The following is a 56990-nucleotide window of genomic DNA, read 5'->3' on the forward strand; positions in this document are numbered from 1 at the left end:
GCTGGCGGCCGCCGTGGTTGGAGAGCACGATGCCGTCGACGCCGAGGTCGACGAGTCTCTTCGAGTCGTCGACGTTCTGCACGCCCTTGACCACGATCTTGCCCGGCCACATGCTGCGGATGACGTCGAGGTCGGCGAAGCTGATCGACGGGTCCATGGCCGAGTCCAGCAGTTCGCCGACGGTGCCGCCGGTGGAGGACAGCGATGCGAACTCCAGCTTGGGCGTGGTGAGGAAGTCGTACCACCACCACGGCCGCGGGATCGCGTTGATCACCGTGCCGAGCGTCAGCTGCGGCGGGATCGAGAAGCCGTTGCGCTTGTCGCGCAGCCGCGCGCCGGCGACCGGCGTGTCGACCGTGAAGAAGAGCGTGTCGAAGCCGTTCGCGGCAGCACGGCGCACCAGCTCGTAGGAGATCTCGCGGTCGCGCATCACGTACAGCTGGAACCAGTTGCGGCCGGTCGGGTTGGCGGCCTTCACGCCCTCGATGGAGGTCGTGCCGAGCGTCGACAGTGTGAACGGGATGCCCGCGGCGCCGGCCGCGCCCGCGCCGGCGACCTCTCCCTCGGTCTGCATCAGCCGGGTGAACCCGGTCGGGGCGATCCCGAACGGCAGGGCCGACGGGCCGCCCCAGATCTCGCAGGACGTGTCGACGGTGGAGACGTCGCGCAGGATCGACGGGTGGAACTCGACGTCCTGGAACGCCTGGCGGGCGCGGGCCAGCGAGATCTCGCCCTCCGCGGCACCCTCCGTGTAGTCGAAGGCGGCCTTCGGCGTGCGGCGCTTGGCGATCGCGCGCAGGTCCTCGATGGTGAGGGCGGCGTCGAGCCGGCGCTTCTTCGCGTCGAGCTCCGGCTTCTTGAACGACAGGAGCTCGAACAGCTCGGCGGGTTTCGGGAGTTGACGGGTGACCATGATCGTGTGCCTAACGTGCGTCGGTGGAGGGGGCGGGGGCGGGGGCGGGAGAGGGAGAGGGAGAGGGAGCGGGCGGGGATGAAGCGGGGCCCGCAACGGGTTCGGGGGCGGCATCCCGGTAGTAGCCGCTGATGTGGTCGTGGATGCGCGCACGGGCGGCAGCGACGTCGCCGCCCGTGATCGCGGCCAGCACGGCGCGGTGCTCCGCCCGCAGCCGCGCGGCCATGGCCTCCCAGTCGGGCAGGCGCGCGGCACCGGCCAGCACGTACCCTTCGATGGAGCCGCGCAGCCCGGCCATCATGGTCGCCACGACGCTGTTGCCGGCGGCCCCGGCGAGCGAGAGATGGAACTGGGCGTCGAGCGCGAGGAACTCGGCGGCGGTCAGCGCGGGATCGTCCATGGCGTCCAGCAGGTGGGACGCCTCGCCCAGGTCGACGTCCGGCGCGTGTTCGGCCAGCTCCCCGGCGACGGCCGACTCCAGCAGCAGACGGGTGCTCACCACGTCGGTGACCGGGAAGCCGCTCGCGGCGACCTGCAGTCGCATGAGGGCCTGCATCCCGCCGATCGGGCGGGCGATGATGATGGCGCCGGAACTCGGTCCCGAGCCGGTCTGAGTGCGGATCAGGCCCATGGCCTCCAGTACCCGGACGGCCTCGCGGACGCTCGAGCGCGCGACGCCGAGCTCGGCGGCGAGAGTGCGCTCGGGAGGCAGATGGTCGCCCGGTCGCAGGCGGCCGTCCACGAGCCGCTCCTCGATGCGGGCGAGCACGCTCTCCCACGCCTTCGGCTCGGTGCCCATCGCGCTCCCTCCGCGCCTGTCATGTGGTCGGACCACATGGTCCGACCACACGATACCACGCGCGGGATGCGGCGTGCGCGCGCACGAGGGGACGCAACACGCCGCCACGGCGTGGCGGTAGCGGCGTGTTGCGACCCCTCGTGAAGGCGCCGGGGCGGGAGCGCCGGGGCGGGAGCGCGGGCGTGGGAGCGCCGGGCCCGGGAGCGCTACTCGGCGGGGGCCGCGGCGCGGCCGAGCTCCACGTCCTCCACCCGCGACCGCGGCATCAGCAGCCCGGCGACGATCGTCAGAACGGCGACGACCGCGACCGAGACGAACACGGCGGTCGAGGCGCTCCGCACGGCAGCGGGGGAGTGTGCCCCACCGCCGGCCGACAGGATGATCGCGTTCGCGATCGCGCCGAACACGGCGACGCCGACCGCGCTGCCGATCGAGCGCGCGAACATGTTCGTGCCGGTGACGACGCCGCGCTCGCTCCACGAGACGCTCGACTGCGCCGCGATCAGCGTCGGCGTCGCGACGAGCCCCATCCCGAGGCCGACGATGAAGCAGCTGACCGCCACGAAGAGCACGCTCGGCGTGACGCTCGTGACCGCGAGGAGGATCGTGCCCAGGATGGCGATGGTCGTCCCGAGCAGCGCGGTGTTGCGGAAGCCGATCCGCAGATAGAAGCGTCCGGAGATGCTCGCCGCGATCGGCCAGCCGAGGGTGAGGGCCGCGACGGCGAGGCCGGAGACGAGCGGAGGCACACCGATGGTCGACTCCAAATACGTCGGCACGTACGACGTGAGCCCGATCAGGATGGCGCCGATGCCGAGCGAGACCAGTGTGGTCGTCACCAGCAGGCGCCGCGAGAACACCCACAGCGGAAGCACCGGCTCCGACGCCTTCCGCTCGACGAGGGCGAATGCGACGAGCAGGAGGCCGCCCAGCGCGAACGCGCCGACGCTCCACACCGAGTTCCAGGCCCAGGCCTGGCCGCCCTCGAGCACGGAGAGGATGAGGAGCGACATGCCGGCCGTCAGCAGCGCGGACCCGGCGTAGTCGATGCGGTGGCGCTTGCGTTCGATGCTCTCGTGGAAGGCGCGGATCAGCATCCAGGCGGCCAGGATGCACAGCGGCACGTTGACGAAGAAGATCCACCGCCAGGAGAGGAACTGCGAGAACAGGCCGCCGAGCGTCGGGCCGACCACCGATGAGATGGCCCACACGCTCGCGAGGTAGCCCTGGGTCTTGGCGCGCTCGGCGACGGTGTAGATGTCGCCGGCGATCGTCATCGACATGGGCTGGATGGCGCCGGCCCCCAGGCCCTGGAGCGCCCGGAAGGCGATCAGCGCCGGCATGCTCCAGGCGAAGCCGCAGAGGATCGAGCCGAGGAAGAACAACCCGATGCCGGCCAGGACGATGGGCTTGCGGCCGACGGTGTCCGACAGCTTGGCGTAGACGGGGACGGAGACCGCCTGGGCGAGCAGATAGATCGAGAACAGCCAGGGGAACTGGGCGAAACCGCCGAGGTCGCCGACGATGGACGGCACCGCCGTCGCGAGGATCGTCGCGTCGATCGCGACGAGCCCCGTCGTCTGCATCAGTGCTATCAGGATGGGGCCGCGCTCGGAGCGGAAGCCCACGCTGGCTCGGGTGATCTCGTTCATCTGTGTGAACAACCGGCGAGCCCGGAGATCATTCCCGCTTGACGTGAAAGAGTTGTCGGCGCAAACTCTGAAACATGTCTTTCACATCCGGAGCGCGCCGGGAGGACCGCCGCACGGTCACCGACCCGCGGGCTCTGCGCGCCCTCGCCCACCCGCTTCGCCTCGCCCTGCTCGACCACCTGATGTCGTTCGGCGCCCGCACGGCCAGCGAGTGCGCGGCGGCCGTGGGCTCGACGCCCTCCAACTGCAGCTACCACCTGCGCGCACTCGCCCGTTTCGGGCTCGTCGAGCGGGTGGAGGCCGAAGACGGCCGGGAGCGCCCCTGGCAGTCGACGGCCACCGGCCTCCAGCTCGGACGCGCAGGCGACCCGGGCATCCAGCTCGGCGTCGACACCGCCGAGCGGTTCTTCGCCGACCACCAGGTCGACGAGGAGGCCGCGCGCCTGCACCGTGCGATCGCGCTCCGCGACAGCGTGCCGCCCGCGTGGCGCGACGCCGGCATCCTCTCCGGCTACGCGCTGCGCATCAGCCCCGACGAGCTGAGGGAGCTGGGACAGCGGCTGGACGCCCTGATCCGGCCCTACATCGCGCTCACCCGGGACGACGCCCCCGGCGACAGCGCCGTCGTCGCCCTCAACCTCAACGCGTTCCTGCATCCCGATGCCGTCGCGGCCGCCGACGAGGAGGGCGAGGGCCGATGACCCGTTCGCCCCTCCTCCGGCGCGACTACGCGCTGGTCTGGACCGCCGGCCTGGTCTCCGACACCGGCGACTGGCTGTTGATGATCGCCCTCCCGCTGTTCGCCTTCTCGGTCACCGGCTCCGCCCTGGGCGCCTCCGGGGTGTTCCTGGCCGAGCTTGTTCCGATGCTGCTCGCCGGCACGTTCCTCGGGGTGCTGGTCGACCGCTGGGATCCCCGGCGCACCATGATCGTCGTCGCGCTCGTCCAGGGCGTCGCGCTGCTCCCGCTGCTGGCCGCGGGCCCCGACCGCATGGGGATCGTGTACGGGGTGGCCGCCGTCCAGGCGTGCCTCGGCGGGATGATCAACCCGGCGAGGCAGTCCATGGTGCCGCGGCTCCTGCAGCCGCACGAACTGGGTCGGGGCAACGCGCTCCTCGCCATCGCCGACAACCTCGCGCGGCTCGTCGGCTCACCTCTCGGCGGCCTCGCGTTCGCGATGGGCGGTCTTCCCGGCGTGGTGATCGTGGACGCCGTGAGCTTCGGCGTGACCGCCGCGCTGGTCGCCTTCGTCCGGCCGTTGCGGCCCGCTCACGCCGAGGCGCGCATGGAGTCCGCGCCCGCGGTCGAGCGACGTCTGCTGCGGGAGTGGGTGGAGGGCATCGCGACGATCGTGCGGAGCCGCGAGCTGCGCACGATCGCGGTGATCGCCGTGCTCGGCAGCGTCGCCCAGGGCGTCTTCCTCGTCCTCTTCATCGTGTACGTCACGCACGACCTGGGCGCAGGCGACACGGAGGTCGGCCTGCTGCGCGGTGTGCAGGCGATCGGCGGTGTGCTGGGCGGCCTGATCACGGGGATGCTGATCCGCCGCTTCGCGCCCCGTCGGCTGATCGGCGGCGGCTACCTGGTGTTCGGCGCGCTCTCGCTGCTGACATGGAATCTCGCTCCGGTCACGACCGCGGTGTGGGTCTACGCCGGGCTGTTCATCGCGATGGGCCTCCCGGCGGTGGCTACCGCCACGGGCGAGATCACCCTCGTGCAGACGGTGACGCCGCGCGCAGCCCTCGGGAGGGTGATCGCCGCGGTGACGACGCTCTCCGGCGCCGCGCAGGGCGTCGGCCTCCTGGTCGCGGGTCTCATCGCCGAGCCGGTCGGCACTGTGCGCGTGCTCGACGGCCAGGCGACCCTCTATCTGTTGTGCGGTGTGCTGGCCCTGGTGTTCCTCGGGGCGGCGAAGAGGAACGGCCGGCGGGCGCCCGAGGGCGCGAATGACGGGGTGACCGATTCGGCCGCCGGCGTCGCCCGACCCGCCGGTTGACGCGAAACCCGCGCAGATTGCCGGGCGTTTCGGGCTGAGGCACGTAGGGTGTCGGTGTGTGGCGACTGGATAGGAAGAGCGAGGACGACGACATGACGTCGGACGTGCCCGAGGGCGACGCGCTGCACCCGGCCTCCAACACGACGTCCCCGCACACGCTGAGCCTCGGCGACCCCGGCCTCGTCGCCGGAAACATCGCCGACCACGTCTGGGCGCGCTGGCGCGAGGAGATCGCGGCGATCGGCGGAGAATCGCCGCTGCTGCACTTCGAGGACAGCCCGCGGACGCGCATCGAACTGAGCACCACGCACCCGGGCGGCCTGCCCCAGTTCATCACCGGTCAGAGCACGCTGCTCTCCAGCCTGATCCGGGACGAGCTCGCCCTCCGCACGGCGCGCGCCGCGGCCAACGCGATCACGGCCAAGGGGATCGAGCTGCGCTCTGTGCGCGGCATCGAGTCGGTGCACCTGGCGATCGGGCTGGCGCAGTGGCGGCACGGCGCCGACGAGTTCATGGCGCCGATCCTGCTGCGTCCGCTCGCGATCCGCCGCTACGGGCGCGACTTCGAGCTGAAGCTCAAGGGGCAGCCCTTCCTGAACCCCGAACTGGCCCGCGCGCTGTCCGAGCAGTTCCAGATCACGCTCGACGCCGACGCGTTCGTCGCGCTCGCCCTCGACAACGGGGCGTTCAAACCGCAACCGGTCATCGACCGCCTGCGCGGGCTCACGTCGCATCTGCCCTGGTTCAACGTGCAGCCGCGGCTCGTCGTGTCGTCGTTCGCCGACGTGGCTCCCGCGCTGCGGGCCGAGGCCGACGACCTGGACACACCGCTCCTGGATGCGCTGGCGGGCAACCCCACCGCCCGCACCGCGATCGAGAGCGCCTTCAACCCGGCCGACCCCATCCGGCAGGACGAGCGTCCGCCGGCCACCGACTCCCTCCTCCTGGATGCCGACGAGGAGCAGGAGAACGTGGTCGCGCAGATCTCGGCGGGCAACTCGATCGTCGTGAAGACCCTGCCGGGCACCGGAGGGACGCAGACGATCGTCAACGCCGTCGGCGCCCTCGTCGCGCAGCACAAGCGCGTGCTCGTGGTGGGTCCGAGGCGATCGAGCCTCGAAGACATCGCGCAGCGCTTCGCGAAGGTCGGGCTGCCCGGCGTCGCGGTGACTCCGCGCACCCTCCGGCGCGACCTCATCCAGTCGATCGGCCGCAACGAGAAGGCCGAGCAGCCGCGCGTCACCGATGTGGACGACGCGCTCGTGCGGCTCCGCAAGGTGCTGCTCGACTATCGCGCCGCCCTCGCCCGACGCGACCCGGTGCTGCGCGTGTCCGTGCTCGACGCCCTGCGCGAGCTCTCGCGCCTCGCGCTGCTGCCCACGCCGCCGGCGACCACCGCCCGTCTCAGCCGCGCTTCGATTGAGGCTCTCGCCTCGGGCCGAGATGCCGCGGCGGACGCCCTGATCCGGGCCGCGCGCCTCGGCGAGTTCCGCTACGGCCCGAACGACTCCCCCTGGTACGGCGCGTCCTTCGCGACCACGGAGGAGGGCAAGGCCGCCCACGACCTCGCCAAGAAGCTGAGCCGGGCCGAGCTGCCCCGCCTCATCGAGCGCGCCAGGGCGCTCATCGGCCAGACCCGGATGCGGCCCTTCGAGTCGATCGCGGAGCTCGGCGTCTACCTGCGCCTCCTGCTCGACGTGCGCGAGACCCTCGACCGCTTCACGCCCGCCGTCTTCGACCGGTCGATCTCGGAGCTCATCGCGGCGACCTCGTCGCGCCGCGAGTCGCCGACGATGTCCGGTACCAACCGGCGCCGGCTGCGCAAGCTCGCCCTCGAGTACGTCCGGCCCGGCGTGCACGTCACCGACCTGAACGAGAGCCTGCGCCGCATCCAGCAGCAGCGCATCCTCTGGAACCGCTTCGCCGTCGCCGGCGTGGTCCCGGAGGTGCCCGTCGGCATCGCCGACGTGCAGGTCGCGTACCAGCGTGTCGCGGAGGATCTCGCCCGGCTCGACATCCCGTTGCGTCGCACCGGCACCCCGCAGTCGCTGGCCGTGCTGCCGGTGGACGAGCTCACGCGTCAGGTCGCCGGACTCGCGGCCGAGTCGGAGGTGCTGGCCAACCTCCAGGAGCGCACCGCACTGCTCGGGCAGCTGCGCGAGCGCGGTCTCGACCCGCTGCTGTCGGATCTGTCGGTGCGGCACGTCCCGGAGACCCAGGTCAGCGCTGAGCTGGAGCTCGCCTGGTGGCAGTCGGTGCTGGAGGCACTGCTCTCCGCCGATCGTGCCCTGCTGAGCGCGAATACCAGCGTCCTCGACCGTTTGGAGGCGGACTTCCGCCTCGTGGACGAGGCCCACGCCTCGGCGACGGGCAAGCAGCTGGCGTGGATGCTGGCGGAGACCTGGAAGATCGGGCTCGTCGACTGGCCGGACGAGGCCAAGGCGCTCAAGAAGCTGCTGACGACCACCACTCCGACCGCCGCGTCGCTGAACGCGGTGGCGCCGCACCTCGCCCGGCCGCTCGCGCCGGTCTGGCTCGTCTCGCCCTACGAGGTCCCGGCGATCGACGTCGACGTCGCCTTCGACGCGGTCGTGCTGATCGACGCGGGCGCTTCCACCCTGGCCGAGAACGTCCCTGCCCTGCGTCGCGCGCGCCAGATCGTCGCGTTCGGCGACCCGGTGACGCAGACGCCGTCCCGCTTCGACACCGGCGTGCACGAGTACGGCACCACCGCGGAGGTCGCCGACGTGGACGCCCTGCACGGCGACTCCGCTCTCGCCCGGCTGTCCGAGCTGCTGCCCGTGTACACCCTCGCGCGCAGCTATCGTGCGGGCGGCGAAGACCTGGCGGAACTCGTCAACCGGCGCTTCTACGGCGGCAAGATCGACTCGCTGCCGTGGGCGGGCACGTATCTGGGCCACGGCAGCCTCGCCCTCCACTACGTCACCGGCGGTCAGGGCATGCCCGACAGCGACACCGGCGCCGTCGAGAGCACGGACGCGGAGGTGGCCAAGGTCGTCGAGCTCGTGCTCCGCCACGCCACGGAGCGTCCGCGCGAGTCGCTGATGGTCATCACGGCGAGCGAACGCCACGCGGTGCGTGTGAACCAGGCCGTGCTGTCCGCGTTCGCCAAGCGCACCGAGCTGGCCGACTTCATCCTCGGCGACCGGCCGGAGCCGTTCACGGTCGTCACCCTGGAGCAGTCGGTCGGGCAGAGCCGCGACCGGGTGGTCTTCTCGATCGGCTACGGCCGCACCCCGCACGGCCGGCTGCTGTCGAACTTCGGCGCCCTCGCCGAGCCGGGCGGCGACCGCCTCCTGGCCGTCGGCATGACGCGAGCGCGCCGGGGCATGGACATCGTCTCGTGCTTCCGCCCCGACGACATCGACGAGTCGCGCATGCGGCACGGCATCGCCGCCCTCGCCCAGGTGCTGGGGGAGGCCGACCAGTTGCAGGCCGCGGTGCCCGAGTACCTCAGCCCCGACGCGGACCCGATGATCGTCGACCTCGCCAAGCGCCTCGCGCGGCGCGGCCTGGACGTGCAGGTCGGCTACCGGGGCAAGCTCACGCTCGTGGCCTCGAACGAGGGCCGCGCCGTGGTGGTGGAGACCGACGACGACGTGAACAAGGGCAGCCTCCGCGAGTCGCTGCGTCTGCGCCCCGATGTGCTGCGCCGGCTCGGCTGGCACTACCTCCGCGTGCACAGCTTCGAGCTGTTCGCCGACCCGGACGCGGTGGCCGGCCGTATCGCGAACCTCATCGGCGTCTCGGAGGCGAACACCGAGACCGCGCCCATCACGCTGCCGGTGCAGTGACCGCGGAGCGGTCGCGCGGAATCTGCGCGTAGCCTGGCCTGATGGAGACGAAGCCCGAGGGTGGCGAACGCCCCGCGCGCCGGTCGCGCCGCGTGAAGCGCGACGGTGCGCCGGGCGCCGATCCGACACCACGGCTGCCCGAGCGCGACCGCGACGACGGGTCGTGGTCGTCGAACGACGAGCAGCTGCGCCGCGACGTCCCGCCGCACTACTGAGACTCTCCGGTGACGCGGTGCCGCACCGGAGATTCGTGACGAATGTGCACTTTCGTGCCACGAATCACGGCATTCGGCACGAATGTGCCGGCTAGGGGAGCGGGTCGGCTAGGGGAGCGGGTCGGCGTGCTTTGCGGTGCCGGCTCCCGAGGGCGGGGCCTGCTGCGCCTGCAGGAGGTCGCGGATCTCGGTGAGCAGGTCGAGTTCGGTGATCGGGGCGTCGGGCTCGACTACGCCCTTCTTGCGGAGGCGGTCCATCCGCTCTTTGAGCTTGTTGATCGGGTAGACGAAGACGAAGTAGACCACGACCGCCACGATCAGGAAGCTGATGATCGAGCCGAGGACGGCGCCGAACTTGATCTGAGAACCGTTCAGGGTGACAACCATCGCGTCGTCCAGGGTGCTCGCTTTGAAGAACGCGCTGATCAACGGGTTGAAGAGGTTCGTCACGATCGACGTGACGACAGCGGTGAACGCGGCGCCGATGACCACGGCGACCGCCAGATCGATCACGTTCCCGCGGAGGATGAACTCTCTGAAGCCTTTGAGCATGACCGGTCCTTTCGCCAAGTGGATGGAACTGGTGGTGCTGGTCTCAGGCCGCGGAGCCCGACGAAGACGACGAGCTCGACGACGACGAGCCCGACGACGAGCCTGACGACGTCGAGCCTGACGACGACGAGCCCGACGACGAGGTCGAACCCGAACCCGAACCCGAACCCGAACCCGAACCCGAACCGGACGACGCTCCCGCGGCCGACTTCGTCCCGCCGCGCGAATCGGTCCGGTAGAACCCCGAGCCGTTGAAGGTCACACCGACCGTGCCGAACACCTTGCGCAGCGTGCCGCCGCAGTTCGGGCAGACGGTGAGCGCATCGTCGGTGAAGGCCTGGTGGATGTCGAACGCGTGGCCGCAGTCGCGGCAGGAGTAGGAATAAGTGGGCATTGTCTTCCGTATGGTCGGGGCGCGGTGCCGCTCAGGAGAACTGGACGATGCGGGTCGGGGTGACCGCGCCGTCGACCGGCTGGTCGTGTCGCTCCCGCGGGACGTCGCTCACGAGTTCGCCGTCGAAGACGACGGCGTACACCGGGGGACATTTTTCCATGCTGCCGAGCGTCTTGTCGAAATAGCCGCGCCCCCAGCCCATGCGCATCCCCGTCGCGTCGACCGCCGCGGCGGGCACGAGGATGAGGTCGACGTCGTTGATGGCGATCGGGCCGAGCAGCTCGCCGACGGCCTCCGGCATGCCGAACAGCCCCTCGGTCTCGGTCTCGCCGTCGCCGGTCGTCCAGTCGAGCAGGCCGTCGTCGCGCGAGACCGGCAGGAGGACGCGGATGCCCTGGCCGATCGCCCAGTTGACGAACGGGCGGGTGTCGGGCTCGATGGTGGTCGAGAGATAGCAGGCGACGGAGCGGGCGGACAGATCCGTGGCCAGATCGACCAAGTTGCGGGTGATCCCGGCGGTCGCGGCCTCCCGTTCCGTGGTCGTGAGGTTCTGCCGCCGCTCCCGCAGTTCGGCTCGGAGCGCCCGCTTGCGATGGGCGGCAGTGTCCGTGTCCATGGGTCAATCCTAGAAGATCCGGCCTGGGCGACCGGGCAAATGCGGATACTGTAGCGGCATGGCATCTCACGTGACGAAAGCAGTGATCCCTGCAGCAGGCCTCGGCACCCGGTTCTTGCCGGCGACCAAGGCGATGCCCAAAGAGATGCTGCCGGTCGTCGACAAGCCGGCCATCCAGTACGTGGTCGAAGAAGCCGTCAGTGCGGGTCTGCACGACGTCCTGATGGTCACCGGCCGCAACAAGAACGCGCTCGAGAACCACTTCGACCGAAACGCCGAGCTCGAGGACACCCTCGTCAAGAAGGGCGACACCGACCGCCTCGAGAAGGTCAACTACTCGACGTCGCTGGCCGACCTCCACTATGTGCGGCAGGGTGATCCCAAGGGGCTCGGCCACGCCGTGCTCCGGGCCAAGATGCACGTCGGGCGGGAGCCGTTCGCGGTGCTCCTGGGTGACGACATCATCGACTCGCGCGACGATCTGCTCCAGCACATGCTCGACGTCCAGCAGAAGTACAACGCCACCGTCGTCGCGCTGATGGAGGTGCCCAGCGAGTCCATCCACCTGTACGGCGCCGCCGCCATCGAAGAGACCGGCGACGACGACGTGGTGCGCATCACCGGCCTGGTCGAGAAGCCGGACGCCGAGCACGCGCCCTCCAACTACGCCGTCATCGGACGTTATGTGCTGCGGCCCGAGGTCTTCGACGTGCTCGAGCGCACCGCGCCGGGCCGCGGCGGCGAGATCCAGCTCACCGACGCCCTGCAGGCGATGGCCGAGGCGCCCGACTGGACGGGTGGGGTCTACGGCGTCGTGTTCCGTGGCCGTCGCTACGACACCGGCGACCGCCTCGACTACATCAAGGCGATCGTGCAGCTGGCGGTCGACCGCGAAGACCTCGGTCCGGAGCTGCGGCCGTGGCTGCGCGAGTTCGCCGACGGCCTCGCCGACGAACCGCGCGAAGTGCTCGACGAGATGCCGGCAGACACGACTGACGCGATCTAGTCCGTTTACCGCTACGGTCGTATCTGCGGCGAACGGTCGCCGCAGAAGGAGGACGCCGTGGCGTTCGTCATCCCCACGCTGAGCGAGGGACGCATCGGGCTGCGACCGATCCGTCTGCGGGACGCTCGCGCCCTCGAGCGGTCACTGCTCGACAACCGCACCTGGTTGCGGCAGTGGGAGGCGACGAGCCCGTACGCGCCGGGTGCGTTCGACACGCGCGCGAGCATCCGCTCGCTGCTCGCCAACGCCCGGGCCGGACACGGCCTGCCGTTCATCGTCGAGTACGACGGCCGCCTGGCCGGACAGCTCAACGTCTCGTCGGTGACCTACGGTTCGCTGTCGAGCGCCACCATCGGCTACTGGATCGCCGAGGAGTTCGCCGGTCGCAACATCACCCCGACCGCGGTGGCGCTTGCCACCGACTACTGCTTCTACCAGCTGGGCTTGCACCGCATGGAGATCTGCATCCGCCCCGAGAACGGCCCGAGCCTGCGCGTGGTCGAGAAGCTCGGTTTCCGCTACGAGGGTCTGCGGCGTCGGTACATCCACATCAACGGCGACTGGCGCGACCACTACTGCTTCGGGCTCGTGTCCGAGGAGCTGCAGCAGGGCGTGCTGCGCCGCTGGCTCGACGGCCAGGCGCCGACGGAGGCCGCTGCGGTGACGGCGGAGGACCGCGCCGCCGCCGCCATCCCGCTCCCGGTGGCCCGGCGACGCTGAGAGTCCTCTTCATCGGTGACACACCCGGGCGCTGACCGGGGCGCCGAGCCCGCGACCCCTACCGTAGAGGCATGAATGGGGATGTGATGGGCGGTGGGGTGATCGTCGCCATCGCGGCCGCCCTCTGGCTGGCCTATCTCGTCCCGGTGTGGCTGCGCCGCCGCGAGTACCTGGCGACGGAGCGCAACGCCGTTCGGCTGCAGCAGACGCTGCGCATCCTGGCCGAGACGAGTGAGCTTCCGGACGCGGTCCGCGTGGAGGCGACCGCGAAGACGGTCGCGGAGCAGCAGCGGATCCTCCGCAGGGCGGAGGAGCGCCGGCTCGCGACGGCGCGGGCCGAAGCGGCCGCGCACGCGCGACGCGAGCAGGCACTCGCCGAGGAGCGCAGGCACGCGGCGGAGGAGGCCGAGCGTGCCGCCGCCGAGGCGATCGCGCTGGAGCGGGCGTCGCGCGCGGCCGCGGCCCAGCGGGCACGTGCGCTCGCCGTCGCCAGTGCTCGACCGGTTCTCTCGCCTCAGCGTCGCCGTCGGTTGCGCCGTTCGCGCGCACTGTGCACGACGCTGATGGTCGCGGGCCTCGTCGGCGTCGCGATCGGAGCGGCCCTGTCGCTCTCCAGCGGTGCGTGGCTCGTCCCCGTGCTCTCCGGGCTGGTCGCCCTCGCCTCCCTCGGGATGCTGAGCAGACTGTCGCGGTCCGTTCGCGTCACGGCGCCCCCGGTGCCGTTCGTGCCCGCCGCCCCTGCGTCGCCCGACCTCTACGATCACGCTCAGCACGACCTCCCGGTTCAGGAGGCGCTGCGCCAGAGCTGGACGCCCCGCCCGCTGCCGAAGCCGCTGCACCTCTCTCCTGGCACGGTCGCCGCGGCGGCGATGGCGTCGGTGGACGCCGCTGCCGAGCTGCGCCGCGCGGCCGCCCGTGCGGACTTCGAGCGCAAGGCGACCGCGGTGGCGGAGGCCACGCCGGCGGCACCCGCACCCGTCCTCCTGCGCCCGGTCGCAGCTGCCGCTCCGGCCGTCGCGTCGGCCGTCGCCTCCGCGACCTCTTCGGCACCCGTTGCCTCCCGCCCCGTCGCGGTCGAGGAGGCCGTGCCGAGCGTCTACTCGGCGATGGGAATCGTGGGCTCGGTCGACGGCGAGGCGCTCGACCTGGACGCGGTCCTCCGTCGTCGCCGGGCGGCCAGTTGAGCGGCACTCGATTTCGACTCGGCACAGCGAGGGTGCTAGGCTAGCTGAGCAGTTCCCGGGGCTATGGCGCAGTTGGTAGCGCGCTTCGTTCGCATCGAAGAGGTCAGGAGTTCGAATCTCCTTAGCTCCACCCGGTAACACCAGAAGGGCCGCCAGAGATGGCGGCCCTTCGTCGTTGCCGGACCGCGGTACGCCGCCGGAATCACGGCCTATAAGCCGAATCACGTTGACATGAGCGTTCTGCACGTCTTGCGTTCTTTTGCTACCCGATTTGCAGGCGGCCGACGCTGAGCGCCTCAACGTTCCGCTGGTAGTGCGGGGGTGAGCCTCACACCACCAGCATGACGGCGAGCACGACCATCAGCACCGCGATGCCCGCGTCGAGCACGCGCCAGGCGATCGGCCGCGCGAACACCGGTGCGGCCACGCGGGCGCCGAAGCCCAGCAGCAGGAACCACAGCAGGCTCGCCGTCGCCGCGCCGGCACCGAACACCCAGCGGCCGGGATCGCCGTGGGTCGCCGACAGCGAGCCCAGCAGGAGAATGGTGTCGAGGTACACGTGCGGGTTGAGCCAGGTGATCGCGAGGCAGGTGCCGATCGCGGCCGTGAGCGGGCCTCCGCCGGCGGTGGCCGCTGTGAGCGTGCCGGGCCGCACGGCCCGGATCGCCGCGAAGACCGCGTAGCCCAGGAGGAACGCGAAGCCGGCCCAGCGCACGATCTGCAGTGCGAGCGGTGCCGCCTTCACGAGGGTTCCGATCCCGGCGACGCCCGCGGCGATCAGCACCGCGTCGCTCGCCACGCAGATCGCCACCACAGCGAGCACGTGCTCCCGTCGCAGACCCTGGCGGAGCACGAAGGCGTTCTGGGCGCCGATGGCGACGATGAGAGCGGCGGCCGAGCCGAGGCCGGTGAGGAATACGGAGAGCACCACTCGACGATAGGCAACCCGTGAGATTCAGTACAGCTCACGTTTCTTATGATCCATTAGAATCTCTGAACATGGAGGTCTCGAGCGATCACCTGCGCACGCTGGCGGCGGTGGTCGAGCACGGCACGTTCGACCGCGCGGCGAGCGCGCTCCACCTCACCCCGTCGGCGGTGAGCCAGCGCATCAAAGCGCTGGAGGAGTCGAGCGGGCGCGTGCTCGTCCGGCGGAGCAAGCCCATCCAGGCGACACCCGCGGGCGCCGTTCTCGTGCGGCTCGCGCGTCAGGTCGCACTGCTGGAGGCGGAGGCGGCGGCCGAGCTCGAGGAGGACGGCGGAGGCGGCGGCTTCCTCACCTCGGTCGCGCTCATTGTCAACGCCGACTCCCTCGCGACCTGGGTGCTGCCGGCCCTCGCGACCGTCCCCGGTTCGGTGTTCGACATCGTCCTCGACGACCAGGAGCACACGATCGGACGGCTGCGCGACGGTACGGCGATGGCGGCGATCGGCTCCGACCGCGACCCCGTGCAGGGGTGCACCGTGACGGCGCTCGGCGCCATGCGCTACCGCCCGCTCGCGAGCCCCGCGTTCGTGGAGCGCTGGTGCGCCGCGGGCTGGGATGCGTGCGCCGCCGCGAAGGCGCCGATGCTGGTGTACGACCGCAAGGACGCCCTCCAGGACCGGTACCTGGCCCGCCTCGCGCCGGGCGCCCGGCCGCCGCGCCAGTATGTGCCGGCATCGACCGAGTTCGTCGGCGCCGCGATGCTCGGGCTCGGCTGGGGCATGATCCCGGACCTGCAGGCGCAGCCGATGCTGGCCGACGGGCGTCTCGTCGTGCTCGACGAGGACGGCGCGGCGGACGTTCCCCTGTACTGGCAGCAGTGGTCGTTGCAGTCGGCCCCGCTCAGCGCGGTCGCCGCGGCCATCGCGAACGCCGCGGCCCGCGTGCTCCGCCCGGTGTGACCGCGTCTCGCCGCTTCTCTTCAACGCCGAGGGGCACGGGGACGGGGGTGCGCGGCGAGGCGCGCGCGGGGCGGCGCCGCTAGATCGTGGCCAGCACGAGGTCCAGCGCGTCGACGAAACGGTCGGCGCTCTCGCGCGTGATGCACAGCGGCGGCTTGATCTTGAGAACGTTCTTGCCGTCTCCGGTGGGCTGCACGATCGCGCCCTCCTGCAGCATGCGCTCGCAGATCAGCGCCGCCTCGGCGCTCGCCGGGTTCAGGGTCTCGCGATCGCGGACGAGCTCGACGCCCAAGTAGAGCCCCATGCCGTGCACCGCACCGACGAGCGGATGTCGCTCGCCCAGCGCACGCAGCCGCGCCGCCAGGTGGTCGCCCACTGCCGCCGCGTTCTGCTGCAGCCGCTCATCCCGCATCACGTCGAGCACGGTGAGGCCGACGACCGAGCTGACCGGGCTGCCCCCGGCCGACGAGAAGAAGCTGCCCTCGGCAGCGAACGACTCGGCGATCTCCCGACGCGTGATGACCGCCCCGAGCGGGTGTCCGTTGCCCATCGCCTTGGCGATCGTGATGACGTCGGGAACGACGCCCTGCTGCTCCGAACCCCAGAAGAAGTGGCCGAGCCTCCCGTAGCCCACCTGCACCTCGTCGGCGATGCAGACGCCGCCGCGGGCGCGCACGCGCTCGTAGACGCCCGCGAGGTAACCGTCCGGGAGCATCAGCCCGCCCGCATTGCCGAACACCGGTTCGGCGATGAACCCGGCGAGCCCGGTGCCGGCGGCGTCGACGCGGGCCAGCTGATCGTCCAGCTCGGCGAGGTAGGCCTCAGCGGAGTCCGTGCCGCGGTATCGGCCGTGGAAGACGTTCGGCGAGGCGATCAACTCCACCCAGTCCGGCCGGGTCTCGAGAGCGCGCGGGTTGTCCCCGAGCGACGAGGAGACGGCGTCGGCTCCGACCGTCCATCCGTGGTAGGCCTCGGTCACGGCGAGGATGGTGCGGCGTGCGGTGTGCACCTGCGCGAGGCGGAGGGCGAGGTCGACCGCCTCGCTTCCGCTGTTGACGAGGAACACCGTGTCGAGCCCGTCCGGCGCCACCGCGGCCAGCCGCTCGGTGAAGCGCGAGAGCTCCTCGTAGTGGAAGCGCGAATTCGTGTTCAGGCGGGCCCACTGGGCGCGCACGGCCTCCACGAGTCGCGGGTGGGCGTGGCCGATCTGGGTCACGTTGTTGACCATGTCGAGATAGCTCTGCGCGCGCGTATCGAACAGATGATGCCGCCAGCCGCGCTCGATGAGCGGCGGCTCGGTGAAGTAGTGCTCCTGAACGCGCGCGAACGAGGCGTCGCGGCGGGCGAGCGCGGCGGCCGGGTCGGCGGCCGTCACGGACAGGTCCACGCCGAACAGTGCGGACGGGTCGGGTGAGACCTCCGCCCAGACGTGTGCGGGCAGCGCGGGCGTCACCAGCGCGGGAGGCCGGCGGCCGGGCACGCGGCTCAGCTGCACGGTCAGCCGGACCGCGCTGCCGATGGCATCCCCCCGGTCGACGGACGCGGTGGTCAGCGGCCGGGACAGGCCGTCAAGCCACAGGTCGAGCCCCTCGCGGCCTGACCCGTCGCCGCCCGACCCGTCGCCGTGCAGCAGCCAGGAGCCCTCCGTCAGGCGCAGCTCGCCTGCGAACGGCGCGTGCACCACCAGGCCGGTCGGCGCGTCGAGCGTCACACCGAGTGCGATGGTGGCCGACGCCTCGGAACGGTCGAGGACCGCCCGGGTGAGACGGGCCTCGCCGTAGCGGGTGAGCGCGTGCCCGTGCTGCCGGCAGATCGCCGAGAGCACCGCGTCCTCGGCATCGCGGCGCGCCCACAGGCCGGCGTCGAGGGCGCGGCCGGTCACCGAGAGGTCGGCGAGGTTGTCGTCCGTGCTGTCGACGGCGACCAGGCGACCGAGTGAGCCCGGACCCGTGGGCCGGGAGGCCGTCGCCTCCGGAGCGGAGGCCGCGAGCCGGGCTCTCACCACGGCCTCCACCTCGGCGGCCGGGAGACGGCGCGCGACGTCGAAGGCCACCCACTCGTGCGCGCGGTTCTCGTCGGCGTAGGCGTTGTCGTCGTCGAGCGCGACCTGCTGCTCGCCGCTCACGACGAGGACGGCCCCGCGCAGTACGACCAGCGGCCACAGCGCCGCCAGGTCCGCGTCGTCGAGGGGCGACTCGGCGTGGAAGGCCTCGATGACGTCGAGGACCGCGAGCGGGTCGTCGGGCACGTGGTGCAGGGCGCTCGTCACCGTCGCGGCGAGCTCGGCGACGAGCCAGCCGTCGGCGACGTCGCCGAAGTCGATCACGCCCGGGCCGTCGGCGCCGAGCACGATGTTGTCGTCGGTGACGTCGCCGTGGACCGCCTGCACGCGGAGCCGATTGCGCAGCGGGTCGAGGGCGGCGAGCGCGCGTTCGGTCGCCCGGAGCACGGCCTGGCGCTTGGCGGGCTGCGGCACGTGGCCGACCAGCAGCTCGACCACATCGCCGCCGATGCGCGCGTCCCACTGGGTCGTGCGGGCGAGTCCCGGGTGACGCAGCCCCGACAGGCCGGCGGCGATGCGCCCGGAGAGGCGGCCCAGTGTCCGCAGCTGCTCGCGGCTGGGACGCGCTACGCCGGTGAGCGGGTCGCCGTCGAGAAAGGTGAGCACGCGCGCGTTCAGGGCGCGGCCGCGCACCTCCACCGCCGCGACCTGCGCGCCGTCGAGCGCGGGGACCACGCGGGGTATGCGCACATCGGAATCGGCCAGCCGCCCGAGTGCGGCGTTCTGCGCGTGCAGCTCGTCGAGCGAGAAGACGGGGTTCGCGATCTTGAGCACGTATCGGCCGTCGTCCGTCTCGATGAGGAAGTTGCGATCCTGGTTGCTCCCCAGTTCGGTGATCCGGCCGGTGAGCCCGAACGCCCGTTCGGCCACCGCGGCGGCGTCGGCGGCCCCGACCTCCGGCCGGGGGAGCGAGGGCTGGGCGAGGAAGTCGGAATTGGGCACGGATGCTCCTCGGCGTGCGGACGCGCGGCGTTCGGCTGTGGACGGGTGGGGCCAGTCTATTGAAGCGGACGCCACGCCTGCATCCAGCGAACGCACGGGAGCCGCGCCGTAGCATCGACGCGTGAAATCCTGGAGGACAGCAGTCGTGGCGTTCCTGATCGACGCCGTGCTCGTCCTCGTGTTCGTGCTCATCGGGCGGCGCAGTCACGGCGAGGCGGCCACGGTCGCCGGCGTCTTCACCACCTACTGGCCGTTCCTCGTCGGGCTGGTCGCCGGGTGGCTGGTCACCTGGGCCTGGCGTCGCCCGCTCGCGCTGCTCTGGCCGGGTGTCCCCGTCTGGCTGATGACGGTGGCGCTCGGGATGCTCGTCCGCACCTCCGCCGGCCAGGGCGTCGAGCCCGCCTTCATCGCGGTGGCGTTCGCCGTGCTCGGCGTCTTCCTGCTCGGCTGGCGGATCGTCGCGAAGCCGTTCGCCCGGCGCCGGGCGTTGCGGCGGGCCTGAGCGCACGCAGGCCTGAACGGCCGCGCCGGCTGAGCGGACGCCGATCTGCGAGACCGCTCAGAAGGCTCCGGCGATCAGCGTCGCGATCGTGTAGATCGCCAGGCCGGCGAGCGCTCCGACGACCGTCCCGTTGATCCGGATGAACTGCAGGTCGCGTCCCACCTGGGTCTCGATCTTGTCGGTGGTCTCCGCCGGGTCCCAGCCACGGACCGTCTCGGTGATGACGCTCGCGATGTCGTGCCGGTAGGTTGCGACCAGATAGCGTGCGGCGCCCGAGATCCGTTCGTCGAGGGAGGCGCGCAGCTGAGGGTCGGCAGCCACCCGCTCGGCGGCGTCGGCGAGAGCTGCCGCGGCGCGCTGCCGCAGCACGCCGTCGGGGTCGGTGAGGGCGTCGGTCGCCGCCGTGCGCGCGGCGGTCCACACCGAGGCCGCCAATTCGCGGATGCGCGGGTCGTCGAACGCGCGCGCCTTGGCCGACTCGAGCCCGGCGATCGTCTCCGGGTCGTGCTGGAGGCGGTCACTGAGCTCGGCGAGGTAGCCGTCGAGCGCGCGCCGGGCGCGATGCGTGGGATCGTTGCGGACCTCGCCGACGAACCGGCGCAGTTCCTGGTGCACGCGCTCGTCCACGAGGCGGTCGACGAACGACGGCATCCACGACGGCAGCCGTCCGGAGACGAGGTTGGACAGTGCGTCGGGGTGGATGACGAGCCAGTCGTCCAGCCGGTCGAGGAGCAGGTCGACCGCGTCGTGGTGGCCTCCGGAGGCGAGGATGCGCTCTCCCAGCCGGCCGATGGGCGGTGCCCACTCCGGGTCGATGACGTGCGTGCGCACGACCGCTTCCACGGCCTCGCGCATCCGGTCGTCGTCGAGCAGTCCGGTGAGCCCCACGACCGCGCCGGAGGCTTCGGCCACGACCCGCTGCGCGTTGCCCGGCTCCATCAGCCAGCGCGCGACGGCGCCGGACACGTCGTAGGCGGCCAGGCGTGCGGCGACGACGTCGTCCGACAGGAATTCGGTCTCCACGAAGTCGCCCAGGCTCTCGCCGATCTCGTCCTTGCGGCTGGGGATGATCGCGGTGTGCGGGATCCGCAGGCCGAGCGGATGACGGAACAGGGCGGTCACGGCGAACCAGTCGGCGAGCGCGCCGACCATCGCGCCCTCCGCAGCAGCACGCACGAACCCGAGCCACGAGTAGCGGTCCTGCAGGGCGAACGAGACGGCGACGATCACGGCGGCGACGACCAGCAGGCCGGTGGCGAGCAGCTTCATCCGCCGCAGCGCCCGGCGCCGTTCGGCGTCGCGGTCGGCCGTCGCCGTGGTTGCGGATGCGGATGCGGATGTCACTGGACGATGTGCAGGTCACGGCTGGTGTTGTTCAGCCGCTGTGCTCCGCCGGAGGTGGCGACGACGATGTCCTCGATGCGGACCCCGAATCGCCCCGGCAGATAGATGCCCGGTTCGATGGAGAAGCACATGCCGGCGACGATCGGCTGCTCCTCGCCCTCCACCAGGTACGGCGGCTCGTGAGTGGTCGTGCCGATGCCGTGGCCGACGCGGTGGATGAAGAACTCGCCATAGCCGGCCTCCGCGATCACGGACCGGGCGGTCCGGTCGATCTCCTGGAGCGGCACCCCGACGGCGACCGCCTCGAACGCGGCCTGCTGGGCGCGCTTGACGGTCTCGAAGACCTCGTGCTCCTCGTCGGTCGGCTCGCCGACGTGCACCGTGCGGGTCGTGTCGGAGCCGTAGCCGTCCATCAGGCCGCCGAAGTCGAGCACCACCATGTCGCCCTGCTCGATGATCCGCGGGCCGGCCTCGTGGTGCGGGTTGGCGCCGTTCGGTCCGGAGCCGACGATGGTGAAGTCGACCTGGGAATGCCCGTGCTCCCGCAGCAGACGGTCGAGGTCGGCCGCGACCTCGGTCTCGGCTCGGCCGGCGAATGCCAGCGACAGGACGTCTTCGAACGTGGCATCGGCGGCGGCGCCCGCGGCAGCCAGCCGATCGATCTCGTCCGGCCCTTTGACGGCACGGAGCATCGGCAGCACCGCCGAGAACGCCTCGAATCGCACATCGGGGAGGACGTCGTGCAGTGCGAGCAGGTGCAGCGCCCACGCCGAGTCCGAGATCCCGTAGCGGCCGCCGGACCACAGCTGGTCGACCAGCGGTCCGTGCTCGTCCTCGCCGTCCGCCCAGGTGACGAGCCGGATCAGGCCGGACGCGCGCGTCGCGCCCGCGCTGTCGCGTTCGAGCACGGGGACCACCATCGTCGGCTCGCCGTCCCCCGGGATGACCAGCATCGTGAGCCGCTCCGTGGCCGGCGGCAGGTAGTCGGCGAAGTACGCCAGATCGGGGCCCGGCGCGACCAAGAGGGCATCCAGGCCCGCGTCCTTCGCCTGCGCCGCACCGCGCGCCAGGCGCTCGGCGAAGTGACGCTCGGTGATCTCCTGCATGACGCCTCCCGTGTCGGTCGGTTCGATGTGCCGGGTCAGTCCTCGACCGGTCCGAGCCACGCGTTCGCGACGGTGCTGTGCGCCGACTCGGCGTCGGAGGGATGGAAGATCCCGGCGAGCACGTCACGGTACAGCCGGCCGAGCTCGCTGCCCGCGAAGAAGGTGGAGCCTCCGGAGACCCGGATCGCCTGATCGACGACGCGCCGCGCGGTCTCGGTCGCCCGGATCTTCATCCCCACGAGCTTCGGGAACCACTGCGAACCGTGGTCCGCCCGGGTGTCGACGTCGCGCGTGATCGCGTCGAGCTGGGGGAGGAGGGCGTCCTGGTCGATGGCGGCGTCCGCGATCCGCCAGCGGATGTCCGGGTCGCTCGCGTAACTCCGGCCCTCGTTCTTGAGACTCGTCCGGCGGTGCGCGGCGGCGACCGCCAGCTCCAGCGCCCGGGCGCCGATCCCGGTGTAGACCGCAGCGAGGAGGAGCTCGAAGTTGGCGAAGATCGCGAACACCAGCGGGTCCGGGTTGGGGCCGGGATCGAGGCGGCGGACGATCCGGTCGGCCGGTGCCGTCGCCCCGGTGAGCACGGTCGTGCTGCTCTGGGTGGCGCGCATCCCGATGGTGTCCCAGTCCTCGCGGATCTCGAATCCGCCGGCCGCACGGTCGATGAACCCGTAGACGATCTTGGGCGCGTCGTCGCTCTCGGTGTCGAAGCCCATCGTGCCGAGCCGCGTCCAGGCGGGCGACAGCGAGGTGAAGATCTTCGTGCCGGCGTACTGGTACGAACCGTCGGGCTGCGGCGTGGCCCGGGTGGTCGACCCGAACAGCACCAGGTCGTTGCCGGCCTCGCTGAGTCCGAACGCGAACACCTCGCCGGCTCCGGCCTCCCGCAGCAGGAACTCCAGCGAGTCGTCGCCGCGGTCGCGGAGCGTCTTGGCCACTCCCGTCCAGACCAGGTGCATGTTGACGGCGAGCGCGGTGGCGGGCGCCGCGCCGGCCAGCCGCACCTGCAGCCGCGCGGTCTGCTCCAGCGACAGCCCGAGGCCGCCGAACTCGACAGGGACGAGCGCCTTGAGGTAGCCGATGTCGGCCAGCTCGGCGAAGTCTTCGGTGAAGAAGCGGTTCTCGGCGTCGTACTGGGCGGCGCGGGAGCGGAACCGCTCCAGGCGCTCCTCGCTCAACAGCTCGTCGTGCTCGGTCACGTTCCCCACCCTAGATGCCGCGACACCGAGGGGCACCCAAACGCCCCTAAAACCACGTTTTAGGGGCGTTCAGACGCCCTTCGCGGCCCTACTGCGCCGGGTCTTACTGCGCGGTGTAGCCGCCGTCCACCAGGTGGTAGCTGCCGGTGATGAACGACGCGGCGTCGGAGGCCAGGAACGCGACCAGCGCCGCGACCTCCTCCGGCTCGCCGAGGCGGCCGAGGGCGTGCTTGCCCTCGAGGAACTGCAGCGCCTCCTGGCTCAGGTTGGCTTCCACCAACGGGGTCTTGATGAAGCCGGGACCGACGGCGACGACGCGCACCTTCTTGTCCGCGTACTCGAGCGCAGCGTTCTGGGTGAGGCCGAGGAGGCCGTGCTTCGCGGTGACGTAGGCGGACGAGTTCGCGAAGCCCACGCTGCCCAGGATGGACGCCATGTTGACGATCGCACCCCCGCCGTTGACCGCCATGGCGGTCAACTGCGGCTGCATCGAGTACATCACCGCGTTGAGGTTGACCTCGATGACTTTGCGCCAGCCGTCGAGCGAGTAGTCGGCGACAGGGGCCGCCTCGCCGCCGATGCCGGCGTTGTTGACAGCGATCTTCAGCGGGGCCAGGGCGTTCGCGGCCTCCACGCTCGCCGCGGCGAACGCCGGGTCGGTGACGTCGCCGGCGAGTGCGGCGGCGGTCCCGCCCGCGGCCTCGATCTCGGCGGCGACGGCCTCCGCGTGCTCGGCGTTCAGGTCGGTGACCAGGACCGCGGCGCCGCTGGCCGCGAGGGTCAGTGCCACTGCGCGTCCGATGCCCGAGCCTCCACCCGTGACGATCGCGGAGCGGTCGGCGACATCGTACTGAGCCATGGGAAATTCTCCTTCCAGTTATCCGACATCTGTCGGATAAATCCATTGTACGATCGATTCGTGAACACGGGCGATGCCGAACGGAGTCGGGTGGGTGCGCTCGGGGCGAACACGGCCGCGCCGGCCGAACCGCCGCGGCTGGATGCCCGGCAGGAGAAGACGCTCGCCCGGCTCACGGACGCCGTGCTCGAACTCGCCGCGGGGCAGCCGATCGGCGACGTCACCGTCTCGCGCCTGGCCGCCACCGCGGGCGTGCACCGGTCGACCGTCTACGAGTACGCCCCCTCTCCGGCCGCGCTACTCCAGCGCGTGCTCCGGACCGAACTCGACGCCCTCCGTGCCGCGTACCTCGTCGACGTGGCTCCCGACGACGCCGGCGCCGCCATCGCCGGGGTCACGCGCGCGGTGCTCCGGCATGTCGATGAGCACGCTGCGATCTACCGGCGCGGGCTGGGGGCCGAAGGAGCGGAGTCGGGGCTGAACGCGATGCTGAGCGAGCACTTCCAGGGCTCCATCGAGCTGCTGCTCGACCAGCACAGCGTCTGGGTACCGGCTGCGGACGAAGTGGAGCGGCGCGCGATCGAGCGCTACCTGGCCGACGGGATCATCGGCGCGATCGACGTGTGGCTCACCCGTCCGCGACCGCGCGACGTGGAGGCGCTCCTCGCGCTGCTCGAGCGGCTCACTCCGGCGTGGTGGCCGTCGGCGTGAGCGTCACGCCCTCCACGACGTCGAGATACGTCGGCCCGTCGAACCCGTCGAACAGGACCGTCTGGATGACATAGCCCTGCACGAGGCTCATGTAGACGGACGACTCGCGTTCCGCGCGGCGCCGTGCCTCTTCGCGGGACATCGTCTGCGCGTGCCAATCGGTGAGATAGTCCGTGAACATCGTGCGGATCCGGTCGCCGATCGCCGTCGACATGCGCTTCAGCCCCGGATTGATCGGCACCTGGCCCCAGACCTGCACGAGCAGCTGCACGTCGATGATGTGCGAGGTCAGACCGGTCACGAGCAGGCGCACGATCTCGCCGGGGGAGGCGAGCGGCTGCGTGGTGCGTGCCTCGGCGACCTCCAGGAATCGCGCGTCGAGGATCTCCGACGCGGTGAGCTCGATCAGCTCGTCCTTGCCGGCGTAGTGCCCGTAGATCGCCCCCGCCGACAGGCCGGACTCGGCGATGATGTCGGCCATCGACGTCGCGGCGAAGCCGTTGCGGGCGAAGCAGCGGAGCGCGGCCTGGGCGATCTCGTGGCGCCGCGCACTGCGGTACTCCTCGGTGACCTTGGGCATGCGGCCTCCTCGTGGAAACGGCGGAAAAGGAATGTTCGTTCTTGACAATACTGTCGCTGCTGTCGATTATAAAAAACGAGCATTCGTTTTTATTGGGAGTCCACCATGAGCACCAGCATCGAGCGGGACGCGGAGCGTCCGGCAACCGAGACAGACACGGCGTCATCGCACCGCGGTACGCACCCCAGCGGCCCCGGGAATCCCTCCGCACCTACCGTGGTCCACACCCCGTGGGCACGCGCGCTCGCGCTCGCCGTCGGGGCGGCGGCCGTGGTCGTCGTCATCCTCCTGGCCTTCCTCTGGCCGACCGTCACGTCAACGGTCAAAGACCTGCCGATCGGCGTCGCCGGGCCGTCCGCCCAGGTGACCGCGGTCGAAAAGCAGCTGTCCACCGCGGGCGACGGAGCATTCGCGCTCGCAACCTACGACAGCAGGAACGCCGCAGTGGACGCCATCCGGAAGCGCGACGTCTACGGCGCGATCGTGCTCGGCGACCACCCCGAGGTGCTGACCGCGTCCGCCAACGGCGCCGCGGTGACGCAGATCCTGAACCAGGTGGCGACCACAGTGCAGAAGCAGGCGAACGCGCAGGCGGCCGCCGCGGTCCAGCAGGCGATCGCCGCGGGCACGGCGCCGGCGGGCACCACGCCGCCCACCATCACGGTGAAGGTGACCGACATCGTCCCGCTCGCCTCGACCGACGCGCGCGGGCTCGGGCTGGCCGCGTCGTCGTTCCCGCTGGTCCTCGGCGGGATGATCGGCGGCGTGCTCATCTCGCTCCTGGTCGCGGGCAGCTGGCGTCGGCTGGCCGCCGTCGCGCTCTACGCCGTCGCGGGCGGCCTTGCGGTCGCCGGCATCCTGCAGGGGTGGTTCGGCATCCTGCAGGGCGACTTCTGGCTGAACACGCTCGCCGTCGGACTGGCGATGTTCGCGACGGCGGCGTTCGTCGTCGGCATGAACGCGCTCTTCGGCCGGGTGGGCATCGCCGTCGGCGCGGTGCTGACCGTGCTGGTCGGAAACCCGCTGTCGGCGGTCGCCCAACCGCTGCAGTTCCTGGTCGGGCCGTGGGGGGCGATCGGCCAGTGGTTCGTGCCGGGCGCGTCGGTCTCGCTGCTGCGCGACCTGTCCTACTTCCCGTCGGCGGACGCGCTGTTCCCGTGGCTGGTGCTGCTGGGCTGGGCGGCCGTCGGTGTCGTCGGGATGCTCGCCGGCCACTTCCGCGACCAGGAGGTCACGGAAGCGGCGGCCTAGGCTGGGGCCATGCAGCAACGAACTCTCGGACGCACCGGGCGCGACGTCTCGGTCATCGGTCTCGGAACCTGGCAGCTCGGCGCCGACTGGGGCGATGTCTCGGAGGCCGACGCGATGGCTGTCCTGGACGCCGCGACCGAGTCGGGCGTCACCTTCTTCGACACGGCAGACGTCTACGGCGACGGCCGCAGCGAGCAGCTGATCGGCCGCTACCGTGCGGCGCATCCGGAGCTGCCGTTGACCGTGGCGACCAAGATGGGCCGTCGCGAAGCGCAGGATCCGGCGAACTTCACGCTGGCGAAGTTCCGGGAGTGGACCGACCGCTCGCGCCGCAATCTCGGCGTCGACAGGCTGGACCTCGTGCAGCTGCACTGCCCTCCCACCCCGGTCTTCTCGAACGCGGCCGTCTACGACGCGCTCGACACCCTGGTCGACGAGGGTGCGATCGCGAACTACGGCGTGAGCGTCGAGACCTGTGCGGAGGCGCTGGAGGCCATCGCGCGGCCGGGCACCGCATCCGTGCAGATCATCCTGAACGCCTTCCGGCTGAAGCCGCTCGACGAGGTGCTTCCGGCGGCGCGGGAGGCCGGGGTGGGCATCATCGCGCGGGTTCCGCTGGCCTCCGGTCTGCTGAGCGGCCGCTACTCGGAGTCGACGACCTTCTCGCCCGACGACCATCGCAGCTACAACCGCCACGGCGAGGCGTTCGACGTCGGCGAGACCTTCTCGGGCGTCGACTACGAGGACGGTGTGCGCGCGGCTCGGGAGTTCGCCGCACTCGCGCCGCAGGGCGCGACGCCGGCACAGGCGGCCCTCGCCTGGGTCATCGCTCAGAGCGGCGTGACCACCGTCATCCCCGGCGCGCGTTCGCCTGAGCAGGCCCGGGCGAACGCGGCCGCCAGCGGCGTCGTGGTCACGGACGGCTTCTCCGAAGCCGTCCGCGCCCTCTACGACCGCTACTTCCGCGCCACCACCCACCCCCGCTGGTAGCCGAGACGTGAGTAATCGTGGAAATCGGCCCGCCGATTTCCACGATTACTCACGTCTCGTCGTCAAGAGCCGAGAGAGACGGGCGATGAGAGGGGCGGGGGCGTGGAGGTCTGCCGCGGTGACGCGGACGACACGCCAACCGAGATCCTCGAGGTCTTCCCGCCGCCGGATGTCGCGGAACCACACGTCGCGGTCGACGCGATGGCCGTCTCCCTCGTATTCGAGCACGACGCGCTGGTCGGGAAAGGCCATATCGACACGTGCGAGAAACGCCCCGTCGCGCTCGTGGATCAGGTAATTCAGCTCCGGTTCGCAGAGCCCGGCATCGCGGATGAGCAAACGGAGCCGGGTCTCGGCGGGCGACTCCGACCGCGTTCGGATGAGCGGCAGCGCAGCGCGGGCGTTCGCGATTCCTCGACGGCCGGCGGAGGATCGCACAGCGACGACGAGTCGCTCGAGCGTGGTCAGCGGGTGCCGATAGCTCACCAGCCAGTCGCCGGCGGAAATGAGGGCGTCGCGTCCGAGCACCCCGGCGAGATCGAGCCAGGTCTGTTCGGGTGTCGTCACGGGGAGACCGCGAACGGTCGTGGTGGACCACGCGGCCAGTGTGTGCCCGATGACGGACGCGGCCTGTACCGCGCGTTCGCCTCGCGGGACGCTGACATGGAGTCGGTTGTGGTCACGCGCAGCCAGTGGGAGCGGCGCCCCGAGCAGCTCAGCAGCCGTCGTATGGCTGAAGGCGAGTCGTTCGTCGCGGTGGAGGAGGAAGGCGCGGCAGCGCGCGTCGAGGTCGTCTGCGTGACCGGAGAGCCGGACGCCTCGGATCGGGGTGACGAGGTCCTTCGCACGCAGCCGGCCGGCGGTGACCCGGCGCTCTTCTGCGTCGCGGGTCCGGAACGGACCCGACGTCAATTCGATCGGTAGTGCAGTGGCTCGTCTTCCCATCCCGCCACCCTGCCCGACCCGCGCCGCCTGTGCAGGCACTCTCCACAGGCAGGGATCGAGACGTGACTAATCGCGGGAATGCTGTGGATGATTCCCGCGATTACTCACGTCTCGGAGGTCAGGAGGGCTGGACCGGGACGGGCTCGGTGTCGGGGATGGGGGAGGCGTCGCGACCGCGGAGGTCGGGGTGGACGCGCACCGCCAGCGCCGGCACCAGGAACCCGACGAGCGCGAAGGCGCCGGCCGCCCAGAACGCGCCGACCGGGCCGTTGGCGTCGATCAGGAAGCCGGCCAGCGCGGAGCCGAGTGCCGCGCCGATCAGCTGCCCGGTGCCGACCCAGCCGTACGCCTCCGCCGTGTCGGAGAATTTGACGCTCGCCGAGACGATCGCGAACAGCACCGCCAGTGCCGGGGCGATTCCGAGCCCCGCGATGATGAGCGACAAGGACAGTCCCCACCACGACCAGAGCATGAACGTCGAGATCACCACGCCGACGAAGACGATCAGCATGCGGCGCGCAGTCGCCCACGGCCCGATCGGCACGTGGCCGAACGCCAGGCCGCCGACGAGCGACCCGAGCGACCAGATGGCGAGCACGATGCCGGCGAACGGGGACCCCTCGCCGAAGTTGGCGACGACGCCCGCCTCGACCGCGGCGCAGGACCCGATCAGCAGGAACCCGACGACGGTGGCCAGGAGCACGGGAGGCCGCGCCAGCACCATCCCGAACCGGCGCTTGCTGCGCGGGATGCGCACGCGCCCGACCTCGGGCGAGGAGATGAACCAGAAGCCGCCGAGGAGCATGATCGCGACCGACATCAGGATGCCCTCGACGGTGCCGATCTGGGTCGAGACGAACGTGATCGCCACCGGCCCGGCGATCCAGATGATCTCTTGCGCCGAAGCGTCGAGCGAGAAGAGCGGGGTGAGCTGACGCGAGTTCACCATCTTGGGGTAGATCGTGCGCACCGCCGGCTGGATCGGCGGCATGCTGAGGCCCGCGAAGAACGCGACCGCCATCGTGACCGGGATGGGCATGACGAAGACGCCGATCGCCGCGACGGCGACGGAGCACAGCGCGAGCGTCGTCCACAGCACGGTGCGCATGCCGAGCACGCCCATCAGCCGACTCGTCATGGGCCCCGCGATCGCCTGGCCGATGCTCATCGCACCGAGCACGAGGCCGGCCGCCCCGTAGGAGTGGTGGATGCGTTCGATGTGCAGCAGGAAGGCCAGCGAGAGCATCCCGAAGGGGAACCGGGCGGTCAGCTGGGCGGCGATGATCCGCGCGACGCCGGGCGTCTTCAGAAGGCTCGAGTAGCTGCTCACAGTCTTCCCACTCTATCGGTCGGAACGGGCCGCGGAAGGGGCGTGAAACCCGTTCGAGGGGGTGTGGAAATGTGCATAACTTCTTCACACCTGTGGATGACACGCCCACTAGATATGGGGGCATGGAAATGTCGGTACCCGGCTATATAGTGGTTCACGCGACAGGGGGTCCGGCTCGTTCTCGGGGAGGCCGGAGGCCGTCGCGACCGACTTCGCCGCTCGCCGAGCGGCACATTGAGATCGAGAGATCGAGGGAGAGATAGTGGCTATCACTGTTGTGAAGCGGAACGGCGAGCGGGAGCCGTACGACGCCAACAAGATCAACCTGGCCATCGAGAACGCGGCTGCCGGCCTGGATGAGAACATCACCTGGGTGACGCAGATCGCGAGCGAGCTGGAGTTGACCCTGTTCGACGGCATCACGACCCAGCAGCTCGACGAGGCGGTCATCCAGGTCGCCCTGCAGAACGTCAAGGACGACCCGGCGTTCGACACCGTCGCCGCACGCCTCCTCCTCAAGACCATCTACAAGCGCGTGCTCGGCGACTACGAAGGCGCCGACGCGCTCGTCGACCTCCACCGCTCGCACTTCCGCGGCTACATCGAGCGCGGCGTCGCCGAGACCCTGCTCGACTCGCGGTTCACCTCGCTCTTCGACCTCGACCGCCTCGCCGCGGCCCTCGACCCGTCGCGCGACGAGCTCCTCAAGTACATCGGCGTGGTCACGTTGAACAACCGCTACGGCATCAAGGCGCGCAACGGCGACTCGCTCGAGGTTCCGCAGTACTTCTGGATGCGCATCGCGATGGGCCTCTCGCTCAACGAGGCCGACCCGACCTCGCACGCTCTCGCCTTCTACGACAAGATGTCCAAGCTCGAGTACCTCGCGGCGGGCTCCACGCTCGTCAACGCGGGAACGGCGTACCCGCAGCTCTCCAACTGCTTCGTGATGGAGATGCAGGACGACATCGAGCACATCGCCAAGTCGGTCCGCGACGTGATGTGGCTCACGAAGGGCACCGGGGGCATCGGCCTCTCGGTCACCAAGCTGCGCGCGCAGGGCTCGCCCATCCGCTCGAACAACACCACCTCCACCGGCCCGATCCCGTTCATGCACACGATCGACTCGGTGCTGCGTGCGGTCAGCCGCGGCGGCAAGAAGTTCGGCGCCCTCTGCTTCTACATGGAGAACTGGCACCTCGACTTCCCCGAGTTCCTCGACCTCCGTCAGAACTCCGGCGACCCTTACCGCCGCACCCGCACCGCCAACACCGCGGTGTGGATCAGCGACGAGTTCATGAAGCGCGTGCAGAACGACGAAGACTGGTACCTCTTCGACCCGCTGGAGGTCGCCGACCTCAACGAGCTGTACGGCAAGGAGTTCTCCGCCCGTTACCAGCACTACGTCGACGAGGCCGAGGCCGGTCGCCTGCGGATGTTCAAGAAGATCAGCGCGCGTGCGCAGTTCAAGGACATCCTGATGAGCCTGCAGACCACCAGCCACCCGTGGCTGACCTGGAAGGACACCATCAACAACCGCGCCCTCAACAACAACACGGGCACGATCCACCTCTCGAACCTCTGCACCGAGATCACGCTGCCGCAGGACCGCGACAACGTCTCGGTCTGCAACCTGGCCTCCATCAACCTGTCGCGTCACCTGATCGACGGCAAGATGGACTGGGAGCGCATCGAGGCCAGCGCCCGCCAGGCCGTGCGCCAGCTGGACAACCTGATCGACATCACCGTCTCCAGCGTCGACGAGGCCGATTTCTCGAACAAGCAGAACCGGGCGATCGGCCTGGGCGTCATGGGCTTCACCGACATCGTCGAGCGCCTCGGCTACAGCTACGAGAGCGAAGAGGCCTACGCCCTGATCGACGAGATCATGGAGCACGTCTCGTACGCGGCCATCGACGAGAGCGCCGACCTGGCGCAGGAGCGCGGCGCCTACCCGAACTTCGAGGGATCGCGCTGGTCGAAGGGCCTCGTGCCCTACGACTCGATCGCCCTCACCGAGGCCGACCGCGGGGTGCCGATCACGGTCGACCGCACGATCCGCCTCGACTGGGACCGCCTGCGCGAGAAGGTCAAGGGCGGCATGCGCAACGCCACCCTGATGGCCATCGCCCCCACGGCCTCCATCGGCCTGGTCGCCGGCACCACGCCGGGCTTCGACCCGCAGTTCTCGCAGATCTTCAGCCGGTCGACCTCCTCGGGCAAGTTCCTCGAGGTCAACCGCAACCTGGTCGAGACGCTGCAGGAGCGGGGCATCTGGCAGGACGTCCGCGAGTCGATCCTGCGCTCGCAGGGCGACATCCAGGGCATCGCCGCCATCCCGGACGAGGTCAAGGCCACGTTCAAGACCAGCTTCCAGCTCTCGCCGTACGCCTTCATCGAGGTGGCCGCGCGCGCCCAGAAGTGGATCGACCAGGCGATCAGCCGCAACATGTACCTCGAGACGCGTGATCTCGGCGACATGATGGACATCTACTACGCGGCGTGGGAGAAGGGTGTCAAGACCACCTACTACCTGCACATGAAGCCGCGTCACCAGGCCGAGCAGTCGACCGTCAAGGTCAACAAGGCCGAGGAGATCTCGGGAGGCCGCACGGGCTTCGCCACCGTGGGTGCAGGCGCACCCGCCGCTGCCCCCGCCGTCACCGAGACCGCCCCGGCGGCCGCTCCCGCTCGCCGCGGGTTCGGCTTCGGCGGTCTCACCTCCAACACCACGGCTGGCGGTGAGAGCAAGTGAACAGCACCAAGATCGAGGAGTACTACGTGCCGGTCGACCCGATGGACGACCTGCAGTGCGAGTCCTGCCAGTAGCCCGCCAGCACGAGATCACGAGAGAAGAGAAGAACAGATGGGCATCCTGGGAACGGGAATCGAAGAGGGCCTGCTGCTCAAGCCGGTGAAGTACCAGTGGGCGATGGACCTCTACGACCAGGCCGTCGCGAACACCTGGTTCCCCAACGAGATCCAGCTCGGTGAGGACATCGCGGACTTCAAGCGGATGACCGACGAGGAACGTCACGCGGTCACCTTCCTGATGAGCTACTTCAACCCGAACGAGCTCCTGGTGAACAAGGCGCTGGCGTTCGGCGTGTACCCCTACATCAACGCGGCGGAGGCGCACCTCTACCTCGCCAAGCAGATGTGGGAGGAGGCCAACCACTGCATGTCGTTCGAGTACGTCCTCGAGACGTTCCCGATCGACCGCGAGCAGGCGTACAACTCCCACGTCGACATCCCGTCGATGGCGCGCAAGGAGGAGTTCGAGGTCCGCTTCATCAAGCGGATGACCGAGCAGGCGCTCGACATCACGACGACCGAGGGCAAGCAGGACTTCATCCGCAACCTGGTGGCGTACAACGTCATCCTCGAGGGGATCTGGTTCTACTCGGGCTTCATGGTGGCGCTGTCGTTCCGCCAGCGGAACCTGCTGCGCAACTTCGGGTCGCTGATCGACTGGGTGGTGCGCGACGAGTCGCTGCACCTCAAGTTCGGCATCAACCTGATCCTCACCGTGCTGGAGGAGAACCCCGACCTGCAGACGCCGGAGTTCGCGAACGAGATCCGCCAGATGATCCTGGACGCCGTGGAGATGGAGGAGCAGTACAACCGCGACCTGCTGCCCGGCGGCATCCTGGGCCTCAACGCCAACTACATCAACCAGTACGTCAAGTACCTGGCCGATCGCCGCCTGGAGGAGCTCGGCTTCGAGGCCGAGTACAAGGTCTCCAACCCGGCCAAGTGGATGGCGACCGCCAACGACACGCTCGAGCTGGTCAACTTCTTCGAGTCGACCAACACGTCGTACGAGTCGAACGCGAAGGCGTCCAGCGGGCACTGAGTTCCTGGCGTCACGTCCGTCGAGGGGCGGCTCCGGTCCGACCGGAGCCGCCCCTCGCGCGTGAGCGTCGCAACCGATCGGCGGCGGCGTCGGCATCGGCGGCGGCATCGGCGGCGGCGGCACCGGTGGCAGCACGGGTGGCGCACGGCGGTGACCGTCGCGGCGGCCACGGCGCAACGGTCTGCGAGAATCGGGGGATGAATCCTCTGATCACCGCCGCCGCGCTGGACGCCGCTCTCGGGTCCGAGACCCTGTGGAGCCGCGCCGGCCGGCGGCGGTCGTCGTTGCGGGTGCTCGACGTGCGCTGGAAGCTCGGCGGCCCTCCCGGGCGGGACGAGTTCGCGAAGGGGCACATCCGGTCGGCCGTCTACGTCGATCTCGACACCGAGCTCGCCGGCCACGGACTCCCGACCGACGGCCGCCACCCGCTGCCGCCGATCGCCGACCTTCAGGCCGCTGCGCGGAGCTGGGGACTCAGCGACGGTGACGCGGCGGTCGTCTACGACGACGTCTCCGGAACCTCCGCCGCCCGGGCCTGGTGGCTGCTGCGGCACGCGGGCTTCGACAACGTGCGCGTCCTCGACGGCGGCCTGGCCGCCTGGGTCGCCGCAGGGGGAGCGTTGGAGACCGGGGAGTCGGTGGTCGCGCCCGGAGACGTCCACCTCGAATACGGACAGCTGCCGGTGCTCGACGCCGATGCCGCCGCGGCGGTGGCCGCCCACGGAGTGCTGCTCGACGCGCGCGCCGGAGAGCGTTTCCGTGGCGAGGTCGAGCCGGTCGATCCGCGCGCCGGCCACATCCCCGGCGCCGTGAGCGCACCCACGGCCGACACCATCGGTGCCGACGGCCGCATGCTGCCGCCGGGGGAGCTCGCCGAACGCTTCGCCGCGCTCGGGGTCGACGCGAACGCGAAGGTCGGCGTGTACTGCGGGTCGGGCGTCACCGCCGCTCACACCGCCCTGGCCATGGAGGCCGCCGGCCTGCCGATCCCGGCGCTCTACCCGGGCTCCTTCTCGGCATGGTCGAACGACGCGGCACGGCCGGTGGCCGTCGGCGCGGACTGAACGCGACGCACGACTCACGGAACGGACGCACGGTCCGGCAGGGGCCCGGCGCGCGGTCTCTTCCCCGGGCTGTAACACGTGGAAACACCCGTGCACTGCCCAGCCGACCCGTCTATCGTTCCTGCATGACCGCGCTCGACCTGATCCCCTCCTCCGCCCCCGGGAACCTCCCGCTGGGCGAGGTGTGCGACTCGGCGGCGGCGCTGATCGGCAACACCCCGGTGGTCGAACTGCACTCCCTGCCGGCGGGGCTCGAGGCTCGCGTGCTGGTCAAGCTCGAGGGCCGCAACCCGGGTGGCTCGTCGAAGGATCGCATCGCGCTCACCATGATCCGCGCAGCCGAATCGACCGGCGCCCTCGCGCCCGGTGGCACGATCGTGGAGGCGACGAGCGGTAACACCGGCATCGGCCTGGCGCTCATCGGCCGGCTCACCGGGCACCCCGTCGTCATCGTGCACGCCTCCGACATCTCGGACGAGAAGCGCAAGGTGCTCGCCGCCTACGGTGCCCGGCTCGTGGAGGCCGACTGGGAGGCCGGGCCGCACGACCCGGCCAATCCGCGCGCCGTCGCGGACCGGATCGCCGCGGAGACGCCGGGCTCGTGGCGGCCGGCGCAGTTCGCGAACGCCGCGAACCCGGAGGCGCACTACCGCGGCACCGGCCCGGAGATCTGGCGTCAGACGGCCGGGCGGGTGACGCACTTCGTCGCGTCCATCGGCACGGGAGGGACCGTGAGCGGCACGGGCCGCTACCTCAAGGAGGTCAGCGGCGGGGCGGTGGAGGTGCACGGCGCCAACCCGGCGGGGTCGACGTACGGCGGCGACGCGGCGGGGCGCATCCTCGTCGATGGAGTCGGCACCGCGTGGCCCCGCGAGTTCTGGCCCGTCACCTTCGACCCGGAGGTGGTGGACGAGGTCCACACGGTCGAGGATGGAGTCGTGTACCGAACGCTGCGCAGGCTCGCCGCCGAGGAGGCCCTCCTGCTGGGGCCGTCGTCGGCGCTCGCTGTCGCCGCCGCCCTGCGGGTGGCCCGCGAGGCCCGACCCGGCTCGATCGTGGTGGCGATCGCTCCCGACGGCGGCACGAACTATCTGACCAAGGCGTACGACCCCGATTGGCTGACCGCCGCCGGCGTCGGCGTCGACTGACGCGCCCACGGGTGCACCCCACACCGACGCACACCTTCAGCGACGCGGCCGCGTCCGGCGACAGAGAGAATCCATGGCACTTCTTCACTTCGGCTGGTTCCTCGGCGCCGGTTTCGGCGTCCAGGGCTGGGGCGACCCGACGTACGGCATCGGCTACGACTGGAGGCAGCCGCCGGTCTATCAGGACGCCGCACGAGCCTTCGAAGGAGCCGGCTTCGACCTCTTCATCATCGAAGACGGGGTCGCCGTGCCCGACACCTACGGCGGCTCGGCCGAGGTGAACCTGGCCGCCGCGCGGTTCGTGCCGAAGCACGACCCGCTGCCGCTCGTACCGTATCTGCTCGGCGCGACCAGCCGGCTCGGCATCGTTCCCACGCTGAGCGCGAGCTTCTACGAACCCTTCACCGCCGCGCGCCTGCTCAGCACCCTGCAGCACTTCGCGGGCGGTCGGCTCGGCTTCAACGTGGTGACCAGCGGCTCCGACCTGGCCGCCCAGAACTACGGGCTCGACAAGCAGGTCGAGCACGACCTGCGCTACGACCGGGCCGACGAGTGGGTGGAGGTCGTCCGCAAGCTCTGGCGCAGCTGGGAGCCCGACGCGATCGTCGAGGACGTCGCGGGCGGTGTCTACGCCGACTACCGCAAGGTGCACACGATCGACCACGAGGGCCGCTTCTTCCGGGTCCGCGGCCCGTTGAACACCGCTCCGGCGGCCGACGAGCCGGTGATGGTGCAGGCGGGGGCGTCCGGGCGCGGTCGCGACTTCGCCGGGAAGAACTCGGACGTCGTGCTCGCTCTGGCCTCCACACCCGAACGGATGCGCGAGTACCGGGACAGCATCCGCGCGGTCGCCGTCGAGAACGGCCGGTCCGCCGATGCGGTGAAGGTGCTGTTCGTGGTGCAGCCGATCCTGACGGCCAACGCCGCTGAGACGGCGAGCGTGCGCGCGGCCCGTGCCGAGCTCACGCAGGCGGCAATCGACGAGCAGCTGCAGTCGATCAGCTACCTCACCGGCGTCGACTTCAAGGCCTTCGACCTGGATGCCCCGCTTCCGGAGATCACGACCAACAGCAACCGCGGGACCCTCGACAATTTCGTCTCGTCCGCACCGGCGGGGTCCACGCTGCGCGAGATCCTGCAGACGCGCGCCAAGAAGGACGGGCTGGCGATCATCGGCACGGCCGACGAGGTGGCCGACCACCTGGGCGAACTGGGGGAGGCCGTCGGCGGCGACGGGTTCCTGTTCACCGGCCAGGTGCATCCCGCCAATGTGCATCGCACGCTCGACCCGCTGGTGCCGGCGTTGCGGAGGCGCGGGCTGCTGCGCGCGGAGCTCGGCGACGGCGGCCTGCGCCGCAACCTGGCCGACTTCTGACGCCATGACCGGGTCGACAGGCGACATCCGATTCGGCGCACGGCCCGCTGCGGTCTCCGACATCGTCGCGATCGCAGAGGGCGCACCGGTGGTGCTGGACGCGGAGGCGCTCGAGCTGCTGGCGGCGTCCCGTGCCGTCGTCGAGAGGGCGATCGCAGCGGGCGAGCCGGTCTACGGGCTCAACCGCCGGCTGGGCGCCGGGCGCGACGATGCCGTGGAAGCGGCCGATTTCGCGGCGTTCCAGCGGCGCACGATCGCGAACCATCGCGGTGGGATCGGGGCGCCGCTGACCGAGATCGAGGCGCGCGCGGTCGTGGCGACGCGCCTCGCCGGGTTCACCCGCGGAGGGGCGGGCGTGCGTCCGGAGCTCGCCGAGGCATACGCGGCGCTGCTCAACGCACGGGTGACGCCGTGGATCCCGTCACGCGGCTCGGTCGGCGCGGCCGACCTCACAGCGCTCGCGGAGGTCGCCGCCGTGGTCATCGGCACCGGCGTCGTGCTCCGCGACGGGGAGGAGGTGCCGGCGGCCCGAGCCCTCGCCGACGCCGGCCTGCGGCCGATCGAGTTGGCTGCGCATGAGGCGCTGGCCGCGCTGAGTGCGAACGCCCTGAGCGTGGGTGTGGGCTCGCTGACGGCGGTGACGGCGCGCCGGCTGGCGGAGGCACTCGATCTGGTGGTCGCGCTGTCGCTGGAGGCCGTCGGGGCGGCGGGCCCGGCCGGAAACCTCAGTCCGTACTCGGCCGCCGTGGCCGAAGCGCGCGGCGGATCGGGGCAGGCGCGGTCGGCGCAGGCGATCCGTTCGGCGCTCGACGGCAGCGGCCTCCACGCGCCCGGCCGCGAGGTGAGCGTGCAGGACCCGCTGGCCTTCCGCACTGCGCCCCAACTGCACGGCGCGCTGCGGGAGGCTGCCGCCCGGCTGCGCGCCGAGCTGGAGGTCGAACTCGCCGCCCGCTCGGAGAATCCGGTCGTCGACCTTCCGAGCGGCCGGCTCGTCTCGGGCGGCAACTTCGAGGCGCTGCCGCTGGCACTCGCTCTCGAGAACCTGCGCCTGGCGCTGGCGCACGTGGCCGAGGCCTCGGAACGGCGCACGGCCGCGCTGTCGCTCGCGCTCGCCCCGGCGCGCCGGGAGGGCCGCACCCGGCTCCCCGGCCTCCTCCTCTATGCGGCGGCGGACGCGGTCGCCGAGGTGCGGCAGTCGGCGGCGCCGGCGACGCTCGGCAGCTCGACGCTGTCGGGCGTCGAGGACCACGCGACCTTCGCGCCGCTCGCCCTGCGCCTCCTGCAGAGCTCGCTCGCGCGGACGACGGAGGTCGTGGCGGTCGAGGCGCTGCACGCGGCCGACCTGCTCGCTGTGCTCGACGTGCGCCCCACGGGTGCCGGAACCGGACGGCTGGCCGCGGCCCTGGCCGAGACGTTCGACGACCCGGTCGACGGCCGCTCCGCCGCCGCCCTCGTCCGCGAGACCGCCCGCCTCCTCACCGCCTGACCCACCACCCACCTCACCCGCGACTCCGTGCAGGCAGATTCGTCACGAATCACGACATTCGTGCCACGAGTCACGGCATTCGTCACGAATCTCGAGGGGGTGACGAGTGCGGCGCTACAGGTCTTTGCGGAAGCCGAGATACGAGACGCGTTCCCAGTCGTCGTCGAGGTCGAAGAGGGGCGAGTAGCCGAGCGAGAGGTACAGCGCGACGGCCTCCGGCTGCCGCGCGCCGGTGGTGAGCACGATGGTGGCCGCTCCGCGACGGGCGGCCTCGGCCTCCAGCTCGGCCATCACACGCCGCGCAAGCCCCTGGCGACGGTAGCCGGAGTGGGTCCACACCCGTTTGACCTCGACCGTCGACTCGTCGTCCCGCATGAAGGCTCCGCCCGCGACAGGCGCGCCTTCCGCGTCCACGAGGAGCAGGAACGTGCCTCCCTCCGCCGCCGTGAACCGCTCGGCCGGATAGCGCGACAGTTCCGCCGACGACGGGATGCCGTCGTTGAGCCCGTAGCGCTCGTCGTACTCGCGCGAGAGTTCCTCGACCAGCGGCGCGGCCAGCGGATCGTCGGGGCGGGTGACGACCACGCGCGCCGATTCGGCGAGGCCGGATTGCGGTTGGATCACGACCCGACCCTAGCGCGGCGCGCGATGCCGCGCGCAATCGACGTCATCCCAGGTCGCAGACGACGGATTCCGCGCAAAGAAACACGAAATCTCTGCGAAACTTGCAGGAAAACTGGCGTTTCGCGCGCGATTTAGTATGCGTGTATTGCACCGGGCCTGGGGTATCCTCCCCTTACCCCTCCTGCACACCTTGCACCAGGAAGAAGGACAACTACCATCATGCGCATCCGATCCGTGGCCCCCGTGGCCGCCCTCGCCGCCGTCGCAGCGCTCGCGCTCTCCGGTTGTGTCGACAACTCCACCCCCTCGTCGAGCGGCTCAGCGTCGAGCGCCGCGTTCGACGTGAAGAAGGACGACACCCTGGCGAACAGCGTGCCCTCCAAGATCAAGTCGGCCGGTCAGCTCACCGTCGGCATGGACGACACGTACCCGCCGAACGAATACAAGGACGACAACGGCAACCCCGTCGGCTGGGAGGTCGACTTCACCAACGCCATCGGCGCGAAGCTCGGCCTGAAGATCAACTACGCGATCGCCAAGTTCGACAACATCATCCCGAGCGTCACCGGCGGCAAGGACGACTTCGGCATGTCGTCGTTCACCGACACCGTCGAGCGCGAGAAGCAGGTCGACTTCGTCAACTACTACAACGCGGGCATCCTCTGGGCCTCCGCCAAGGGCAAGACCGTCGACCCCGACAACGCCTGCGGCCTCAAAGTCGCCGTCCAGTCGACCACCTACGAGGACACCGACGAGGTCCCCGCAAAGTCGAAGGCCTGCACCGACGCCGGCAAGCCGGCCATCCAGGCGCTGCGCTACGACAACCAGGACGACGCGACCAACGCGGTCATCCTCGGCAAGGCCGACGCCCTCAGCGCCGACTCGCCCGTCACGCTGTACGCGATCTCGAAGTCCAGCGGCAAGCTCCAGGAGGCCGGCAAGACGTTCGACGTGGCGCCGTACGGCATCCCCGTCGCCAAGAACTCCGACCTGACGCCGGTGCTGCAGAAGACCGTCCAGGCGCTCATCGACGACGGCACCTACAAGAAGATCCTCGACAAGTGGGGCGTGGCCGACGGCAGCGTCACCACCGCGGACATCAACGCGGCCTCGAAGGGCTGACCCGATGTCGCAGGGCAACCCGGCCGGTCCGGCGACGGGATCCGTCCCGTCGCCGGCCGGCGCCCCACCCTCCGAGCCGATCAAAGCCGTCAAGCTGCGTCATCCGTGGCGCATCGTCTTCGCGGTCGTCCTCATCCTGCTGGTCGTCTGGTTCATCATCGACGCCTCGCAGCGCTCCGCGTACGGCTGGCAGTACGTGGGCAAGTACGTCTTCGACAAGCGCATCAGCGCTGCTGCGCTCGTGACCCTCCAGCTGACGATCTACTCGATGGTCATCGGCGTCGTCCTCGGTCTGATCCTGGCCGTGATGCGGCTGTCGCCGAACCCGGTCGTCAAGTCGGTGGCCTGGCTCTACCTCTGGATCTTCCGCGGCACCCCGGTCTACGTGCAGCTGGTGTTCTGGGGCCTGTTCTCCCTGATCTACCCGCACGTCTTCCTCGGCGTGCCGTGGACCGACTTCGGCGTGACGATCAACCTCGACTTCATGCAGAACGCGTTCATCATCGCGATCATCGGCCTGGCGCTCAACGAAGCCGCCTACATGGCCGAGATCGTGCGTGCCGGCCTGCTCTCGGTCGACGCGGGCCAGGAGGAAGCGGCGACGGCTCTCGGCATGTCGTGGTGGCAGACGATGACCCGCATCGTCATCCCGCAGGCGATGCGCGTGATCATCCCGCCGACCGGCAACGAGGTCATCTCGATGCTGAAGACCACCTCGCTGGTCGCGGCGATCCCGCTGACCACCGACCTGTACGGTGTCGCCCGTGACATCTCCGCGGTCACGTACACGCCGATCCCGCTGCTGATCGTCGCCTCGCTGTGGTACCTGCTGTTCACGTCGATCCTGATGATCGGCCAGTACTTCCTCGAGAAGCGGTTCTCGCGCGGCGTCAACATGCGACGGCCCGAGAACAAGGAGCCGGCGCTCGCCACGGGCGCGCTGCCGGCGGCCGGCGCACCCGACGGCAACGACCTGGGAGGCAAGGGATGACCGACGCGCCAGTACAGAACCCGGCCGCGAAGGCCGGCGTCACGCCGATGGTCCTCGCCGAGGGCGTCTCGAAGAGCTTCGGCTCCAACGAGGTGCTCAAGTCGATCTCGCTCTCGGTGCGGCCGGGCGAGGTGCTCTGCATCATCGGGCCGTCGGGCTCGGGCAAGTCCACCTTCCTGCGCTGCATCAACCACCTGGAGCGCGTCGACGCGGGTCGGCTCTCCGTCGACGGCCAAGTGGTCGGCTACCGTCAGCACGGCGACAAGCTGTATGAGCTGAAGCCCAAGGAGGCCTCCCGCCAGCGCCAGGACATCGGCATGGTGTTCCAGCGGTTCAACCTGTTCCCGCACATGACGGCTCTCGAGAACATCATCGAGGCGCCGATCCGGGTGAAGGGCATCCCGAAGGCCCGCGCGGTCGAGCGCGCCAACGAGCTGCTCGCCCGGGTGGGGCTGGCCGACAAGGGCGACCACTACCCGTCGCAGCTCTCCGGAGGCCAGCAGCAGCGGGTCGCGATCGCACGGGCGCTCGCGATGGACCCCAAGCTGATGCTGTTCGACGAGCCGACCTCCGCCCTCGACCCGGAGCTGGTCGGCGAGGTGCTCGACGTCATGAAGGGCCTGGCGGCCTCCGGCATGACGATGGTCGTCGTCACGCACGAGATGGGCTTCGCCCGTGAGGTCGCCGACGAGCTGGTCTTCATGGACGGCGGCGTGGTCGTCGAATCCGGCGACCCGCGCGAGGTGCTCGCGAACCCGCAGCACCGGCGGACGCAGGCGTTCCTGTCGAAGGTGCTGTAGCGCCTGGCGCGCGGTTCGCCGCTGCGCCACGGAGTGGGCGTCGTGACCGTCTGACACAATCGTCGGATGGACCACGACGCCCGCTCCTCCCGTCCCGTCGTCTTCATCACCGGCGCGAGCCGTCCGAACTCGATCGGCGCGGCCATCGCCCGCAACCAGGCCTCGCTCGGCTGGGATGTCGCCTTCGCCTTCTGGGACGACTACGACGCCGCGATGCCGTGGGGCGCCGAGGAACGCGCCCACGACGCTTTCGCCGACGAGCTGCGGGCGCTCGGCGTCCGCGCTCTCCCGGTCGCCGTCGATCTCGCGCACCCGGAGGCGCCCGCGCGGGCCGTCGACCGGGTCCGCGCCGGGCTGGGGCCGATCCAGGCACTGGTCGCCAGCCACGCGCACTCCGTCGACAGCGGGCTGCTCGACACGAGCGTGGAGGCCTTCGACGCGCACTTCGCGGTGAACACGCGGGGAACGTGGTTGCTGATCAAAGCCTTCGCCGAGCAGTTCCGGCGACCGACCGACCCCGACGCCCCGGCGATGGGGCGCATCGTCGCCCTGACGAGCGATCACACCGCCCACAACCTCCCCTACGGTGCCAGCAAGGGCGCGCTCGACCGCATCGTCACGGCGGCGGCCGTCGAGCTCGCGCACCTCGGCATCACGGCGAACCTGGTCAACCCCGGTCCGATCGACACCGGCTGGATGACGCCCGACCTCGCCGAGGCGCTCGCCGCCGAGACCGCGCTCGGCCGCCTCGGCCGACCGCAGGACACCGCCGACCTGGTCGCTTTCCTGCTGTCGGTGTCCGGCGGCTGGGTGAACGGCCAGCTGCTCCACTCCAACGGAGGCTTCCACCTCCCCGTCTAGCAACCATCCCCTCCGGAGTTGTGTACGCCGCGGCACGGCGTGTTGCGTGCACGACTCCGGAACGGATGGCTTGGGTCAGCCGGTGAGGACCTTGCGGATGCGCTGGAGGGAGACGGTCTCGGCGGTGCCCAGCGACTGCGCGAAGAGAGAGACGCGGAACTCCTCGAGCATCCAGCGGGCGTGCACGAGGTTCTCCGGCGCGTGCGGAGCGGGCGGGATGCGGCCTCCGGCCTCCGTGTAGAGCGCCGTCGCCGTCTCCACCTGCGTCTGCCAGGCCCGGTCGCGACCGGGGTTCGTCGGCAGCGCCTGCATGCGCTGGGTGATTCCCGACAGGTACCGCGGGAGGTGCTTCAGCTGTTCGAGCCCGGTCGCGGAGACGAAGCCGTTCCCTCCGCTCTTCTCAGCCCAGACGAGCCCGGCGAGCTGCGTCTTCGCGTCGTTGAGCGCCGGGAGGTACGCGAGCGACGTCGTGCCTCCGATCGCCTTCTCGGCGGCCCGCGCCGCGGTGAGGATGCGCGTGACGAGCGCGACCGTCTCGAACAGCGAGTCCATCACGACCCCGGAGACCCGGTCGCGCACGGCCTCGAACTCGGCGCGCATGAAGAGCCGGCCGTCGGGCTTCATCCGGTAGAGCACCGAGTCCACGACCGCGAGCAGACAGTCGTCGAACAGCGCCTTCGTGTTCGGATACGGGCTGGCCGCGAGCGTCAGCTTCTCGTTCGCGGTCAGGTGCTGCTGCACGTAGGCCACCGGCGACGGGATGCTCGCGAGCAGCAGCCTCCGCACGCCGCCCGGCAGCGCGCGCGCCTGCTCGGCCGGTGTGGACATCAGCCGGATGCTGACGCTGGAACCGTCGTCGACGAGCGCCGGGTAGGCGCGGATCGTGTTCGTCGTGCCGTTCGGTCCCTTCTGCGTCGTGTCGAGGTGGCGCGGCAGCTCGTCGAGGTCCCAGGTCGTGAGTCCCGTGCGCTCGATGGCGTCGGGTGTGCGCGCCTCGGCGACGCGCGCGACCGAGTCGCGGGCGCGTGAGCGCAGGCGCTCCTGCAGGGCGGCGAGGTCTTTGCCGGTCGCGAGCGGCCGGCCGCGCTCGCCGATCACCTGGAAGGTGGGCCGGAGGTGGGTGGGCAGCCGGTCGAGGTCGAAGTCGGCGCCGGTGACCCGCGAGCCGGTCTGCCGCGAGATGGTCGCTGCGAGGGTGTCGGCGAGGGAGGCTGCGGGGCGGCGGCCGTCGTGGGCCTCCATGCCGGCGGCGCCCGCCAGCTCGCCGAGCAGGCGCGTGGCCCAGTCGGCGGCCGGCACAACCTGGCGCCGGATGGCTTTGGGCAGCGACTTGATCATCGCGGTCACCAGCTCCTGGCGCAGCCCGGGCACCTGCCAGTCGAACCCGTCCGGAACGAGGCCGGCGAGCAGCGGCAACGGCACCTGCACGGTCACGCCGTCGTCCGCGGCGCCGGGCTCGAAGCGGTAGCGCAACGTCAGTCGCTGGTCGCCCTGGCGCCACACCGGAGGGAAGGCCTCCTCGTCGATGTCGGCGGCATCGTCCTCGAGGAGCGCTTCCGGTGTCATGGTGAGGAGGTCCGGCGTCTCGTTCCTCGCCTTCTTCCACCAGCCCTCGAACGACCGCGTCGAGACGACGTCGGCGGGGATCCGGGCGTCGTAGAAGTCGAAGACCGCCTCGTCGTCGTTGAGGATGTCGCGGCGGCGGGTGCGCTCCTCCAGCTCGCGGAGCTCGGCGAGCAGTCTGCGGTTGGCCCGGTCGAACGCCTGCCGCGAGTCCCATTCGCCGTCGACCAGCGCGTGGCGGATGAACAGCTCGCGCGACAGCTCGGCATCGATGCGCGCGTACTGCACGCGGCGTCGCGGGATGATCGGCACGCCGTAGAGCGTCACGCGCTCGTAGGCGACGACGGCGCCCTGGTTCTTCTCCCAGTGCGGCTCGCTGTACTGCCGCTTGCACAGGTCGCCCGCGATCGGCTCGGCCCACGCCGGGTCGATGGTCGCGTTCATCCGCGCGAACAGCCGGGAGGTCTCCACCAGTTCGGCGGACATGATCGCGTTCGGCTGCTTCTTGGCGAGCGCCGACCCGGGGAAGATCACGAACCGCGTCTGCCGCGCGCCGAGGTATTCGGACTGCCGCTGCCCACGTGCGGAGCCCTTGTTGCCCGACTCGCGTGCGTCTTTGAGACCGATGTGCGACAGCAGCCCGGCGAGCAGCGACCGGTGGATGCCGTCCGGGTCGATCGACGGCTCGCCGATGGTCAGCTCCAGCGGGCGGGCCAGTTGACGCAGCTGCCGGTAGACGTCCTGCCATTCGCGCACGCGGAGGAAGTTGAGGTACTCGGCCTTGCACAGCCTGCGGAACGCGCTGGAGGACAGCTCCCGCTGCTGCGCCTCCAGGTGGTTCCAGAGGTTGAGCAGGGTGAGGAAGTCGCTGGTGGGGTCGACGAAGCGGGCGTGCTTCTCGTCGGCGCTGCCGCGCTTCTCGACGGGCCGCTCGCGCACGTCCTGGATGGTGAGGCCGGCCACGATCGCCATGACCTCGCGGGAGGTGTTGTGGCGCTTGGACTCGACGACCATGCGCGCGAAGCGCGGGTCGATGGGCAACTGGGCGAGCTGGCGGCCGACCTTGGTGAGCTCGATGCCGCCGGAGCGCGCCGAGGGTCGGGTCGCGCCGAGCTCCGCCAGCAGATCGAGTCCGTCTTTGATGCCGCGCGAGTCCGGGGGAGTGAGGAACGGGAACGCGGCGATGTCGCCGAGGCCGAGCGAGATCATCTGCAGGATGACCGCGGCGAGGTTGGTGCGCAGGATCTCCGGCTCGGTGAACTCCGGCCGCTTCTCGTAGTCCTCCTGCGAGTAGAGGCGGATGGCGATGCCGTCGCTGGTGCGCCCCGATCGACCGGAGCGCTGATTGGCGCTGGCCTGCGAGATCGCCTCGATCGGGAGGCGCTGCACCTTGGCGCGCGTCGAGTAACGGCTGATGCGCGCGGTGCCGGCGTCGACCACGTATTTGATGCCGGGCACCGTCAGGCTGGTCTCGGCGACGTTGGTGGCGAGCACGACGCGTCGGCGCACGCCCGGCATCGTGGAGGGCTGGAAGACCCGGTGCTGCTCGGCCGCCGAGAGCCGGCCGTACAGCGGCAGCACCTCGGTGCCGGGGAGGTTGCGGCCGCGGATCGCGTCGGCGGCGTCGCGGATCTCGTTCTCACCCGAGAGGAACACGAGCACGTCGCCCGGTGCCTCCCTCGCCAGCTCGTCGAGCGCGTCGTTGATGCCCTGGAGGTAGTCGCGGTCGGCGGCGGGAACCGGATCGGGCTCATCCTCGTCGTCGGCCTCCATCGTCTCGGCGACGAGCGGACGGTAGCGTATCTCGACCGGGAAGGTACGCCCGGAGACCTCGACGATCGGCGCCGGCGTGCCGTCGGCGGCGGCGAAGTGCGCGGCGAAGCTCTCCGGGTCGATGGTGGCGGAGGTGATGATCACCTTGAGGTCGGGACGCTTCGGCAGCAGCTCGCGCAGATACCCGAGCAGGAAGTCGATGTTGAGGCTGCGCTCGTGCGCCTCGTCGATGATGATCGTGTCGTATTTGCGGAGCAGCCGGTCGCGGTGGATCTCGTTGAGCAGGATGCCGTCGGTCATCAATTTGATGCGAGTCGCCTTGGACACCCGGTCGGTGAAGCGCACCTGGTAGCCCACGAGCTCACCGACGCTCTGGCCGAGCTCCTCGGCGATGCGCTCGGCGATCGTGCGGGCGGCCAGCCGCCGGGGCTGGGTGTGGCCGATGCTCTCGCGGCCGAGCTCGAGACAGATCTTCGGCAGCTGCGTCGTCTTGCCCGAGCCGGTCTCGCCCGCGACGATCACGACCTGGTTGTTGCGGATGGCGCGCGCGATGTCGTCGCGCTTCTGGCTGACGGGCAGCTCGGAAGGGAAGACGATGCGGGGGAGGGCGACCGATGCGGACATGAGCCCTCCAGTCTACCCGCCCGTGGCGAGGTGAACACGGGCCGCCTGCGTTCGGCGCCAACGGGGGCGTTGCGGGGCGGGGCGGCGTGACGTAGGTTTCCCTCAACCCGAACGGGTCCGTCAACGTCGACGAAGGAGCCCCTCATGCCTCACGGCTACGCCACCATGTCCGTCGCCAGCATCCTGGCCGAGACCGCACACCGGATGCCCGACAACGTGGCGTTGATATTCAACGGCGACGAGATCCTGTACCGCGACCTCTGGGACCAGACCCGCGCCTACGCCGGTGCCCTCCGCGACCTCGGCGTCGGCCCCGGCGACAAGGTCGCCCTGATGATCCCGAACGTGCCGGACTTCCCGCGCGCCTACTACGCCACCCTCGCTCTCGGGGCGGTGGTCGTGCCGATCCACGCGCTGCTCAAGGCGGCCGAGATCGAGTACGTGCTGCGCGACTCCGGCTCCAAGCTGCTGATCTGCGCGGCGCCCCTGCTGGCGGAAGGGGCCAAAGGCGCGGCCCTCGCCGGCATCGACACCCTCTCGGTGCTGGTTCCGGACGAGATGGTCGAGCAGCTGCCGTTCCCACGGCTGGAGGAACTGGCGGCGGAGGCGGAACCGATCGCGACCTACGTTCCCCGGCACCCGATCGACACGGCCACGATCCTCTACACCAGCGGTACCACGGGCAAGCCCAAGGGAGCGCAGGGGTGCCACTTCTCGCTGGTCGAACAGGTCAACGTGCTCCTCAGCGGCACCCTCGACCTGGAGCCGACCGACCGCATCCTCGGCTGCCTCCCGCTGTTCCACACGTTCGGGCAGACGTGCGTCATGAACATGGGCTTCCGAGCCGGCGCCGCCATCGTCCTGGTCCCGAAGTTCGACGGGGCGACGGCCCTGCAGCTGCTCAACGCTCACGGGTGCACCGTCATGACGGGCGTGCCCACGATGTACATCGCGCTGCTGGAGGCCGCCAAGACCAACCCGGAACGCCCGCCGCTGCGCTACGGGATGAGCGGCGGCGCGGCGATCCCCGTCGCCGTCATCGAGCGGATGAAGGAGGTGTACGGCATCGACGTGCACGAGGGCTACGGGCTCACCGAGACGTCGCCGGTCGCGTCGTTCAACCACCGGGGGAGGCCGACCAGGGTCGGCACGGTCGGCCAGCCGATCTGGGGTGTGGATGTCGAGATCGCCGATGCGGAGGTCGACGATGCGATCCGGCTCCTGCCACGCGGCGAGCTGGGCGAGATCGTGATCCGCGGCCACAACCTGATGAAGGGCTATCTCAACCTCCCGGAGGCGAACGCCGAGGCGATGGTCGACGGCTGGTTCCGCACCGGCGATCTGGGGACGAAGAGCGACGACGATTACATCACGATCGTGGACCGCAAGAAGGACATGATCGTCCGCAACGGCTACAACGTGTACCCGCGCGAGGTGGAGGAGGCCCTCTCGACGCATCCCGCCGTCGCGCTCGTGGCCGTGTTCGGCATCGCGCACGACACGCACGGCCAGGAGATCATGGCAGCCGTGACGCTCATGCCCGGCTCGGAGGCCTCCCCGGACGAGCTCGTCGTCTACGCGCAGGAGCGCGTCGCGGCATACAAGTTCCCGCGCCGCGTCGAGATCCTGGAGGTGCTGCCGCTCGGCCCCAGCGGCAAGGTCCTGAAGCGCGAACTCGTAGCCCGCTTCGAATCCCAAACCCCCGTCGCCTGACCCCGCCCCCGCGCGCCCCTCCCAGCCCCGCGCGTGCCCCTCCCGAGCCTCGCGAGGGGCCGCCGAAGGGCGCCCAAGCGCCCTTAAAACCGCGGAATAGGGGCGTTTGGGCGCCCTTCGGCTGCCCTTCGGCTGCCCTTCGGCTGCCCTTCGGCGGGCGCAGGAGGCTAGGGCGCGGTGTCGAGCGTGCGCAGACGGTAGGAGGAGTTCAGGTAGTACGCGGCCAGAAGGGCGTAGCCGATGCAGGCGACGGCGGGCACGAACGCCGACTCCGGTTTGCTCGCGAGAGCGCCGACGCACGAGATGAAGGCCAGGACGGCGAGCGCGGCGCCCAGCCAGAAGCCCGCGGCGGGACGGGCGGTGGCGCGCCACCAGGGCCGCGGGTCGTCGCGGTTCTCGCCGCTCCCGCGGAAGGTGCGGGTGCCGACGAGCACGTACGCGACGTTGAGGATGGCGACGATCAGCACGTCGAGCGCCGCGTTGACGAGCCGGTCGATCACGAAGAAGTTGAGCGCCAGGATCAGGCCGAAGGCGCCCACGATATAGATGATCTTCCCCGTGATCGTCGTGATTCTCACGCTGCGAGCCTAGTCGGGATGGCCGAGGGGCACGTCGTCGTCACGTCGTCGGGCGATGAATGACGACGGCGTGCCGCTCGGGAGGTCGGCTGGGTGTCAGTTGACCTCGTCGGGGTGCGCGCTCACGCGGCCCTCGCGCTCCATCGCCGAGATGGCGGCGACCTCGTCGGCGGTCAGCTCGAAGTCGAAGACGTCGAAGTTCTCGGCCATCCGCTCGCGGCGGTTCGACTTGGGGAAGACGATGTTGCCGGTCTGCAGGTGCCAGCGGATCACGACCTGAGCCGGGGTCTTGCCGTGGGCGGCAGCCGGGCCGGTGACCTCCGGAGCCTCGAACAGCGGGTACTTGCCCTGGCCGAGCGGACCCCACGCCTCGATCGCGATGCCGTGCTCGCGCGAGAACGCGGTCACCTCGGGCTGCTGGTGCGCCGGGTGCAGCTCGATCTGGTTGACGGCCGGCACGACGTCGGCGTTCGCGAGCAGCTTGGTGAGGTGCGGCACCAGGAAGTTCGAGACGCCGATCGCCTTGGCGCGGCCGGACGCGTAGATCTTCTCGAGCGACTTCCACGCCTCGACGTAGGTGTCCTTCTGCGGGGTCGGCCAGTGGATGAGGTACAGGTCGACGTAGTCGAGCCCGAGCTTGGCGAGCGACTCGTCGAACGCCGCCTCGGCGTCGGTCTGGCGGTCGTTCCACAGCTTGGTCGTGATGAACAGCTCGTCGCGCGCGATGCCGGAGGAGGCGAGCGCGGCGCCGACGCCCTCCTCGTTGCCGTAGATGGCGGCCGTGTCGATGTGGCGGTAGCCCACCTCGAGAGCGTCGGAGACGATGCGCGTGGTCTCGGCCGGGTCGACCTTGAAGACGCCGAAGCCCAGCTGCGGGATGGCGGTGCCGTTGTTCAGGGTCAGGAGCGGGGTATTTGCGTGTGCAACCATATCGCCCAGCTTAGCAAGCGCGGTCGTAGGGTGAGCGCATGACGAATCGGCTGGGGGACGCGATCAGCCCGTACCTGCGGGCGCACGCGGACAACCCGGTCGACTGGTACCCGTGGGGCGCGGAGGCGTTCGCCGAGGCGCGGCGCCGGGACGTGCCGGTCATGATCTCGATCGGCTACGCGACCTGCCACTGGTGCCATGTGATGGCCAGGGAGAGCTTCAGCGACCCCGCCATCGCAGCGTTGCTCGCCGAACGCTTCGTCTCGATCAAGGTCGACCGCGAGGAGTACCCCGACGTCGACGCCGCCTACCTCTCCGCCGCGAGTGCGTTCACCGAGGGCCTCGGCTGGCCGCTGACGGTCTTCGCGACCTCCACCGGCCGGGCGTTCTTCGCCGGTACGTACTTCCCGCCGGTGGCGACAGGAGGCCGGGCCTCGTTCCGCCAGATCCTCGACGCCGTCGCCGACGCGTGGCAGAACCGGCGCGAGGAGGTGGAGTCGGACGCCGGTCGGGTGGGGGAGGCGCTGGCCGCGGCGGCCGCCCGGGCGACGACGGTCTCCGACCTCCCCGACGACCGACTGCTCGACGCGGCGGTCGCGAGTCTCGCCGAGAGCGAGGACCGGCAGTTCGGCGGATTCGGTGCCGCGCCGAAGTTCCCCGTCGCCCCGGTGCTGGGCTTCCTGCTGCGGCGCGAGGCGGGCTCTGAGCTCGCCGACCGCACTCTGCGACGAATGGCCGAGTCGCCGCTGCGCGATCCGGTCGACGGCGGCTTCTTCCGCTATGCCACCCGGCGCGACTGGAGCGATCCGCACTACGAACGGATGCTGTACGACAACGCGCAGCTCCTCGACGCGTACGCCACGGCGTGGGCCCGAACCGGTGAGGAGTGGGCGCGGGAGACCGCCGACGGCATCGCCGCGTTCCTCCTCGGCGTGCTGCGCCGGCCCGGCGGCGGCTTCGCCTCGGCGCAGGACTCGGAGAGCGAGATCGACGGTTCCCGCGTGGAGGGCGCCTACTACCGCGTGCCGCCGGCGGAGCGCGCCGGGCTGCGACCGCCCGCGCTCGATGAGAAGGTGCTGACGGGCTGGAACGGCTTCGCGATCGGCGCTCTCGCCCGCGCCGGTCGCATCCTGGATCGGCCCGCCTGGATCGTCGCCGCGGGGGAGGCTGGACGCTTCGTGCTCGGCACGCACCGGCGCGACGACGGATCGCTCGCGCGCACCTCGGTGGACGGCCGGGTCTCCGACGCCGTCGCCACACTCGAAGACTATGGCGGCCTGGCGTGCGGCCTCCTCGAGGTCGCGCTCGCCGCCGGCGACGTGCAGGCCGCCTCCGACGCTCGCGACCTGGTCGACCTGTGCCTGCAGGCCGAGCGCGGAGACGACTGCCCGTTCGGCGTGCCGGGCGGCGGCGACTCCGTGCTGCAGTCGACCGGGCTCGCAGTGCCCGTCGATCCCTCCGAGGGCGCGTACCCGTCGGGGCTGACCGCGATGGCGACGGCCGCGCACACACTTTTCCTGCTCACGGCGAGCCGTCGCTACGAGCGGGCCGCGCGGGAGGCCATGCGGCTCGTGGCCGGCCCGGCGATCCAGGTACCGAGCGCGTTCGGCGCCGCATTGGCGCTGATGTCCCGACTGGAGGGCGATGCGCGGCAGCTGGTGGTGGTTCGGCCGGCGGACGGCGCGGACGCCGGAGGCGACCCGACCGGGCTCGTCGCGGCCGCCCGCCGCGTCGCCGCGGACGTCGTGGGCATCGTCGATGAGCCTGCCGCGCGTGAGCTCGCCGAGGCCGGCTTCGAGCTGTTCGCGAGCAGGGAGGCGCGCGACGGCCTCCCGACCGCGTACCTCTGCCGGGATTTCGTGTGCCGGCTGCCGGTCACGACTCCGGCCGGGTTGGGCTGAGGCCGGCGCTCGCTTCGTCGGGGCGACGTCGGGGCGACGTCAGCGCTCGACGCGGTATGTCAGGTGGGCGACCTGCGGCGTGACGCGCGAGCGCAGCAGCTCGAGCTGCAGCGGCGGCACCCGGTCGAACACGCGCTCGCCGGCTCCCAGCGTGAGCGGCACGACATGCAGCCGCAGCTCGTCGACGATGCCGGCCCAGAGCGCCTGATTGAGCGTCTCGGCACCACCGGCGATCGCGACGTCCGCCTCGCCGGCGACGGCGCGCGCCCGGTCCGCCGCCGAGTGGATGCCGTCGGTCACGAACTCGAAGGTGGTGCCGCCTTCGAGCACGAGCGGTTCCCGCGCGTAGTGGGTGAGGACGAACACGGGCGCGTGGTACGGCGGGTCGTCGCCCCACCAGCCGCGCCAGTCGGACAGGTCGCCGCCCTCGGGCCAGTCGCCGCGCACCGGGCCGAACATGTTGCGGCCCATCACGTAGGCGCCGGCCGCCGTGATCGCGGCGATCTCCTCGGCGTGCTCATCGGCGTACTCGAACATCCAGGTGTGCAGTCGCTCCACGCCGCGCTCTCCGAGCGGGTTCTGGAGGGACTGGTTGGGCCCGGCGGCGAATCCGTCGAGCGACACGGCGATATCGGCGGTGACGATCCCCATGCCGCCAGGTCTACTACGCCCGCTCGACCTTGTCGAGCATTCCCCAGACTGCTTCGCTCAGTTCGGGGTGCTCCAGGGCGATGCGGCGCAGAACGCCGAACTCGAAGCGCGTGTACGTGTCGCGCCCGGCAGCGGGGTGGTGCGCCCGCGACTGCTCCTCGGCCAGATCGAACTCCTCGATGGCTCCGGCGCGGAGCGAGATGACCACCTGCTCGTCGACGCTCGGGAGGTCGGGGATGAAATGCCAGGGGTCTTCGCCGGCGCGGCAGCGGTGCTCGATGATCGCAGCCAACTCGTCGCGTGCCTGCTGACGCAGCACTTCGATGCTCCTCGGGACCTCGTCCACGTCGACCTCCCTTCCCCGGCGGTGGCCCCGGCGTCGTCGCCGGTACGGTGCGTACAGCCTAGGCGGCGAAGGGAATGCACCGCGAATCGGGGTGTAACGCACGGTCCACGCGCGGGTGAACAGGTGGTGCCGAGCGTGTCGCCGACGGAGGAGATCCACGCGAATCCCGCCCCGATCTCCTCCGCTGACTGCGGCTCGCCGGCGCGCCGGAACAGATCTCCTCCGCTGGCCGCAGTCAGTGCGTGCGCGAGAGCAGGTAGCGGTTCAGGTCGGCCGTGAGCTCCGCGTCCACCGGGTACTCCCGACCGTCGAGGTGCGTGATGGGCGCGGCCTGGCGCACGCTGGAGACGAGCCACAGAGCATCGGCCGCCTCCAGCTCGTCCTGGGCGATCTGCCGGTACTCCGTCGCGTAGCCGCGCTCCTCGAAGAACGCGAACACGGCCGCCTGCGTCGTGCCAGCCAGGATCCCCTGGTCGGTCTGCGGGGTGCGGACGACACCGTCGGCCAGCAGGATGACGTTGGAGGTCGGCCCCTCCAGCGCGTACCCGTCGGAGCTGATGAAGATCACGTCGTCCGCACCGCGCCGGGCGGCCTCCCGCTGGGCAGCGCGGTTGACGGCGTACGAGAGGGTCTTGGCCCCCGCGAGCAGCCACGGGGAGGTCTCGGCGACGTCGTGCCGCAGGCCGCGGTCCAGCGCCACCACCGAGATGCCGAGGCGCTGCTGCGTGAAGTCCTCGCCTTCGTCCACGAAGATCCAGCCGCTCGGAGCGCCCGTGCCCTCGATGCCGCGCGAGTAGATCAGCTTGGCGAACAGCTCGCCGCCGTGGCCGTTGCGCGACCGGTAGTCGGCGATGCCCGCCAGCACCGCCTCGTGCCATACGTGCTCCGCGGGCGCGGGCAGGTCGAGCAGCTCAGCCGAATGGGCCAGCCGCATCAGGTGCGGGCCGAGCGCCTGCGGGTGCCCATCGATCACGGCGATCGTCTCGAAGACGCCGTCGCCGCGGGTGACGGCCAGATCGGTGATCCGCACCTGCGGCGCGTCGAAGTCGGCGAGGGCGAAGCCGGGGTCGCCGGGTGCGGGCTCTCCGGTGGGCGCGGTGATGGTCAGCAGGGTTGCGCGGCTCATGGCCCTATTGTGCCCCTCGGCGGCGGCACGGCGTCAGACGCCGCCGCGCCGCGCCGGTGCTCGATCGTCGCACCTACTCGGTCTGGCGGATGCGGAACGCGTCGTCGCCGTCGGGCCGCGCCTCCGACACCTCCACCGCGTCGACCCGGCTGCCCGGCGGACCGGCGCGCAGCCACTCGATCATGCTCTCGACCCGAGCGGCGTCGCCCTCCACCTCCACTTCGACGGTGCCGTCGCTGCGGTTGCGGGCCCAGCCTGCCACGCCGAGCCGGTGGGCCTCCTCGCGGGCGCTCCAGCGGAAGCCGACGCCCTGCACCGTCCCGGTCACCACGGCTCGCCTGCGCACGACGCTATCTCGGGAAGTCACAGCGCCCATTGTGCTCCTGGTTGAATGGATCCGTGAGTTCAGCCGCCGTCTCCGCTCTCCGCTCCGACCTCCGCGCCGCCGGCTTCACCGTCGATGGGCTCACCGACCTGTGGGGCGAGCAGGCGTCCGCCGCGCTGTTCCGCGGGAGGCGCGTGCCGGCCGAGCGGGCGCTGGCCGCGGCGTCGGCCGGGCCGCTGGGCACGCTCGCCGCCCTCTTCGTGCTCGGGCGGCCGGTGGCACGGGCGGAAGCCGCTGCGGCGCTGCCGGAGCTCGGCGTCGAGGGTGCGACCGGGCTCGGTCTCGTCGTCGGCGGCGAACGCGTCGAACCCGCTGTCGATCTCCGCCCCTACGCGTTCGTCGATTCGGTCGGGCCGGCCGAGTGGTGGATCGTCTCCGACCTCGGCGAGCTGGCGCTCGGCGGCGCGCTGCCCGAAGACCACGTCCTCGGCGTCGGCGGCGCCTCCCTGACCCTGAGCGGCCTGATGCTGCAGCGGCCGGTGGGCTCCGCGCTCGACCTGGGCACCGGCTGCGGCATCCAGGCGCTGCACGCCTCCCGCCACGCGCAGCGCGTGGTCGCGACCGACATCTCCCCGCGCGCCCTCCGGCTCGCGGCCCTCAACGCCGAGCTCAACGAGGTCGCGGGGATCGAGTTCCGGCTGGGCAGCCTGTTCGAGCCGGTGGCTGGCGAGACCTTCGACCACATCGTCTCCAACCCGCCCTTCGTCATCACGCCGCGGGTCGAAGGGGTGCCCGCGTACGAGTACCGCGACGGCGGCATGGTCGGCGACGCCCTGGTCGCGGCGTTCGTCGCCGGGTGCGGCGCGCACCTCGCACCGGGGGGCGTCGCACAGCTGCTCGGAAACTGGGAGTACCGCGGAGCGGGCGACGCGCTCGACCGGGTGCGCGGCTGGGTGGACGATTCGTCGCAGCCGCTCGACGCCTGGGTGATCGAGCGCGACGTGGAGGGCGCCGCCCAGTACGCGGAGACCTGGATCCGCGACGGCGGCACCCTGCCGGGCACACCGGAGTTCGACCGGCTCGAGGCGGCGTGGCTCGACGACTTCGCAGCCAGGGACGTGCGGGAAGTGGGGTTCGGCTACGTCCTGCTGCGGCGTGCCGACGGTGTGCCGACGCTCCGCCGGTTCGAGCGCAGACACGGCTCCCTGGGCGCCGACGAGGCGGGCCTCGGCGTGCATCTCGGCGCCTGCCTCGCCGCGCACGACGCTCAGGCCGCGCTCGATGACGACGCACTCGCGACCCTCCGGCCGACGGTCGCGCCCGACGTGACGGAGGAACGTCACCTGTGGCCGGGCGCCGACGCCCCGACGGCGATCCTGCTGCGCCAGGGCGGCGGCTTCGGCCGCGTGGTCTCCGCCGACACCGGCCTCGCAGCGCTCGTCGGCGCCTGCGACGGCGAGCTGAGCGTCGGCGCGATCGTGGCCGCGCTCGCGCAGCTGCTGGAGGTCGACGAGGAGGCGCTCCGTGCCGACCTCCTGCCCGCCGTCCGCGCCCTGCTCGTCGACGGCCTCCTCACCCTCCCGTCGGCGGCCGGACCGCTCAGCGGGGTGGAAGGGAGACCAGGCGCACGTCGGTGAGGCGGGCGTCGGCGACCTCGGCGGTCAGGTAGGTGCAGAACGGCTGACGGCGGCGGTCGGTGGGGGAGCCGGGGTTCAGGAGGCGCAAGCCGCCCGGCGAGACCGTGTCCCAGGGGATGTGCGAATGCCCGAACACGAGCACGTCCGTCTCGGGGAAGTCGCGTTCGCAGCGATGCTCGCGCCCTGCTGCCGGGCCGGTCTCGTGCACGACCGCGAACCGCAGGCCGCCCAGTTCTGCGCGCGCGACCTCCGGAAGCCGGCGCCGCAGCCCGGGCCCGTCGTTGTTGCCCCAGACGCCGATGAGCCGCCGGGAGCGCTCCTCGAGGAGATCGAGCGTCGCCTCGTCGACCCAATCGCCCGCGTGGATCACGACGTCCGCCTCGGCGATCGCGGCGAGCAGCTGCGGCGGCAGCGCCCTGGCCCGCTTGGGCACGTGGGTGTCGGACAGCATCAGCAGCTTCACGGTGGCAAACGGTAGGCGAAAACGCCGCGCGAGGCTAGCGTCGGGTCCATGGACCTCAGGACCCTCGGAAACAGCGGAACGATCGTGTCCGCCTTCGCCCTCGGCACGATGACGTTCGGAGCGGAGGCCGACGAGCCCACCTCCCACGCCATCCTGGAGCGCTACCTCGACGCCGGCGGCACCCTCGTCGACACCGCCGACGTCTACAGCTCGGGTGTGTCGGAGTCGATCATCGGGCGCTGGCTCGCCCGCAACCACGGCCGCCGCGATCAGCTCGTCATCGCCACGAAGGGCCGGTTCCCGATGGGGGAGGGGCCGAACGACCTCGGCCTCTCGCGAACGCACCTGCGCAAAGCCCTCGACGACTCGCTGCGCCGGCTGGGCGTCGACCACATCGATCTCTACCAGCTGCACGCCTGGGACGCCCTCACCCCGCTCGACGAGACGCTCCGCTTCCTCGACGACG

General features: G+C 70.9%; 50 protein-coding genes and 1 tRNA gene (1 of these 51 running past the window's edge). 27 read left to right on the forward strand and 24 right to left on the reverse strand.

Features of this window, described 5'->3' with window-relative positions; translation table 11 throughout:
* From Q0Q23_RS05265 to Q0Q23_RS05275, 3 genes are all read right to left on the reverse strand, one after another.
* Nucleotides 1-913: alpha-hydroxy acid oxidase (locus Q0Q23_RS05265; protein ID WP_295120473.1), on the reverse strand; the 913-nt coding region annotated here is incomplete at its 3' end.
* 10 nt (nucleotides 914-923) lie between these two features.
* Entirely contained in the window at nucleotides 924-1712 is a 789-nt protein-coding gene (locus Q0Q23_RS05270; protein ID WP_295120476.1) for a FadR/GntR family transcriptional regulator, read from the reverse strand.
* A gap of 206 nt (nucleotides 1713-1918) precedes the next feature.
* Nucleotides 1919-3364, reverse strand: a complete 1446-nt coding sequence (locus Q0Q23_RS05275) for an MDR family MFS transporter (RefSeq protein ID WP_295120479.1) — start codon at nucleotides 3362-3364, stop codon at nucleotides 1919-1921.
* A gap of 74 nt (nucleotides 3365-3438) precedes the next feature.
* Here Q0Q23_RS05275 and Q0Q23_RS05280 point away from each other — a divergent pair, with 74 nt between their 5' ends.
* From Q0Q23_RS05280 to Q0Q23_RS05295, 4 genes are all read left to right on the forward strand, one after another.
* Nucleotides 3439-4065, forward strand: a complete 627-nt coding sequence (locus Q0Q23_RS05280) for a helix-turn-helix domain-containing protein (protein ID WP_295120482.1) — start codon at nucleotides 3439-3441, stop codon at nucleotides 4063-4065.
* On the forward strand, nucleotides 4062-5360 hold the full coding sequence (locus tag Q0Q23_RS05285) for an MFS transporter (RefSeq protein WP_295120487.1): 1299 nt from the start codon (nucleotides 4062-4064) through the stop codon (nucleotides 5358-5360). Before Q0Q23_RS05280 ends, Q0Q23_RS05285 begins: the two co-directional genes overlap by 4 nt.
* 92 nt (nucleotides 5361-5452) lie before the next feature.
* Nucleotides 5453-9175: an AAA family ATPase gene (locus Q0Q23_RS05290; protein WP_295120490.1), complete on the forward strand. Its 3723-nt coding sequence runs from the start codon at nucleotides 5453-5455 to the stop codon at nucleotides 9173-9175.
* 41 nt (nucleotides 9176-9216) lie between these two features.
* Entirely contained in the window at nucleotides 9217-9390 is a 174-nt protein-coding gene (locus Q0Q23_RS05295) for a hypothetical protein (RefSeq protein ID WP_295120493.1), read from the forward strand.
* A gap of 108 nt (nucleotides 9391-9498) precedes the next feature.
* On the opposite strand, the gene mscL is transcribed toward Q0Q23_RS05295, so the two are convergent.
* The 3 genes from mscL to Q0Q23_RS05310 are packed head-to-tail and all read right to left on the reverse strand — an operon-like array spanning nucleotide 9499 to nucleotide 10952.
* A complete protein-coding gene (gene mscL, locus Q0Q23_RS05300; protein WP_295120496.1) occupies nucleotides 9499-9942 on the reverse strand; it encodes a large conductance mechanosensitive channel protein MscL in 444 nt (147 codons plus the stop codon).
* Between the two features lie 43 nt (nucleotides 9943-9985).
* Nucleotides 9986-10336 carry an FmdB family zinc ribbon protein gene (locus Q0Q23_RS05305; protein ID WP_295120499.1) on the reverse strand — a complete coding sequence of 117 codons (351 nt, stop codon included), beginning with the start codon at nucleotides 10334-10336 and terminating at the stop codon, nucleotides 9986-9988.
* A 31-nt stretch (nucleotides 10337-10367) separates the two neighbouring features.
* Nucleotides 10368-10952, reverse strand: a complete 585-nt coding sequence (locus Q0Q23_RS05310; protein ID WP_295120502.1) for a 5-formyltetrahydrofolate cyclo-ligase — start codon at nucleotides 10950-10952, stop codon at nucleotides 10368-10370.
* 58 nt (nucleotides 10953-11010) lie between these two features.
* Here Q0Q23_RS05310 and galU point away from each other — a divergent pair, with 58 nt between their 5' ends.
* From galU to Q0Q23_RS05330, 4 genes are all read left to right on the forward strand, one after another.
* The gene (gene galU / locus Q0Q23_RS05315) at nucleotides 11011-11958 is read left to right on the forward strand and encodes a UTP--glucose-1-phosphate uridylyltransferase GalU (protein WP_295120505.1); all 948 of its coding nucleotides are present in this window, start codon (nucleotides 11011-11013) and stop codon (nucleotides 11956-11958) included.
* Nucleotides 11959-12015: 57 nt separating this feature from the next.
* Nucleotides 12016-12678: a GNAT family N-acetyltransferase gene (locus Q0Q23_RS05320; protein WP_295120508.1), complete on the forward strand. Its 663-nt coding sequence runs from the start codon at nucleotides 12016-12018 to the stop codon at nucleotides 12676-12678.
* Between the two features lie 71 nt (nucleotides 12679-12749).
* Nucleotides 12750-13862 (forward strand): hypothetical protein, encoded by a 1113-nt coding sequence (locus tag Q0Q23_RS05325; RefSeq protein ID WP_295120511.1) that lies wholly within the window; start codon nucleotides 12750-12752, stop codon nucleotides 13860-13862.
* A gap of 57 nt (nucleotides 13863-13919) precedes the next feature.
* Nucleotides 13920-13992 (forward strand) — tRNA-Ala (locus tag Q0Q23_RS05330).
* Between the two features lie 198 nt (nucleotides 13993-14190).
* Here Q0Q23_RS05330 and Q0Q23_RS05335 read toward each other — a convergent pair.
* Nucleotides 14191-14790, reverse strand: a complete 600-nt coding sequence (locus Q0Q23_RS05335) for a LysE/ArgO family amino acid transporter (RefSeq protein ID WP_295120514.1) — start codon at nucleotides 14788-14790, stop codon at nucleotides 14191-14193.
* A 71-nt stretch (nucleotides 14791-14861) separates the two neighbouring features.
* Between Q0Q23_RS05335 and Q0Q23_RS05340 the strand changes: the two genes are divergently transcribed.
* Nucleotides 14862-15749: a LysR family transcriptional regulator ArgP gene (locus Q0Q23_RS05340; RefSeq protein ID WP_295120517.1), complete on the forward strand. Its 888-nt coding sequence runs from the start codon at nucleotides 14862-14864 to the stop codon at nucleotides 15747-15749.
* A 79-nt stretch (nucleotides 15750-15828) separates the two neighbouring features.
* Here the strand turns inward: Q0Q23_RS05340 and Q0Q23_RS05345 are convergent, their stop codons facing one another.
* Entirely contained in the window at nucleotides 15829-18753 is a 2925-nt protein-coding gene (locus Q0Q23_RS05345; protein ID WP_295120521.1) for an aminotransferase, read from the reverse strand.
* A gap of 121 nt (nucleotides 18754-18874) precedes the next feature.
* Between Q0Q23_RS05345 and Q0Q23_RS05350 the strand changes: the two genes are divergently transcribed.
* Entirely contained in the window at nucleotides 18875-19255 is a 381-nt protein-coding gene (locus tag Q0Q23_RS05350; protein WP_295120524.1) for a DUF3054 domain-containing protein, read from the forward strand.
* A 57-nt stretch (nucleotides 19256-19312) separates the two neighbouring features.
* Here Q0Q23_RS05350 and Q0Q23_RS05355 read toward each other — a convergent pair whose 3' ends face one another.
* The 4 genes from Q0Q23_RS05355 to Q0Q23_RS05370 form a co-directional block, all read right to left on the reverse strand.
* Complete coding sequence (locus Q0Q23_RS05355) at nucleotides 19313-20599, reverse strand: DUF445 domain-containing protein (RefSeq protein WP_295120527.1); 1287 nt, start codon at nucleotides 20597-20599, stop codon at nucleotides 19313-19315.
* Nucleotides 20596-21705 carry an aminopeptidase P family protein gene (locus Q0Q23_RS05360; RefSeq protein WP_295120788.1) on the reverse strand — a complete coding sequence of 370 codons (1110 nt, stop codon included), beginning with the start codon at nucleotides 21703-21705 and terminating at the stop codon, nucleotides 20596-20598. The genes Q0Q23_RS05355 and Q0Q23_RS05360 overlap by 4 nt, the downstream gene beginning before the upstream one ends.
* Before the next feature lie 35 nt (nucleotides 21706-21740).
* Nucleotides 21741-22901, reverse strand: a complete 1161-nt coding sequence (locus Q0Q23_RS05365; RefSeq protein ID WP_295120530.1) for an acyl-CoA dehydrogenase family protein — start codon at nucleotides 22899-22901, stop codon at nucleotides 21741-21743.
* A 103-nt stretch (nucleotides 22902-23004) separates the two neighbouring features.
* Nucleotides 23005-23760 (reverse strand): SDR family NAD(P)-dependent oxidoreductase, encoded by a 756-nt coding sequence (locus Q0Q23_RS05370; protein WP_295120533.1) that lies wholly within the window; start codon nucleotides 23758-23760, stop codon nucleotides 23005-23007.
* Between the two features lie 60 nt (nucleotides 23761-23820).
* On the opposite strand from Q0Q23_RS05370, the gene Q0Q23_RS05375 reads away from it, so the two are divergent.
* Nucleotides 23821-24471, forward strand: a complete 651-nt coding sequence (locus Q0Q23_RS05375; RefSeq protein WP_295120536.1) for a TetR/AcrR family transcriptional regulator — start codon at nucleotides 23821-23823, stop codon at nucleotides 24469-24471.
* Here the strand turns inward: Q0Q23_RS05375 and Q0Q23_RS05380 are convergent.
* Nucleotides 24443-25051 (reverse strand): TetR/AcrR family transcriptional regulator, encoded by a 609-nt coding sequence (locus Q0Q23_RS05380; RefSeq protein ID WP_295120539.1) that lies wholly within the window; start codon nucleotides 25049-25051, stop codon nucleotides 24443-24445. The genes Q0Q23_RS05375 and Q0Q23_RS05380 overlap by 29 nt on opposite strands.
* Nucleotides 25052-25156: 105 nt before the next feature.
* On the opposite strand from Q0Q23_RS05380, the gene Q0Q23_RS05385 reads away from it, so the two are divergent.
* Entirely contained in the window at nucleotides 25157-26302 is a 1146-nt protein-coding gene (locus Q0Q23_RS05385; protein ID WP_295120543.1) for an ABC transporter permease, read from the forward strand.
* Nucleotides 26303-26311: 9 nt separating this feature from the next.
* On the forward strand, nucleotides 26312-27292 hold the full coding sequence (locus Q0Q23_RS05390) for an aldo/keto reductase (RefSeq protein WP_295120546.1): 981 nt from the start codon (nucleotides 26312-26314) through the stop codon (nucleotides 27290-27292).
* A 45-nt stretch (nucleotides 27293-27337) separates the two neighbouring features.
* Here Q0Q23_RS05390 and Q0Q23_RS05395 read toward each other — a convergent pair whose 3' ends face one another.
* Nucleotides 27338-28237, reverse strand: coding sequence for a hypothetical protein (locus tag Q0Q23_RS05395; protein ID WP_295120549.1), 900 nt, complete (start codon nucleotides 28235-28237; stop codon nucleotides 27338-27340).
* A 118-nt stretch (nucleotides 28238-28355) separates the two neighbouring features.
* Entirely contained in the window at nucleotides 28356-29567 is a 1212-nt protein-coding gene (locus Q0Q23_RS05400; RefSeq protein ID WP_295120552.1) for an MFS transporter, read from the reverse strand.
* Nucleotides 29568-29829: 262 nt separating this feature from the next.
* Between Q0Q23_RS05400 and Q0Q23_RS05405 the strand changes: the two genes are divergently transcribed.
* The 6 genes from Q0Q23_RS05405 (at nucleotide 29830) to Q0Q23_RS05430 (ending at nucleotide 38496) form a co-directional block, all read left to right on the forward strand.
* On the forward strand, nucleotides 29830-32322 hold the full coding sequence (locus Q0Q23_RS05405) for a ribonucleoside-diphosphate reductase subunit alpha (protein WP_295120555.1): 2493 nt from the start codon (nucleotides 29830-29832) through the stop codon (nucleotides 32320-32322).
* A gap of 111 nt (nucleotides 32323-32433) precedes the next feature.
* Nucleotides 32434-33423 (forward strand): ribonucleotide-diphosphate reductase subunit beta, encoded by a 990-nt coding sequence (locus Q0Q23_RS05410; protein WP_179605301.1) that lies wholly within the window; start codon nucleotides 32434-32436, stop codon nucleotides 33421-33423.
* Between the two features lie 197 nt (nucleotides 33424-33620).
* Nucleotides 33621-34487 carry a sulfurtransferase gene (locus Q0Q23_RS05415; protein WP_295120562.1) on the forward strand — a complete coding sequence of 289 codons (867 nt, stop codon included), beginning with the start codon at nucleotides 33621-33623 and terminating at the stop codon, nucleotides 34485-34487.
* Nucleotides 34488-34612: 125 nt separating this feature from the next.
* On the forward strand, nucleotides 34613-35635 hold the full coding sequence (locus Q0Q23_RS05420; RefSeq protein ID WP_295120565.1) for a PLP-dependent cysteine synthase family protein: 1023 nt from the start codon (nucleotides 34613-34615) through the stop codon (nucleotides 35633-35635).
* 73 nt (nucleotides 35636-35708) lie between these two features.
* On the forward strand, nucleotides 35709-37010 hold the full coding sequence (locus tag Q0Q23_RS05425) for an NtaA/DmoA family FMN-dependent monooxygenase (RefSeq protein ID WP_295120569.1): 1302 nt from the start codon (nucleotides 35709-35711) through the stop codon (nucleotides 37008-37010).
* A gap of 4 nt (nucleotides 37011-37014) precedes the next feature.
* Nucleotides 37015-38496 carry an aromatic amino acid ammonia-lyase gene (locus tag Q0Q23_RS05430; protein WP_295120572.1) on the forward strand — a complete coding sequence of 494 codons (1482 nt, stop codon included), beginning with the start codon at nucleotides 37015-37017 and terminating at the stop codon, nucleotides 38494-38496.
* Between the two features lie 114 nt (nucleotides 38497-38610).
* On the opposite strand, the gene Q0Q23_RS05435 is transcribed toward Q0Q23_RS05430, so the two are convergent.
* Nucleotides 38611-39120: a GNAT family N-acetyltransferase gene (locus tag Q0Q23_RS05435; protein WP_295120575.1), complete on the reverse strand. Its 510-nt coding sequence runs from the start codon at nucleotides 39118-39120 to the stop codon at nucleotides 38611-38613.
* A 219-nt stretch (nucleotides 39121-39339) separates the two neighbouring features.
* Between Q0Q23_RS05435 and Q0Q23_RS05440 the strand changes: the two genes are divergently transcribed.
* The 4 genes from Q0Q23_RS05440 to Q0Q23_RS05455 all read left to right on the forward strand — a co-directional run bounded on the left by Q0Q23_RS05440 (nucleotide 39340) and on the right by Q0Q23_RS05455 (nucleotide 42894).
* The gene (locus Q0Q23_RS05440; protein WP_295120578.1) at nucleotides 39340-40242 is read left to right on the forward strand and encodes an ABC transporter substrate-binding protein; all 903 of its coding nucleotides are present in this window, start codon (nucleotides 39340-39342) and stop codon (nucleotides 40240-40242) included.
* Between the two features lie 4 nt (nucleotides 40243-40246).
* Nucleotides 40247-41233 (forward strand): amino acid ABC transporter permease, encoded by a 987-nt coding sequence (locus Q0Q23_RS05445; protein WP_295120580.1) that lies wholly within the window; start codon nucleotides 40247-40249, stop codon nucleotides 41231-41233.
* 47 nt (nucleotides 41234-41280) lie between these two features.
* Nucleotides 41281-42033, forward strand: coding sequence for an amino acid ABC transporter ATP-binding protein (locus Q0Q23_RS05450; protein ID WP_295120791.1), 753 nt, complete (start codon nucleotides 41281-41283; stop codon nucleotides 42031-42033).
* 66 nt (nucleotides 42034-42099) lie between these two features.
* Nucleotides 42100-42894 carry an SDR family oxidoreductase gene (locus Q0Q23_RS05455; RefSeq protein ID WP_295120583.1) on the forward strand — a complete coding sequence of 265 codons (795 nt, stop codon included), beginning with the start codon at nucleotides 42100-42102 and terminating at the stop codon, nucleotides 42892-42894.
* A 75-nt stretch (nucleotides 42895-42969) separates the two neighbouring features.
* Here the strand turns inward: Q0Q23_RS05455 and hrpA are convergent, their stop codons facing one another.
* Complete coding sequence (gene hrpA / locus Q0Q23_RS05460; RefSeq protein ID WP_295120586.1) at nucleotides 42970-46854, reverse strand: ATP-dependent RNA helicase HrpA; 3885 nt, start codon at nucleotides 46852-46854, stop codon at nucleotides 42970-42972.
* 144 nt (nucleotides 46855-46998) lie between these two features.
* Here hrpA and Q0Q23_RS05465 point away from each other — a divergent pair, with 144 nt between their 5' ends.
* On the forward strand, nucleotides 46999-48567 hold the full coding sequence (locus tag Q0Q23_RS05465) for a long-chain fatty acid--CoA ligase (protein ID WP_295120589.1): 1569 nt from the start codon (nucleotides 46999-47001) through the stop codon (nucleotides 48565-48567).
* A gap of 167 nt (nucleotides 48568-48734) precedes the next feature.
* On the opposite strand, the gene Q0Q23_RS05470 is transcribed toward Q0Q23_RS05465, so the two are convergent.
* On the reverse strand, nucleotides 48735-49145 hold the full coding sequence (locus Q0Q23_RS05470) for a hypothetical protein (protein WP_295120591.1): 411 nt from the start codon (nucleotides 49143-49145) through the stop codon (nucleotides 48735-48737).
* 96 nt (nucleotides 49146-49241) lie between these two features.
* Entirely contained in the window at nucleotides 49242-50075 is an 834-nt protein-coding gene (locus tag Q0Q23_RS05475) for an aldo/keto reductase (RefSeq protein ID WP_295120594.1), read from the reverse strand.
* A gap of 38 nt (nucleotides 50076-50113) precedes the next feature.
* Here Q0Q23_RS05475 and Q0Q23_RS05480 point away from each other — a divergent pair, with 38 nt between their 5' ends.
* On the forward strand, nucleotides 50114-51976 hold the full coding sequence (locus Q0Q23_RS05480; protein ID WP_295120596.1) for a thioredoxin domain-containing protein: 1863 nt from the start codon (nucleotides 50114-50116) through the stop codon (nucleotides 51974-51976).
* Between the two features lie 39 nt (nucleotides 51977-52015).
* Here Q0Q23_RS05480 and Q0Q23_RS05485 read toward each other — a convergent pair whose 3' ends face one another.
* The 4 genes from Q0Q23_RS05485 to Q0Q23_RS05500 all read right to left on the reverse strand — a co-directional run bounded on the left by Q0Q23_RS05485 (nucleotide 52016) and on the right by Q0Q23_RS05500 (nucleotide 54466).
* Nucleotides 52016-52627, reverse strand: a complete 612-nt coding sequence (locus tag Q0Q23_RS05485) for a dihydrofolate reductase family protein (protein WP_295120599.1) — start codon at nucleotides 52625-52627, stop codon at nucleotides 52016-52018.
* Nucleotides 52628-52640: 13 nt separating this feature from the next.
* Nucleotides 52641-52973: a hypothetical protein gene (locus Q0Q23_RS05490; protein ID WP_295120602.1), complete on the reverse strand. Its 333-nt coding sequence runs from the start codon at nucleotides 52971-52973 to the stop codon at nucleotides 52641-52643.
* 235 nt (nucleotides 52974-53208) lie between these two features.
* The gene (locus Q0Q23_RS05495; RefSeq protein WP_295120606.1) at nucleotides 53209-54099 is read right to left on the reverse strand and encodes an aminodeoxychorismate lyase; all 891 of its coding nucleotides are present in this window, start codon (nucleotides 54097-54099) and stop codon (nucleotides 53209-53211) included.
* Between the two features lie 73 nt (nucleotides 54100-54172).
* Nucleotides 54173-54466 carry an acylphosphatase gene (locus Q0Q23_RS05500; RefSeq protein WP_295120609.1) on the reverse strand — a complete coding sequence of 98 codons (294 nt, stop codon included), beginning with the start codon at nucleotides 54464-54466 and terminating at the stop codon, nucleotides 54173-54175.
* A gap of 32 nt (nucleotides 54467-54498) precedes the next feature.
* Between Q0Q23_RS05500 and Q0Q23_RS05505 the strand changes: the two genes are divergently transcribed.
* Nucleotides 54499-56061: a methyltransferase gene (locus tag Q0Q23_RS05505; protein ID WP_295120612.1), complete on the forward strand. Its 1563-nt coding sequence runs from the start codon at nucleotides 54499-54501 to the stop codon at nucleotides 56059-56061.
* Here the strand turns inward: Q0Q23_RS05505 and Q0Q23_RS05510 are convergent.
* The gene (locus Q0Q23_RS05510) at nucleotides 56024-56524 is read right to left on the reverse strand and encodes a metallophosphoesterase (RefSeq protein WP_363316238.1); all 501 of its coding nucleotides are present in this window, start codon (nucleotides 56522-56524) and stop codon (nucleotides 56024-56026) included. The genes Q0Q23_RS05505 and Q0Q23_RS05510 overlap by 38 nt on opposite strands.
* 48 nt (nucleotides 56525-56572) lie before the next feature.
* On the opposite strand from Q0Q23_RS05510, the gene Q0Q23_RS05515 reads away from it, so the two are divergent.
* Nucleotides 56573-56990, forward strand: the 5' end (the start) of a protein-coding gene (locus Q0Q23_RS05515) for an aldo/keto reductase (protein ID WP_295120615.1). It continues 614 nt past the right edge of the window; the window shows 418 of its 1032 coding nt (coding positions 1-418); the start codon lies at nucleotides 56573-56575; the stop codon falls past the right edge of the window.

The sequence above is a fragment of the uncultured Leifsonia sp. genome (genome assembly GCF_945957465.1).
Lineage (GTDB): Bacteria > Actinomycetota > Actinomycetes > Actinomycetales > Microbacteriaceae > Leifsonia.

Coding starts and splice junctions, on each gene's coding strand:
- Q0Q23_RS05385 (WP_295120543.1), top strand. CDS start 25,157: ATGAGCACCAGCATCGAGCGGGACGCGGAGCGTCCGGCAACCGAGACA.
- hrpA (WP_295120586.1), bottom strand. CDS start 46,854: ATGTCCGCATCGGTCGCCCTCCCCCGCATCGTCTTCCCTTCCGAGCTG.
- Q0Q23_RS05340 (WP_295120517.1), top strand. CDS start 14,862: ATGGAGGTCTCGAGCGATCACCTGCGCACGCTGGCGGCGGTGGTCGAG.
- Q0Q23_RS05445 (WP_295120580.1), top strand. CDS start 40,247: ATGTCGCAGGGCAACCCGGCCGGTCCGGCGACGGGATCCGTCCCGTCG.
- Q0Q23_RS05465 (WP_295120589.1), top strand. CDS start 46,999: ATGCCTCACGGCTACGCCACCATGTCCGTCGCCAGCATCCTGGCCGAG.
- Q0Q23_RS05420 (WP_295120565.1), top strand. CDS start 34,613: ATGACCGCGCTCGACCTGATCCCCTCCTCCGCCCCCGGGAACCTCCCG.
- Q0Q23_RS05310 (WP_295120502.1), bottom strand. CDS start 10,952: ATGGACACGGACACTGCCGCCCATCGCAAGCGGGCGCTCCGAGCCGAA.
- Q0Q23_RS05360 (WP_295120788.1), bottom strand. CDS start 21,705: ATGCAGGAGATCACCGAGCGTCACTTCGCCGAGCGCCTGGCGCGCGGT.
- Q0Q23_RS05305 (WP_295120499.1), bottom strand. CDS start 10,336: ATGCCCACTTATTCCTACTCCTGCCGCGACTGCGGCCACGCGTTCGAC.
- Q0Q23_RS05455 (WP_295120583.1), top strand. CDS start 42,100: ATGGACCACGACGCCCGCTCCTCCCGTCCCGTCGTCTTCATCACCGGC.
- galU (WP_295120505.1), top strand. CDS start 11,011: ATGGCATCTCACGTGACGAAAGCAGTGATCCCTGCAGCAGGCCTCGGC.
- Q0Q23_RS05480 (WP_295120596.1), top strand. CDS start 50,114: ATGACGAATCGGCTGGGGGACGCGATCAGCCCGTACCTGCGGGCGCAC.
- Q0Q23_RS05495 (WP_295120606.1), bottom strand. CDS start 54,099: ATGAGCCGCGCAACCCTGCTGACCATCACCGCGCCCACCGGAGAGCCC.
- Q0Q23_RS05380 (WP_295120539.1), bottom strand. CDS start 25,051: ATGCCCAAGGTCACCGAGGAGTACCGCAGTGCGCGGCGCCACGAGATC.
- Q0Q23_RS05425 (WP_295120569.1), top strand. CDS start 35,709: ATGGCACTTCTTCACTTCGGCTGGTTCCTCGGCGCCGGTTTCGGCGTC.
- Q0Q23_RS05395 (WP_295120549.1), bottom strand. CDS start 28,237: ATGGGAAGACGAGCCACTGCACTACCGATCGAATTGACGTCGGGTCCG.
- Q0Q23_RS05285 (WP_295120487.1), top strand. CDS start 4,062: ATGACCCGTTCGCCCCTCCTCCGGCGCGACTACGCGCTGGTCTGGACC.
- Q0Q23_RS05415 (WP_295120562.1), top strand. CDS start 33,621: ATGAATCCTCTGATCACCGCCGCCGCGCTGGACGCCGCTCTCGGGTCC.
- Q0Q23_RS05485 (WP_295120599.1), bottom strand. CDS start 52,627: ATGGGGATCGTCACCGCCGATATCGCCGTGTCGCTCGACGGATTCGCC.
- Q0Q23_RS05325 (WP_295120511.1), top strand. CDS start 12,750: ATGAATGGGGATGTGATGGGCGGTGGGGTGATCGTCGCCATCGCGGCC.
- Q0Q23_RS05410 (WP_179605301.1), top strand. CDS start 32,434: ATGGGCATCCTGGGAACGGGAATCGAAGAGGGCCTGCTGCTCAAGCCG.
- Q0Q23_RS05475 (WP_295120594.1), bottom strand. CDS start 50,075: ATGGTTGCACACGCAAATACCCCGCTCCTGACCCTGAACAACGGCACC.
- Q0Q23_RS05270 (WP_295120476.1), bottom strand. CDS start 1,712: ATGGGCACCGAGCCGAAGGCGTGGGAGAGCGTGCTCGCCCGCATCGAG.
- Q0Q23_RS05440 (WP_295120578.1), top strand. CDS start 39,340: ATGCGCATCCGATCCGTGGCCCCCGTGGCCGCCCTCGCCGCCGTCGCA.
- Q0Q23_RS05450 (WP_295120791.1), top strand. CDS start 41,281: ATGGTCCTCGCCGAGGGCGTCTCGAAGAGCTTCGGCTCCAACGAGGTG.
- Q0Q23_RS05370 (WP_295120533.1), bottom strand. CDS start 23,760: ATGGCTCAGTACGATGTCGCCGACCGCTCCGCGATCGTCACGGGTGGA.
- Q0Q23_RS05290 (WP_295120490.1), top strand. CDS start 5,453: ATGACGTCGGACGTGCCCGAGGGCGACGCGCTGCACCCGGCCTCCAAC.
- Q0Q23_RS05275 (WP_295120479.1), bottom strand. CDS start 3,364: ATGAACGAGATCACCCGAGCCAGCGTGGGCTTCCGCTCCGAGCGCGGC.
- Q0Q23_RS05430 (WP_295120572.1), top strand. CDS start 37,015: ATGACCGGGTCGACAGGCGACATCCGATTCGGCGCACGGCCCGCTGCG.
- mscL (WP_295120496.1), bottom strand. CDS start 9,942: ATGCTCAAAGGCTTCAGAGAGTTCATCCTCCGCGGGAACGTGATCGAT.
- Q0Q23_RS05295 (WP_295120493.1), top strand. CDS start 9,217: ATGGAGACGAAGCCCGAGGGTGGCGAACGCCCCGCGCGCCGGTCGCGC.
- Q0Q23_RS05280 (WP_295120482.1), top strand. CDS start 3,439: ATGTCTTTCACATCCGGAGCGCGCCGGGAGGACCGCCGCACGGTCACC.
- Q0Q23_RS05390 (WP_295120546.1), top strand. CDS start 26,312: ATGCAGCAACGAACTCTCGGACGCACCGGGCGCGACGTCTCGGTCATC.